We start from the raw sequence: 57,671 nt of genomic DNA, 5'->3' as shown, positions 1-57,671 counted from the left end.
TGCCTGCCAGCCGCCGCGCAGGCTATCAAGCAGCACCGGCAGCACTAAATCCTGATAAAAAAAGCTGCGCTGTTCCGGCATACGCTGTTTGCCAACGCTCATGGTGGTTTGCGCCGTGCGGTAAGAGCGGGCAATACTGCCCTCGCCGGTAAAGTAGTTGCCCAGCGCAATGCGAATACGCAGATGCCCACTCTCTTTCATGCGCCCTAATAGTTGATCAACGCGCCGCCGGTGCTCATCCTGATCGTAACGGCCATGAGCATTCAGCGCCGGTTTCAACACCACCATTTCCGTAAGGGAAACGATGGCAATCAGATTATCGCGCTCTGGCATGGTCAACAGCGTCTGTAACTGCTGCAGCTCCGCCATCGCACTGTCCACGCCCAGTTGCCCGCTGTCGACCTCTACCACCGCAACCACGCGCGGCTGATTAAGGTCGATACCCAGCCGCTGCGCCCATGCCATCAGCGCCGGAGAAAGGGTTTCACTACGGATAAGATTCAGCACCAGCTCTTCGCGCAGACGGCTATCCTGCGCCAGCATATGCAGCAGTCGCGCCTGCTCCAGCATCATCTCCGCCGTCATACAGACCAACTCGCCATACTGACGCAGTGAAACGGGATCGCCAGTCAGGCCGATGACTCCAACGATTTCACCGGCAATACGCAGCGGTAAATTGATACCGGGCCGTACGCCATGCAGATGGCGCGCAACGGCTTCGTCAATATCCACCACACGCGCTTGCGACAGCGCCAGCAGCGCGCCTTCGTGCAATTCACCAATGCGTTCCCGATCGCCGCTGCCGATAATCCGGCCACGGGCATCCATGACGTTGACGTTACTGTCGATAATTTTCATGGTGCGCGCAACGATATCCTGGGCCAGACGAGCATCCAGGTGATAGTTAGCCATCTTTCACTCCAGCCAGGGCCTGAAGAAGCAGCATACGTTGACGATCGCAGCGAAGCATTGTGCATTTGCACGAAGCACCGCTTCGGTTAATAAATTTGCGGGCGATATCACAAACTAAAAACGGCCCGACGAACAAGCCGTCGGGCCGTTGAGCTCTCTGTTTTGCTGCGGGTTTCCCGGCAGGAACGCGTTATTGCATAAGCAGATAGATATTGCTGTCGCCGCGTTTGATATTCAGCGCCAGCACGGAGGGCTTGGTATCAAGGATTTTACGCAGCTCGCCAAGATTGGTCACTGGCTGCTGGTTTACACCAAGAATAATATCGTCTTTTTTCAGGCCGATACGTGCTGCGGAGCTGCCAGGTTTAACGCTGTCCACCCGCACGCCTTTCTGACCGTTAACTTCCGCGTTGCTCAGACCCGCGCCTTCAATGCCGGTATAGATGGTTGCGGAATCGACATTACTCTGTGAGCTTTGTTGCAGCTCAACCGTAACCGTCAGCGGTTTACCATCACGCAGCAGGCCCAGTTCCAGTTTAGTGCCAACCGGCAGCGAGCCGACTTCAGCACGCAACGCGGCAAAGCTGGAGATCTGTTTTTTGTTCAGCGAGGTGATCACATCGCCCGCCTTAATGCCCGCTTTAGCAGCGGAAGACTTCGGCATCACCTGGCTGACAAAGGCACCGCGTTGCGCATCCACTTTCATCGCTTTCGCCAGCTCAGAATTCAGCTCGGTGCCCATGATGCCCAGTTCGCCACGTTTTACCTGACCATATTCCACCATCTGTGCAGTGAGGTTCTTCACCATATTGCTGGGAATGGCGAAGCCGATACCAATGTTGCCGCCGTCCGGAGCCAGTATCGCGGTATTAATCCCAATGAGTTCACCGTTCAGATTAACCAACGCGCCGCCGGAGTTACCACGGTTAATGGCCGCATCGGTCTGGATAAAGTTCTCGTAATTTTCCACATTCAGGCCGCTACGACCCAGCGCGGAGACAATACCGGACGTGACGGTTTCGCCCAGCCCGTACGGGTTACCGATCGCAACCGTATAGTCACCGACGCGCAGGGTGTCAGAGTCAGCCATGGTAATGGCGGTAAGATTTTTAAAATCCTGAAGCTGAATCAGCGCAATATCGGAACGCGGATCTTTGCCGATCACTTTCGCCTCATAACGGCGTCCGTCGCTGAGCTGCACCTGAATTTTGGTGGCATTATCCACGACATGGTTGTTGGTGACGACATACCCTTTCTGCGCATTGATGACTACACCGGAACCCAGCGCGCGGAATTTTTGCTGAGGCGCGTTGCCGCCAGGCGCTGCGCCCTGGCACATCGGCGAGTTCAGGAATGGCGAACCATCCTGACAGAACGGCGAGTTATCACCAAAGAACTGCTGGAACTGTGGCGGCAGACGCGGCGTTTTCACCGAGGTGCTACCTTCAACGTTGATGCTGACAACTGACGGCATCACTTTTTCCAGCATAGGTGCCAGGCTGGGGAGTTGCTGAGTGGAGGAAGAGGCCGTTTCAGCAGCCATAACGTAAGTCGGACTCATCGCCATACCCAGGCTGAGAGCTAATGCGCTTAATACAAGAGTTGTTTTTTTCATTCGTCTGTTACTCGTATTGGATCAATGAAGCTGACCATCATTTTGGCCGTGTTGATGAGATTAAATTTTTACCGCAAAGTTCATCAGTAACTTTTTGGCAAAAGTAAAAAAATATTCTGCATCTTTACAAAACTCCTTTTTTATTACTTCACTATTCAACCGCCATTAAACGCCGGTATTCATCCCAGGCATAAAGATCGGTCATTCCACTAATATAGTCCTGAATCAGACGCGCACGATAATAACGTTCCCACAACAGCCGCTGATATTTATGCTCAATTTTCAAAGTGCGCATATGTTGTTGATAAGCACGGCGGTGTTTGCCAGATAGCTTATGAAACAGTCGGGTTTCGATAGGATGTCCGGCCAGGAAATCTTCGGTCATCAGCGTGGTAAAAGCTTCATAATTTAGCTTAAGCAGCGGCTGGTAAACCTCCAGCAGCCCTTTTATTACCCGATAGCCCTGTAATTCGAGCTGTTCAACTTCTGAATGATTAAATACATGGCGGCGCGCGACGGTTTTAAATAACTTCAGCAACCTGCCCTCTTCGCCCTCGTCTTCCAGCAACGCATGATTAAAGTCGCCGTTAAAAATGGCCGCCAGATTATCCACGAAACGATTAACCGCGTGGGCCACCAGCACATTTTGCACGCTCACACGCAGCGACATAAAAAATTGATCGCTTCGGCCGCGAATTTTCTTTCCGTTTGCCTCGCGCCAGGCATAACCAATGGTGCGGCTGAAAGCATCGCCGGGACGCACCGGCCCCCACAGTTTTTCCAGATAGCCATACAGCGTATCAACGTTGAAAATGGCCTTCTCTACTGCATCATCAAGGTCGGCAATACAGTAGGAAATATCATCTGCCGCTTCCATGATCCAGGTTAACGGAAAACGGTGATGCTCCTGCAGCTGCGTGGCCGCGCGCAGTTCGGCAATATAATGGCACTCGGAAAGATAAAAGCCCGGCTTTTTCATCAGGGTGCTGAACTGCGCTGGCTTTTCGCCCTGCCACCAGGCGGGCGCGGTATATTTCAAAATACAGGCGACCTGACAGTAGGTCAGGTTTAGCTGCAGTAGCGTATGTACCAGACGAATCGCCTGCGCGTTGCCTTCGAAATGACAAAGATCCTGACGGATAATCGCATTCAGGGCGCTGAAGTCCGCCTGCTGCTGTGCGTCGCCATCGTCTACGCCTGCCACCAGCGGATCCACCAGCTCAGCCGGTAAATTGGCGTCGAACCAGTCGTTGATCGCCGCTTCGCCAAAATGACCAAAGGGCGGGTTGCCCACGTCGTGCAACAAACAGGCCATCTCCACCAGACTTTCAAACGCGCCGGATAGCTCCTGCAGACCATATTTTTCCAGGCCGCCGCGCGTTTTCAGGGTTTCAAGGATCTCTTTTGCGATATAACGTCCCGTCTGCTGCACCTCCAGCGAATGTGTCAGCCGCGAACGCACAGCAGCGTTGCGCTCCAGCGGAAACACCTGGGTTTTCTGCTGTAAACGACGGATGGCGGCTGAATTAATAATACGCCCACGATCGCTTTCAAAATGACGGGTAATGGCATATTCGCCCTGCGGCGCTTCCCGACTGTTCCATGGGCGCTGAAAGCTGATCCGCTGCCGGAAATTAATCTTATCCATTGATTCCCCTTGTTTCTGCATGAAAACATCTTGCCGTGGGCCTGTGGTAGACTATGCAACAGTTCAAATGCTGAATTCCACTTTAATTACTTAGCGAGTAACCCTATGAAAGCAGGCATTATTGGTGCAATGGAGCAGGAAGTCACACTGCTGCGCGATAAAATCGAGAATCGTCAGACTATTTCTGTCGCTGGCTGTGAAATTTATACCGGTACCCTGAACGGTGTGGAGGTAGCGCTGCTGAAATCCGGGATCGGTAAAGTTTCCGCCGCGCTGGGCACGGCCCTGCTGCTGGAACGCTGCCGTCCTGATTTCATTATCAATACCGGATCGGCGGGTGGCCTGGATTCTTCGCTGAAAGTGGGCGATATCGTGGTATCGGACGAGGTGCGTTATCACGATGCGGACGTCACCGCCTTCGGCTATGAGCCAGGCCAGATGGCAGGCTGTCCTGCCGCTTTTCCGGCTGACAGCGCGCTGATTGCCGCCGCAGAAGCGTGCATTAATCAGCTAAATCTGCACGCGGTACGCGGTCTGGTCGTGAGCGGCGATGCCTTTATCAACGGCGCAGAACCGCTGGCGCGTATTCGCACCACCTTCCCGCAGGCAATTGCGGTAGAGATGGAAGCCACGGCGATCGGTCACGTTTGTCATCAGTTCGCCACGCCTTTTGTAGTCATCCGCGCTATCTCTGACGTTGCCGATCAGGAATCTCACCTTAGCTTTGAAGAGTTTCTTAGCATTGCTGCTCAGCAATCTTCACTGCTGGTGGAAACGCTGCTGGGCAACCTGGCGCGTGGCTAAACGCATTATCGCCTTGCTGGCGCTCTGGCTCTTTTCCAGCCTGGCGCTGGCGGCCAGCGCGCCGCGTGTTATTACGCTGGCGCCGCATCTCACTGAACTCGCCTTCGCCGCCGGGATCACGCCGGTGGCAGTTAGCGCCTGGTCCGATTATCCGCCTGAAGCGAAATCGCTGGAGCAGGTCGCTAACTGGCAGGGTATTAAGCTGGAACGCATTCTGGCGCTAAAGCCGGATTTGGTGCTGGCGTGGCGCGGAGGTTCTCCGCAGCGGCAAATCGATCAGTTGCGCACGCTGGGCGTAAAGGTTATCTGGCTGGATCCCGACTCGATTGAAAGCATTATCGCCGCGCTGCATCAGCTGGCGGCGTGGAGCCCCTCTCCACAGCAGGCCCATGATGCGGCAGGTCGCCTGGCGGCGCGCTTTAAGGCATTGCAACAACCTAATAAACAACCAAAGCATCGGCGCGTATTTTTACAGTTTGGTCAACAGCCGCTGTTTACTGCCGCACGCGCAACCTTACAAAACCAGCTGTTGGCGCTGTGTGGCGGCGAGAATGTGTTTGCAGCCAGCCCGGTGCCCTGGCCGCAGGTCAGCCGCGAGCAGGTACTGGCACGCCATCCCGATCTGATTATCGTGCCTGGCGACAGCCACGCCGCCGCTCAGACGGCACGATTCTGGCAGCCGCAACTGCTGGTGCCGGTGATAGCGATCCCCGAAGACTGGCTAAGCCGTCCCGGTCCGCGTAGCGTGCTGGCCGCAGAAAAATTGTGTCAGGCGCTGCAATAGCAGGCAAAAATCAGGTGAGAAGCGCGTTTGACGGGCGATAAAGGGCAGGAATAATTAGCGTGCTTTACAGGAAGTAAAGCACGCGCTTCTGTCAGATGCTAAAGGAAGAACCACAGCCGCAGGTGGTTTTAGCATTGGGGTTGGTTACGATAAAACGGGAACCTTCCAGGCCTTCGGTATAATCCACCGCGCCACCCACCAGGTATTGCAGACTCATCGGATCCACAACCAGCGACACGCCTGATTTCTCAATGGTCATATCGCCATCGTTGATTTTATCGTCGAAGGTGAAGCCGTACTGGAAACCACTGCAACCGCCACCGGTAATATAAACCCGCAGTTTCAGATCAGGATTATCTTCATCAGCAATCAGGGTTTTCACCTTGCTGGCTGCCGCCTCGGTAAATTGCAGCGGCAGTGCTGCTACTTCATCACTCATTGAAACACTCCGCAATTGATCCGGCTCAGGCCAGAAATGGCCGCGCTTGTCAATATTATCTAATAGCCTGGTGCAGCAATCAAGTATCCGCCCTCGCACTCTGTGCCTTTTCCCGATCCTGCTGTGCCTGCTGCTTTGCCAGCGTCCTGGCCAATAGTGAGGAGTAGAGCGGCTTGCCGCCCAGAAACTGCGCCAGCAGCGTTGCGCCGAGGCAGGTAATAATCATCGGTAAAATCAGCTGATAATTATCGGTCATCTCCAGCACCAGCACGATGCCGGTCAGAGGCGCACGCACCGAGGCGGCAAACAGCGCGCCCATACCGGCAATAGCAAAGGTACCAGGATCGAGCGTCAACGCCGGCAGCAGCGAAGCGCAGGCCATGCCGAAAGCGGTGCCCAACAACGTGCCCAACGCCAGCATCGGCGCAAAGATGCCGCCCGGCGCGCCTGAACCGAAACAGAGCAGTGTGGTAACCACGCGCGCGATAAAAATAAACAGCAGCATCCCTACGGTATAGTGCCCTGCCGCCGCGATGGGGATCAGACTAAATCCACCGCCTGCCGCTTCTGGTTTAATCACCGCAAGAACCCCGCACAGCCCACCCAGCAGCGCCCCGATAATCAGCGCTTTTTTCATCACGCCGCCGTGCAGCCGCTGAAAAAAGTCCTGAGTAATAAAAATCAGGCGGTTAAACAGCACGCCGACGATGCCGAACAGCATACCCAGCACCAGATAGAGCCACAGCGTATTAATTGGCGCACTGGCAAGCTTGCCGACGGCAATCACCGCATGTTCGCCGTTGAAATAGCGAAACACGATGCTCGACATGATCACGCCGATAAATACCGCTTTAATGGAGATCAGGCTATAGCGGAACTGCAAACGCATCTCTTCGATAATAAACAGAATGCCGGCCAGCGGCGCATTAAACGCGGCGGAAAGACCGGCGGCGGCTCCGGTAGCCAGCAGCGAATGGCGCGCTTCAGCGCTGCGCATACGGAAAAGATCCAGCACCATGCGCCCAACGTTGCCGCCCAGCTGCACCGTTGGCCCTTCCCTTCCCAGCACCATGCCAGCCCCCAGCGTGCCCATGCCGCCAAGGAATTTAACCGGGATCACGCGCCACCAGCGTACCGGACGCAGTTCTTCCAGCGCGCCTTCGATTTCCGGAATACCAGAGCCGCCCGCTTCTGGCGCAAAGCGCCGCACCAGCCAGTAACCGAAAACGGCCAGCAGCGCCGACAATAAAAAGGCCAGAGGAAAAGCCAGCCACAGATGATCGCCTGTGCTGGCCACCACGCCCAGCCGCCAGGCCTGTACCGCCGTTACCGCTTTCTCAAACGCGACCCCAATCAGCCCGGCCAGCGTGCCGACGATGCCTGCGACAAACAGAATCGCGACGGGGGTTTTATCACGCCGTAGCAGCATCCGCAGAAAATCGGTACGCCGCAGGGGAACCACATGTAACTGCTCGGTGGAGGTGGGTGTTTGGTTCATAACGCTCACATCAGTAAATTAATCAAGTCCGTTATCATACGCCGCCCCCCATAAAGGGGCAAAAAATGCCAGCCTGCGCAATACTCTTTTTGCCAGCCATTCAACGTGGCCCTAAGTTCCCGTAGAATGGTCGGGTTTTTCTTTCATTCAGGAGCCGATTAATGAGTAAGTCCGAAAACCTGTATCAGCAGGCGCAGCGTTCCATTCCCGGCGGCGTAAACTCGCCGGTACGCGCCTTTACCGGCGTCGGCGGCGTCCCGTTATTTATTGAGCGTGCCGATGGCGCCTGGCTGTACGATGCCGACGGCAAAGCCTATATCGATTATGTTGGATCCTGGGGGCCGATGGTGTTGGGCCATAATCATCCGGCGATCCGCAACGCGGTCATTGAGGCGGCAGAGCGCGGTTTAAGCTTTGGCGCGCCGACCGAGATGGAAGTGAAGATGGCGGAACTGGTGTGCAAACTGGTACCGTCAATGGAAATGGTGCGGATGGTTAACTCCGGCACCGAAGCCACCATGAGCGCCATTCGCCTGGCGCGCGGCTTCACCCGACGCGATAAGATCATCAAATTTGAAGGTTGTTATCATGGCCATGCCGACTGCCTGCTGGTGAAAGCGGGTTCCGGCGCCCTGACGCTCGGCCAGCCGAATTCACCTGGCGTTCCGGCAGATTTCGCAAAGCATACCCTGACCTGCACCTACAATGACCTGGCCTCGGTACGCGCCGCGTTCGAACAATATCCGCATGAAATCGCCTGTATTATCGTTGAGCCGGTAGCGGGCAATATGAACTGTATTCCGCCGCAGCCCGATTTTCTGCCCGGCCTGCGCGCGCTGTGCGACGAGTTCGGCGCGCTGCTGATTATCGATGAGGTGATGACCGGCTTCCGCGTAGCGCTGGGCGGCGCTCAGGCGCACTATGGCGTAACGCCGGATCTGACCTGCCTGGGCAAAATCATCGGCGGCGGCATGCCGGTAGGTGCATTCGGCGGACGTCGTGACGTGATGGAAGCGCTGGCGCCGACCGGCCCGGTTTACCAGGCGGGTACGCTCTCTGGCAACCCTATCGCGATGGCCGCCGGTTACGCCTGCCTGACGGAAATCTCCCGACCCGGCACGCACGCCACGCTGACCGAGCTCACGACCCAGCTGGCGCAGGGTCTCCGTGCGGCGGCCCAGGCGGAAAATATCCCGCTGGTGGTGAACCATGTCGGCGGCATGTTCGGTCTGTTCTTCACCGATGCGGCACAAGTCACCTGTTATGACGATGTGACGCGATGCGATACCGAACGCTTTAAGCGTTTCTTCCATTTCATGCTGGAGGAAGGGGTGTACCTGGCGCCGTCGGCGTTTGAAGCGGGCTTTATGTCGCTGGCGCACAGCGCTGAGGATATCCAGCGCACGGTTGATGCGGCGCGTCGCAGCTTTGCGCGTTTGTAAGGGTTTACCTGTAGCGGCTTAACTCGCGCCGCCATCATCAAACGTTAACGGGCGCCCTGCGGCGCCCGTTGTTATTTCACTTTCCGCAGTAGCCAGACAAAATAAGGCGCGCCGATAAAGGTTGCCAGTAGTCCCGCCGGGATCTGATTCGGAAACGCCGCCATTCTGCCGCCCCAGTCGGCCACAATCATCAGAGCGCCGCCCATCAGCGCAGCAACCACCATCTGCGGCAGCGCCCGCCGGAATCCCAGCATACGTGCGATATGCGGCGCCATCAGCCCAATAAAACTGAGTGGTCCGATGGTTAGCGTCGCGGCGGCAGTCAACGCAGAAGCCAGCAGCAGCAAACTAAAACGCGCCGGCATCAGTGCGACGCCAATGGAACGCGCCGTGGCGCTGCCCAGCGGCAAAATGGTTAACCAGCGGCTGGCGAGCGGAGCTATCACCACCAGCACCACGGCTACCAGCGCGGTGCGCAACGCCTGTGCCGCATCCACGCCATAGGTTGAACCTGAGATCCAGCTCAGCAGCTGCGCCATGCGCGGATCGCCGCTGGCCAGCAGCATCGCCAGTAATGTGGTAAAGGCGGTGCTGAAAGCCATCCCCGCCAGCAGCATACGCTCCGGCGAAAAACCGCCGCGCCCGGCCACCAGCATAATCAGCAGCAGCGTAACCGCCGCGCCAAGGCTGCCGGCAGGCAGTAGCCAGGCAAAAGCGTCGCCCGGCACCAGAAACAACATCAGCACCACGCCGCAGGCTGCGCCAGAGCTGATGCCCAGCACTTCCGGGCTGGCCATGGGATTACCGGTCAGGCGCTGTATCAGGCTGCCCGCCACGCCCAGCATCACCCCTGCCGCCAGCGCGGCCACCATGCGCGGTGCGCGCCACGGTTGGAGCTGATGCCAGAGTTCGCCGCTCGCCCACAGCCAGCCGTGCGCATCGCGCCCCAGCGATAGCGCGGTAACCGCCAGCAGCAGCAGTACACCAAGCGCCGCCAGCACCCACCACAGCACATGCTGACGCTCCGCAGGCACGCGGTCGCCCTGATTCAGCGGCGACGGCACCGCCCCGGTACGCAGGCGCGGCAACAGCCACAGCAGAACTGGTGCGCCGACCAGCGCCGTTAAGGTGCCGGTTGAAATCTCACGCCAGTTATCGGTCAGCCAAATCACGCACTGGTCCGTCAGCCAAAGCAACAGTGCGCCCAGCAGCGGGGCCAGTAACATACGACTAACCAGACGGCGTGCGCCCAGCAGTTTCGCCATCAGCGGTGAAAACAGCGCGATAAAGGAGATGATGCCGACAGCATTTACCAGCATGCCGCTCAGAATGATTGCCAGCCCCAGCGCCGCCAGCCGCACCAGCGACAGCGCCATACCCAGATTTTTAGCGACACCATCGTCCAGCCCCAGCACCGTAAGAGGCCGCCGCAACAACAGCGCCAGCGCAAAGCCCAGCAGAAGACGCGGCAGCAAAAAGGTCACGTTGCTCCAGTCCTGCTGGCTTAATGAGCCAGTACTCCACAAGAAAAGGTTTTGTAGCTGATCGTGATTGAAGATAGCGAAGATCTGATTAACCGCGCCGCAGTAAAGGCTCATTACCAGCCCGGCGAGGATCAGGGTCACCGGCGACAGCCGTTTCCCCCAGGCGATGCCAAACACCAGCAGGCCGATGAGTACCGCGCCCGTCATCGCAGCGATCTGCTGCGTGAGCATTCCGCCCGGCAGCGTCCACAGGGTTGCAACCGTGATGCCAAGCTGAGCGCCGCTCGCCACGCCAAGCGTGGTCGGCTCCGCCAGCGGGTTGCGTAATACCTGTTGGAAAAGCACGCCCACCAGCCCCAGCCCTGCCCCGGCCAGCAGCGCCACCGCCAGCCTGGGCAGCAGGCTAAAGTGAAACACCATCTGATCGATATTATTGCGATCCGGCTGCATTAACGCATTTAGCCACTGCGGTGTTGGCAGATGATGAGTAAAATTCAGGCCGGTCAATGCCAGCACGCCCAGAAACAGCGCACCGATCAGCATTACCGGAAAAGCGAAACGCCTGTGCATCATGCCTCCAGCACATTATCGAGAATACGGCAAAACGTCATCGCCGAGAGCGTTGCACCATAAAACCAGACGGTTGGCACGCGGGTAAAACGTTGCTGACGTACAAAAGGCAGCGACTGCCAAAGCTCGGTTGCAGCGATCTGCTTCATTAAGGCATTATCACCGTGGCTCAGACAGAGCACATCCGCATCAACTATGCTCGCCAGACGCTCGATCCCTACCACTGCGCTGCCCCAGAAATTCGTTTCGCCCTGCCAGGCGTTTTGCAGCCCAAGATTTTGCATCACTTCTAAAAACAGGCTGCCTTTGCCAAAAACAATCGCATGACGTTTATCAATTAACGACATCAGCAACAGCGGCTTCGCAGCGCGCGGTGCAAGACGCGTACGCATATCAGCCAAAAAGTCATCGAGCATGGCCAGATGCGCCTGCGCCTGGGGTAATTTACCGATGCGCTGCGCCAGTTGCGTTAACGACTGGCGTGCCGCCGTTAACGGTTTGCCTTCGCTGTTGTTAAAGGCGAATCCCTGGCTGGGAGCGATACGCGCCAGAGTTTGCGGTGAGGGGCCATAGCCGCTGGAATAAAGAATCAGAGAGGGTTTCAGTTGCGTCAGCAATTCAAGGTTCGGCTCAACGCGCAGCCCAACATCTATTACGCTCGCAGGCAGTTCAGGCTTGCCGACCCAGTCGCGATAGTTAAACAGTTCAGCTGCGGCCATCGGCACCACGCCCAGCGCCATCATTAATTCAATCGGCAGCCATTCCAGGGCGACAATGCGCTGCGAATCAATTGTTTCCGCCCGCAGCGTTTGCTGCCAGAGCAGCGGAGAGATCGCCATAGCGGTAAGCAAACGACGGCGTGTTATTGGCAACATAACCACATCCTTGTATCAGTAAACAAAGCTGACCGGCGCGCCACCCTGCGGGTGCGGCAGAATGCCCATTGGAATGTTATAGATGCGTTCCAGCACTTCGCTGTGCATGATGTCCGCCGGCGCGCCCTGAGCGATCATCTCACCGGCGCGTAGCGCGACCAGCGAATCGCAGTAGCGTGCCGCCATATTGATATCGTGCAGAACGGCAATTACCGTCAGCCCACGCTGCTGGCTAAGACGCTGGATCAGCGCCAGCACCTCTACCTGATGCGCAATGTCCAGCGCCGACGTAGGCTCATCCAGCAGCAGGCAGCGGCTGTTCTGCGCCACCAGCATCGCCAGCCAGGCGCGTTGCCGTTCGCCGCCGGAGAGACTATCCACCAGACGCCGGGCAAGGGGCTTCAACCCAACCAGCGTAATCGCTTCCTCCACGCGCTGACGATCTTCTTCACCGTAGCGCCCCAGCGCGCCGTGCCACGGATAGCGGCCTACCGCTACCAGCTCCCGCACCGTCATTCCCTCCGCTGGCGGCAGATGCTGAGGTAAATAGGCAATCTGCCGGGCAAAGGCCTTGCTGTTCCACTGGTCCAGCGGTTTGCCATTTAACAGCACGCGCCCTTCGCTGGCGGGCTGATGTCGGCCTAACATTTTTAGCAACGTCGATTTGCCGGAGCCGTTATGACCGATCAGGCCGGTAACTTTACCGCTGGGAAAGGTAAGCGAGAGAGGATGCAGCAGCGTGCGTCCGGGCACGCGAAAACTGACTTGATCGAGCGTGAAGGTGGTTTCCTGTGACAGCTGATGTGACATGGTTATCTTCAACGGTGACGGACGCGACCAAAGCCGCGCCCGGATGGATGGATTTAGAAACGGAACGTTGCGGTAGCAACCACCTGGCGTTCAGCGCCCCAATAGCAGGCATAATCGCGATAACAGCTGGCAACGTACTCTCTGTCAAACAAATTATTCACATTCACCCCTACGCTGGATCCCGGCAGTCCAAAGCGAGCCAGATCATATTTCACGGCGGCATCCACCGTGGTGTAACCTGCTACATCAAAGTTTTTATTGGCATTATCACCCACGCTGTAGAGACCTTTACTTTCGCCAACGTAGCGCACCCCTGCGCCCAGCGTCAAACCAGAAAAAGCCGTTTCGTTAAAGGTGTAATCGCCCCACAGGGAAGCCATCTGCCGCGGTACTTGCACCGGCGTGCGTCCCTGCAACTGAGTGTCGTGCGTATATTCTGCATCAATATAAGTATAAGAAGCGGTCATATTGACGTTGGCATTAAGGGCCGCTTTAGCTTCCAGCTCCAGACCGCGCGAGCGTATCTCGCCCCCCTGAACGCTCCAGCCAACGTTTTGCGGATCGGGATCGGCAGTCAGGTTTTTGCTCTTCGTTAATTGATAAACAGCAGCCGTTACGACCAGAGGTCGATCTTTTGGTACATATTTTACGCCTGCCTCATATTGCTTAGCGCGCGAGGCATCAAACGGCTGGCCTTCTACGGTGGTGCCAGATGTGGGCAGGAAAGACTCACTGTAACTGAAATAGGGGGCTACACCATTATCAAAGAGATAATTCAAGCCGCCGCGCCAGGTAAAAGCCTGGTCATGTTTTTCTACTGTCGTACCGGCAAAACGGTTATTAGCCGAGGTTTTGGCAAAATCATAGCGACCACCAAGGGTCAGCACCCACCGGTTCCATTCCATCTGATCCTGAGCATAGAGACCAGTTTGCTCCTGGCGATTCAGGTAGTTATAGGGGGAAGAGTAAGGCGACCAGCTGGCATTGCCATACTGAGGATTGATCGCGTTAATGGAGCTTGCCGTACCAAACTGCGCATCAATATCATTGCGGGTACGCTGATAATCTACGCCAGCTAATATAATATGACTGACCTCGCCTGTGGCTAATTTTGCTTCAGCCTGGTTGTCAACCGTAAACGTAGTCAGGTGTTCTTTGGAGAATGCTGCTCCACGGATGATCTCATTGGTAGCAGCAGTAAAGCTACTGCCATAAATACTGCGGTAATCAGTATGCAGATCGGCATAACGCAGGTTCTGACGCACAGTCCAGGTATCATTAAAACGGTGTTCAAAGTTATAACCAACCATTTTAGTGTTACGCGAAATTTTATTGCTTTTTTCACCTTCATCAAAATTGGTTGGTAGCTTATGCTCATTACCATTTGCTTCAATAATCGGCACTACGGTTCCCTGACGCGGCAGCCAGCCATAATAACCGGTCTCAGGCTCGTTCTGGAACATTGTCAGTAAATCGAAGCGAGTATTGTTATCTGGCCGCCAGCTAAAAGAAGGCGCAATAGTGTAGCGTTTCTCTTTGTTCATCTCTTGCTGCGCATCCTGGCTGCGTGCCAGACCGGTCAGACGATAGCTATATACTCCGTTATCATCGAGTGCATCAGAAAAGTCGAAACCAGTCGCAAAGAGGTTATTACTTCCCATTCTGAACTGTACTTCGCGTAGCTGTGTCGTAGTTGGTCGCTTACTGACCAAAGCAACAACGCCGCCCGGGTTGCTCTTACCATAGAGTACGGAAGCCGGGCCGCGTAATAACTCAGCCCGTTCAAGGAAATAAGGATCTATAGCAAACTCGGAATAATTATCACCTTGCAGCTTCAGCCCATCCAAATACTGGTTGGTATTGGTTTCACTAAACCCACGAATTGACAACGCGTCAATAACCTCAGAGCTGCCACGGTTATTGGTCAGAACGCCAGGTGCATAATTAAAAGCACTTTTAACAGACGTGATGCCGTGCGCTTCCATCTCTTGTTGTGTTACCACCGATACTGACTGCGGGTTCTTTTCGATTGGCGTATCGGTTTTGGTGCCGGTTGCGCTGTGCTTAGCGGCGATAGTTGCAGCCGGTCCCCATGCACTTTCCTGCGGCGCGTCGGCTGTGGCATCCACCACCAGCGTCTGCTCTGCGGCAAAGGCAGAGCCTCCTCCCGCCAGGGTTAGCGCCACCAACACCGCCAGCGGACGTTTCAACAAGCCCGCCGTAGCGGAAGCAGTAAAAATTTTACTACGCGCATTTGCCATTATGTTTTCTCTGAGTGGAAATAGGTCAGGCGATGAAAAAGGAAACGCAAACGATAATTATTCGTATGCTTATTGTTGTGGTTGGATAATATGCGAAACAAACTCAGATCTGCAAGCCCTAATGCGGGGATATACGTGCCCTGCAGGCCAGCTTTAAAGCGGTGATCGAGGCGCTATGAGTCAGATCAAAAAACGGGCGCATCCTGATGCGCCCGTACAATCCCTTTGGGTTCGTGGTTTTGTCCCGCCGTCTGTTTTCCCATTCACGGCGGGAAAGCGATCAATGTTACTGTGGCATCGCCCCGCTTCATCTCTATTACGTTTTACTGGTGCGAAACACTGAAATCGCCTCACGCAACGCCCTTGCCCGTTCAGCCAGCAATCCGGAGGCCGCTGCCGACTGCTCTACCAGCGCGGCATTCTGTTGGGTCGAGCTGTCCATTTGATTAACAGCGATGCTGATCTGCGAAATCCCGGCGCTTTGCTCTTCAGAGGAGGACGAAATATCTTTAACCAGCTGCGCGGTCTGTTCGATCGAGGTAACGCTTTGGTTCACTTTCTTCCGGGCATCCTGCACCATATTAATGCCCTGCATAGAATGCACCACCGACTGCTCAATCAGCTGTTTAATCTCACGTGCGGCGGTTGCCGAGCGCTGCGCCAGCGCACGTACCTCAGCGGCGACCACGGCAAAACCTTTACCATGCTCCCCCGCGCGCGCCGCCTCGACCGCCGCATTCAATGCCAGGATGTTGGTTTGAAAAGAGATGCCATCAATCACGCCAATGATCTCCTGAATTTGCCCGGCGCTGTTGTTGATCTGCTCCATAGAGGCTTTAACAGACTCCATCGCTTCCCCGCCGCTTAATGCGGCTTCTGTCGCCTCCTGCGCCATTTCGGCTGCGTGACGCGTGTTATCCGCGTTCTGACCGATAATGGAGGTCAGCTGTTCCATGCTGGCCGCCGTTTCAGCAAGCGATGCCGCCTGACTCTCTGTCCGCTCGGAAAGATTCTGGTTGCCGCTGGCAATCTCTTCAGAAGAGCTGGCGATAACGTCCGAACTCTCCTGAATAGAAAAAACCAGACTCGACAAACGATGGTTCATTTCACTGAGTGAACGCAACAGGGAGGCTGTTTCGTTATTGCCGTCCACCTGAATATTATGGGTTAAATCGCCGCTGGCGACCTTTTGGGCAATCATGGTCGCTTCATTAAGCGGGCGGGTCACTGTTTTTACAATAAATATGGTAAAAGCAACCATCATTAAAGCTATTAAAATCAGCGATCCCAGTAACCATATCTGTGAAAGACGCTTGTTGTCGCTCTGTTGAGTAAGCAGCTGTGTAAGCGAGTCTGCAGCGGTATGACCAAGATGTTCATATTTATTTAAAATCGTATTAAAACGCAGGGTATAATCGCTTTCACTCAATTTAATCGTTTGCCGATGAGTAAAGATATTATCTGCAACCTGTAGCGCCTCCGCCGATACTTTCCATAGTTGTTCAACCGGCTGAGACAGTTTTATCTTTAATTCATCGTTCAGGGCAAATGCCTTCATAAAGTATTTATGGAATATATCCAGCGATCTCTTTGTCTGTTCTATCTGATCGGCAACCCGGTCATAGTCCGCCTCTTTCTTCACATTATTGGTCGCTAAAAACTCGGCCCCGCTGCCTCGCACCTGAGCCAGGCCAGCAATCATCTCCGGGATGCGGTTAAAAGTGCTCAGCATCAACTGATAGCTGTCCAAATCTGCGTCCAGTGACAGCTTTGAAAAATCAAGTACGTCTACAATCACATCCAGCAACGAGGAGATCAGCTTTTCATGCATTATATTATTTTCAGTCAGCGTAAACGCAGGATCGCTTAGCTTGCGCTGCAGCTCTGCCCATATATCTATGGTGCTTTGCATTTTTTTCATCGCAAATTTGGCCTGCATCATGGTCAGGTTTTTAAGCTGAGAGGTTTGCAGCTTCTCTGCCTCGCTTATCGTAGCTGAGTGGGCTGGCGAAGTGCCTTTACCCTTAGAAATGATAAGATGGCTTTCATCCCAGTGACGCTGATAGATACCGAGCAAGGTTAATAGTTCTTTTTCTGTCAGAATACCTCTAATCTCTTGCTGCTTCACATCAATTGCTTCATTGCCTTGTTTAACCAATAACGCGGTAGGTAAAACAAAAAGCACCAGGGCAAACAGGCCCAGCATTGCTAATTTAGCGGATAAATTAATATTCTTTAATAAATTTCCCACAGTAAATTCCTTTTTATTAAGACAGATACCCATATCTTTCGATTCTGCTGGCTAAAAACGCCAACCATAATTAGACAGATTTAACATCCCTGGAAAAATCTGACATTTCTTAACAGAATAAAAAGAAGCAATAAATAGCAAACCATTCACCCATTATCACTCTTCAGCGAAAGCGTTATTGCCTGAAAAAAAATAACACAGCAATTTCTCACAAAGCAATAAAAAACAAGCGAGCTCTTTGTTAAAAGCTAACAGAAAATTTCTTAGATGCGTTTAATGCTTTAAATAAAACCTAATATCCTGTTTAACACAGGCCGTTTTACCTTATCCCTCCGTCAGAGCAGACAACGCCAAAAAAACGGGCGCTCCTTGCGGATGCGCCCGTTCTATTTATGGCTCAGTAACGTGGGTTAATTACCGCCAAACATGTCTTTTATCCAGCCGGCAACGCCATCGCTATCCTGTTGTTGCGGTTGCTGTTGTTGCGGTTGCTGTTGTTGCTGCTGCTGTTGTTGCATCTGCTGCTGTTGCAACTGTTGCTGTTGCAACTGTTGCTGCTGCCACTGCTGCTGACAAAGCGCGGTGGCATCCGTGGTCCATACCGGAAGCGTACGCCAGCCGCTGCTGCCGGTATCACAGACAAAATTGCCGGCAGAATCCACGGCCATCGAAGCAATATCCTCCGGCGGCGTCAGCACCAGCGGCATCGGAGCCTGGTTATCCAGATAGCGGCGATAGAGCTGCATCGCGCCTGACGAACCATAGAGCTTCGTCGGCTGGTTATTGTCGCGTCCTACCCAGGTAATCGCCACTTCTTTACCATCCACGCCAGCAAACCAGCTGTCGACCTGATTGTTAGTGGTACCGGTTTTCGCGGCCAGATGCGCGTCAGGATAGCGTGCGCCCAGCGCGTGCGCAGTCCCTCGTGCCGCCACCTGTTGCATGGCATAAAGCGTCAGATAAGCCGCCTGCGCCGGTTCAACACGCTCCGCCTGTGGGAAGCTCTGATACAGCACGCTGCCATCTTCGGCAATCACTGAGCGCACGGCAGAGAGTGACGCACGGTTACCGCCGCTGGCAATCGACTGAAACGCCTGCGCGACTTCAATCGGTGTCAGGTTAAGTGCACCCAATAGCATTGCCGGTACCGGATGCAGCTGATCTTTCGGCAGCCCCAGTTTGATCCAGGTACTCATTACGCTGTCCAGCCCCAGCGTCATTCCCAGGTTGACCGTAGGAACGTTCATGGAGTTGGTCAGCGCGTCTACCAACATCACTTTACCGCTGAAACGACGATTATCATTCTGCGGCTTCCATACCTGACCGTTGGGTTGTTTAAGCGCGATAGGTTCATCAGCGATCCAGGTATTCAGACGATACGTATCCGGCTGTGACAGCGCGGTGAGATAAGTTGCCGGTTTCGCCAGCGAGCCAATGGAACGGCGCGCCTGCATGGCACGGTTATAGCCAGCAAACTGCGGATCGGCCCCGCCGACCATCGCCCGGACTTCGCCGCTAAAGCGGTCAACAATCACCATCGCGGTTTCCAGGTCCTTCAGGCCGCGCTGTTTTTTCAGCTCCGGGATGCCCTCTTCCACCGCTTTTTCTGCCGCATCCTGTGAAACCGGATCGAGCGTGGTGAAAATTTTCACGCCGGAGAGATCTTTTACCTTATCGCCCAGTTTCGCCTGCAGCTCACCGCGCACCATCTGCATAAAGGCTGGCTGCGGCGTAATAACCCCGCCTTTTGGCTGTACACCAAGCGGTCGGGCGCTGAGCATGTCATACAGCTCCTGATCGATTACCTTCTGCTGTTGTAACAGACGCAGCACCAGATTGCGGCGCTCCAGCGACAGCGTTGGATTACGCCACGGGTTATACAAGGATGCGCCTTTAACCATACCAACCAGCAGCGCCTGCTGATCGAGGCTCAGCTCATCCACCGGGCGACCAAAGTAATAGAGACTGGCTAGCGGAAAGCCCCGGATCTGATCGTTACCGGCCTGACCCAGATAGACCTCGTTCAGATAGAGTTCAAGAATGCGATCTTTGCTGTAGCGCGCATCCATAATCAGCGCCATGTAGGCTTCATTGGCTTTACGCCACAGGGAGCGCTTGTTGGTGAGGAACAGGTTTTTCACCAACTGCTGCGTCAGCGTACTGCCGCCCTGCACCGCACGCCCGGCGGTAATATTCGCCAGGAAGGCACGGCCAATCGAGTAAAGGCTAATGCCGTCGTGCTCATAGAAATGACGGTCTTCGGTTGCGATCAGCGTATCAACCAACAGATCGGGGAAACCGGCGCGCGGCACAAACAGGCGCTGCTCACCGTTAGGGGATTGCAGCATGGTGATCAGGCGCGGGTCGAGCCGGAAGAAACCAAAGTCACGTCCGCTATCAAGGTTTTTGATTTCGCTCAGGGTGCTGTTGCTGAACGTCAGACGTGCACGAATTTGCCCTTCTTTACTGTCGGGGAAATCAAACGGACGGCGGATCATTTCGATGCTGTTCGCCTGCACGGTAAACTCACCGGGCCGCGTCATGCGCGTTACCTGGCGATACTGTGTGCCTTCCAGCAGCGCAATCATCTCTTTTTTATTGTAGGCCATGCCTGGCTCAAGGCTGACCATACGACCATACACCGCCGCCGGCAACTGCCAGACTTTGCCATCGATACGGCTGCGAATTTCTGAATCAAGGTAAACGCCATAGGCAGCCATCACCACCACAAACACGATAAATAGCTTAATCAGCCATCCCAGCCATTTTCTTTTTTTGCTGCGCGGCGGCCGCCCTTTTCCTTTACGTGGCACCGGTCTTTCCTCCTGGTAATCATCATTCTCTTCGTCGTTATACTCTTCCCTGCGGCGTCCCGGTCCACCCGATTGACGTGGCGGTTTGGGCTGTTTCCCTTTGCGCCCGATAGGTTCGCGATCGTTCCCAGACATCTGTTTCGTTTCTCCAGGTAATGGCCGGCTACTCTGTTCTTACTACTTTATTTCGAAAAGCAGAACCCTCTGAAAGATGGCTACTGCGGCGACGCATATTTTTTGGTGCGACGCGTAGGTAACGCGCTGGCCGGATCGTCAGGCCAGGCATGTTTGGGATAGCGTCCTTTCATCTCTTTTTGCACCTCCAGATATGCACCCTGCCAGAAGGCGGCAAGATCGCGGGTAATCTGCAATGGCCGCTGCGCGGGCGATAACAGCTCCAGCACCAGCGCTACGCGCCCTTCCGCAATCGTTGGATTTTGCGCCTCGCCGAACATTTCCTGCAGGCGCACCGCCAGCGCGGGCGGCTTCTCACTATCATAGCGAATCGGCAGACGACTGCCGGTCGGCACAGTGTAATGAGTTGGTAACGCACTATCCAGCCGCTGGCGTTGTGACCATGTGAGCAAATGTAATAATGCGCCCGTCAGACTCACCTGACGCAAACCTTTCATATCACGCACGTTGCTCATCTCCGGCAACAGCCAGCTTTCCAGCGTGGCGAGCAACGACTCATCATCCATCGCAGGCCACTTCTCTTCCGGCAGCCACTGCGCGGCGCATTGCAGCCGCAGCCGCACCTGGCTCGCTTCCGGCGTCCAGTTAAGCACTTCCAGCCCCTTTTCGCGGATCCAGCGCAGCATCGCCGGATGCAGTACCTCAGCATCAGGCTTCGCCAGCGGCTGTGATTTCAGCGCCAGCACGCCAATTTTATCGCGCTGCCAGGCGCGCAGTGTTCCTTTTGCTTCATCCCATTCGATATCGGTTTCGCTACGTACCAGGCCGGGGCAGTCGCGCTGAAGTGTCGTAATCTCTACTGGCAGCGCCAGCAGGATACGCGCTTCAGCCTGCGTATCGCCCTGAAGAAGCTGCGGCGCGATCAACCATTCATGCCGCGTGAGTCCATCCTCATGATCGAGCATCGCGCCCGGGCCGCCCGCCAGCTGATAGCGGCCGCTTTCACCCCGTCGGCGTGCCAGACGATCGGGGAACGCCTGCGCCAGCAGCGTTGGTGCCAGCATCGCATCCGGCTGCCCGCCTGCGCCATTCAATCGCTTTTGTAACTGACGAGCGCGCTGTTGCCAGCCCGCGTGCGGCGTAAACAGATGATCAAGGAGATTACGGCTACCCTGACGCGGCGGTTCTTCAAGGATAGCGGCCAGCCGGGCGGCCGTTGCCTGCGCATCCCGATCGCTGGCGGCGGTTAATAACGCCGCTAGCCGTGGTTCGCTGCCCAGCTTCGCCATTGCGCGTCCCCGTACCGTCAACTGACCGTTTTCGCCAAGCGCGCCGAGCATCCTCAGCAGCTTTTGCGCCGCCAGTAGCGCCGGCGCGGGCGGCGCATCAATCCAGTTCAGCTGGGCCGCGTCATGGCATCCCCACTGCAGTAAATCGAGCCACAATGCGCTTAAATCGCTTTGTAAGATTTCTGGCTCGCTCTGCGCCGCGGCGCGTTCCGCCTGCTCGCGTGCGATCAGATGTAAACAGATGCCGGGTGATAAACGACCGGCGCGTCCAGCGCGCTGCGTCATGGACGCCTGACTGATACGCTGGGTTTGCAGGCGCGTAATGCCGCTGCGCGCATCGAAACGCGCCGTGCGTTCCAGCGCGCTATCCACCACCAGACGAATGCCGTCAATGGTTAAGCTGGTTTCGGCGATATTAGTCGCCAGTACCACCTTACGTTTCCCCTGCGGCGCTGGCAGGATCGCCCGCCGCTGCGCTGCCAGCGGCAGCGCGCCATATAGCGGACACAGCTCAATATCGCTGCTGACGCGCTGCGCCAGCTGGTTTTTCACCCGCTCGATTTCCCCCACACCTGGCAGAAACAGCAGCAGTGAACCGCTTTCTTCGCGCAGCAGCTGGGCCACCTCGCGTGCGACAGCTTCATCAAACGGCAGTTGCGTCGGCAGGCTGGCATAGCGCCGCTCTACCGGAAAACTGCGGCCTTCGGAAACAATCAGCGGCGCATCAGGCAGACGCACGCTTAACCGCGCATTGTCCAGCGTAGCGGACATAATCAACAGGCGCAGATCGTCGCGCAGCCCCTGTTGAACATCGAGCAGCAGCGCCAGCGCCAGATCGGCCTGTAAACTGCGTTCATGAAACTCATCCAGGATAACCAGCCCAACGCCGTCCAGCATTGGATCCTGTTGCAGCATGCGCGTCAGAATGCCTTCGGTGACCACTTCCAGCCGGGTAGCAGGCCCAACGCGACTGTCGGCGCGCATGCGATAACCCACGGTTGCGCCGGGCTCTTCACCCAGCTGTTCCGCCAGACGCTGTGCGACATTACGCGCCGCCAGACGACGCGGCTCCAGCATAATAATGCGTCCGGCAATGTTGCCCTGCTGTAACAGCTGCAGTGGCAGCCAGGTGGATTTACCCGCGCCCGTCGGCGCAGCAAGCAACACCTGCGGCGCCTGTTTTAATGCCGCCAGCACCTCTGGCAGCACGGCGCTTACCGGTAATTCACTCAAACGAAACTCCGTCCAGCATTGGTCTTATGATGGTGCGCATTGTAGCATTCCTCTGTGTTGTTTACCGGAGAGTGTTATGAGCGCACGTCGTCTCTTTTTCGGCATCGGATTACCCAAACCGTTGCAACAGCAGCTGGTTCGCTGGCGCGCCGAACAGTTCCCCGAGGAGGCAGGGCGACCGGTGGTGGCCGCCAGCCTGCATATTACGCTGGCATTCCTTGGCGAAATCAGCGATGAAAAAGCGCAGGGGCTGCAACAGCTGGCCGGTCGTATTCGGCAGCCGCCTTTTACCCTACAGCTGGATGATGCCGGGCACTGGCCGCGTCCCGGCGTGGTCTGGCTCGGCTGTCGTCAGGCGCCGCGCGGCCTGCTGCAGCTGGCGGAGATGCTGCGCGCTCAGGCGGCGCGCAGCGGCTGTTACCAAAGCCCACAGCCGTTTCATCCGCATATCACCCTGCTGCGCAACGCGACGCGCCCGGTTGCCCTGCCGCCGCGTAATTTCCACTGGCAGTTTACGGTGGATCATTTTTCTTTATACCAGTCGGTTTTCGCCCAGGGGCGAACCCGCTATCGCGCGCTACAAAGCTGGCCGCTGCAGGAGTCCGTATGAATTTTGAACCGGCATTGCGTCCGGCGCGTCTGATAAGCCGCTATAAACGCTTTCTTGCGGATGTCGTCACGCCGGAAGGCGAGGCATTAACGATACACTGCGCCAATACCGGTGCCATGACCGGCTGCGCAACGCCTGGCGATACCGTTTGGTACTCCACCTCCACCAGCCTGACGCGTAAATATCCGCACAGCTGGGAGCTAACGCAAACGCAAACGGGCCATATTATCTGTGTCAATACGCTGCGTGCTAATCAGCTGGTACGTGAAGCGCTGGCAACAGAGCAAATTGCGGAATTGTCTGGTTACCCGCAGTTGCGGGCTGAAGTCAAATATGGCGCAGAACGCAGCCGAATCGATTTTCTGCTGCAGGCGCACAATAAGCCGGAGTGCTATATTGAAGTGAAATCCGTAACACTGTTACAACAGGGTAAAGGATATTTTCCGGATGCGGTGACCGTGCGAGGCCAAAAGCACCTGCGTGAACTGGCCAGCATCGCCCAACGGGGCGAGCGCGCGGTTATGTTATTTACTGTTTTGCACTCGGGGATTGAGGACGTAGCCCCCGCGCGTCATATTGACGCACGTTATGCAGAACAACTGGCACAGGCACAGCAGAGCGGAGTGGAAGTTCTCTGTTATAAGGCGCAGTTATCACCAGCGGGCATGTGGCTGAATCAGCGGATAAACCTGGCGTTGTAATATTTAGTGCGATTTGTTGTGATAAAAAGTAGCGTTGCGCTAAATACGCTTTTCCTCACAGGCTTGTCAAGACATGTTCAGGAATAATTGCCAACCTTGACTGCTTCTGTTATTTATAGCGGCCTGTTTTTTTCCCCTCTGGGGATCGATAGTGCGTGTTATCCAGGAGAAACAACATGCAAGAAGGGCAAAACCGTAAAACATCGTCCCTGAGTATTCTCGCCATCGCTGGGGTGGAGCCGTACCAGGAGAAACCGGGCGAAGAGTATATGAACGAAGCCCAGCTGTCTCACTTCAGGAAAATTCTTGAAGCATGGCGTAATCAACTCAGGGATGAAGTGGATCGTACGGTATCTCATATGCAGGATGAAGCAGCTAACTTTCCTGATCCGGTCGACCGGGCCGCTCAGGAAGAAGAGTTCAGCCTCGAACTGCGCAACCGCGATCGCGAGCGTAAACTGATCAAAAAGATCGAGAAGACCCTGAAAAAGGTGGAAGACGACGATTTCGGCTACTGTGAATCCTGTGGCGTTGAAATTGGTATTCGTCGCCTTGAAGCGCGTCCGACCGCCGATCTTTGCATCGACTGTAAAACGCTGGCGGAAATCCGCGAAAAACAAATGGCTGGCTAACGGCACGTGAAAAGCGGTGGCGCGGGATATCTGTTCCGCGCCGCCGCTGTTACGTGAAAGCGGTTATGTCTACTCCCTGTACAGGACGTTTTGCCCCTTCCCCTTCTGGTGAACTTCACTTCGGCTCGCTTATTGCCGCGCTTGGCAGCTATCTGCACGCCCGTGCTCAGGGTGGCCGCTGGCTGGTACGCATCGAAGATATCGATCCGCCGCGCGAAGTGCCCGGTGCTGCTAACGCGATTCTGCATCAGCTGGAACATTACGGCCTGCACTGGGACGGTGAAGTGGTGTGGCAATCGCAGCGGCATCAGGCCTACCGCGATGCGCTGGAGTGGCTGCGTCAGCATCGCCAAAGTTATTACTGCACCTGTACCCGTAGCCGCATTCAGCAGATTGGCGGCTTTTACGATGGTCACTGCCGCGATCTGCATCTTGATCCGCAGCAGGCGGCATTGCGGCTGCGCCAGCGGCAGCCGGTCAGGCAGTTTCATGATTTACTGCGCGGCGAAGTGCAGGTTGATGCCGCGCTGGCGGAAGAAGATTTTATTATTCATCGCCGTGACGGGCTGTTTGCCTATAACCTTGCGGTAGTGGTGGACGATCATTTTCAGGGCGTGACGGAAATCGTGCGCGGCGCTGATTTAATTGCACCCACGGTACGGCAGATTGCGCTCTGGCGTCAGTTGGGTTGGCAGGAGCCAGCTTACCTGCATCTGCCGCTGGTGCTTAATCATGATGGCAATAAGCTGTCGAAGCAGAACCATGCGCCTGCCCTGCCCAGCGGCGATCCCCGCCCGGTACTGGTCAGAGCGCTGCGCTTTCTGGGACAAGATACGCCGGAAAACTGGCAGGATATAACAACCACGCAGCTGTTAGCGCTGGCTGTTGCGCAGTGGGATTTGGCAAAAGTGCCGCGCGATGACGCGCTGGCTGCCATTGAAACGACAACACCATTCTCAAATGGTTCGCAACAGGCTATGATTAGCCGCTGATTTTACCACCGAATTATCGTCATTATCGAGGTGTCCTATTTTTACCCGAGTAGCTAATTTTTGCCGTAAAGTTCTGAGTCGTGAAGAGACGGCACTGGCAGAGGTTGAGGAAGACGAACTGCAGATGACCGTCATCCCTCGTGAAAGTCACAACATCTCGCGCAAAGACATTAGCGAAAATGCCCTGAAAGTCCTTTATCGCCTGAATAAAGCGGGCTATGAGGCCTATCTGGTGGGCGGTGGTGTCCGTGACCTGCTGCTGGGTAAAGCGCCGAAAGATTTTGATGTGACCACCAACGCCACGCCGGAGCAGATGCGTAAGCTGTTCCGCAACTGCCGTCTGGTTGGCCGTCGCTTCCGTCTTGCTCATGTGATGTTCGGCCCTGAAGTGATCGAAGTGGCTACGTTCCGTGGTCATCATCAGGCTGAAGAAGACAGCAACGCACAGCGCGGCCAAAACGGTATGCTGCTGCGCGACAATATTTTCGGCACCATTGAAGATGATGCCCAGCGTCGCGACTTAACCATCAACAGCCTTTACTACAGCGTGGCTGACTTTAGCGTGCGTGATTACGTCGGCGGCCTGCAGGATTTACAACAGGGCATTATCCGCCTGATTGGCGATCCTGAGACGCGCTATCGTGAAGATCCGGTCAGGATGCTGCGCGTGGTGCGCTTTGCCGCCAAGCTGGATATGACCATCGCGGAAACCACTGCTGAGCCAATACCGCGTCTTGCCACGCTGCTGAACGATATTCCTCCGGCGCGTCTGTTTGAAGAAGCGCTGAAGCTGCTGCAGGCGGGTTACGGTTACAAAACCTATCTGCTGCTGCGCGAATATCAGCTGTTCCAGCCGCTGTTCCCGATCCTGAGCCGTGGCTTTACCGAACACAGCGACAGCCAGATGGAGCAGATGCTGGCACAGGTATTGAAAAATACCGATACGCGTATTCATAACCAGATGCGCGTAAATCCCGCCTTCTTGTTTGCCGCGATGTTCTGGTATCCGCAGCTGGAAAATGCGCAGCGTATCGCACAGGAAAGCGGCCTTGCCTATTACGATGCGTTTGCGCTGGCAATGAATGATGTGCTGGATGAGGCGTGCCGCTCGCTGGCGATCCCGAAACGCATTACCACGCTGGTGCGTGATATCTGGCAGCTACAGCTGCGGATGTCTCGTCGCCACGGCAAGCGCGCGATTAAGCTGATGGAGCATCCTAAGTTCCGTGCCGCATACGATCTGCTGGCGCTGCGCGCTGAAGTGGAAAACAACGCTGAACTGCAGCGTCTGGCGAACTGGTGGGGTGAATTCCAGGCCGCCGCGCCGCCGCAGCAGAATCATATGCTGAAAAACCTCGGCGATGAGCCGGTCGCGCGTCGCCGTCAGCGTCGTCCGCGCAAGCGCCCTGCCGCGCCGCGCCGCGATAACAGCAGCAACGCATGACCCGCGTCTATCTCGCCTTAGGCAGTAATCTGGCCGATCCGCTGCATCAGGTGCGTAACGCACTTGATGCGCTGGATGCCATTCCACAAACGCAGCGGGTCGCGGTCTCCTCTTTTTATCGCACCCCGCCCTACGGACCGCCCGATCAGCCGGACTATCTTAACGCTGCCGTGGCGCTTGATACAGCGCTGTCGCCGGAAGCGCTGCTCGACCATACGCAGCGCATTGAGCTGGAACAAGGGCGGGAGCGTAAAGCGGAACGCTGGGGTCCGCGCACGCTGGATCTCGATATTCTGCTGTTCGGCGATCGGGTGCTGCATACGCCGCGCCTGACGGTGCCGCATTACGATATGCATAATCGCGCCTTTATGCTGGTGCCGCTGCTGGAAATCGCGCCGCAGGCCCGGCTGCCTGATGGCCACCCGCTTGCTGCAGTCGCCGCCGGGCTTGACTGCAGCGCTATCCTGCCCTGGTAACAGGCACGCCCGTTTTACCCGGCGTGCCGCCGCAACGATAAGCCATTCCTCTGACTGCGTCGATGATTTACACTTCGCCAACCAGTAAGTTGACGTTGAGAAAGTCATGAAACCTACCACCATTTCGCACCTGCGCCAGTTAAAAGAGGCAGGCAAAAAATTCGCCTCCATCACCGCCTATGACTTCAGCTTTGCCCGACTCTTTGCCGATGAAGGCATGAAGGTGATGCTGGTCGGCGACTCGCTGGGGATGACGGTCATGGGGTATGAGTCTACCCTGCCGGTTACCGTTGAAGATATTGCCTGGCATACGGCTGCGGTACGCCGTGGCGCGCCGCACTGCCTGCTGCTCGCCGATCTGCCGTTTATGAGTTACGCTACGCCGCAACAGGCCTGTGAAAATGCGGGCCAGCTGATGCGCGCCGGTGCCAATATGGTGAAGCTGGAAGGCGGCGCCTGGCTGACGGAAACCGTGCGTATGCTAACGGATCGCGCCGTACCGGTGTGTGGCCATCTGGGCTTAACGCCACAGTCGGTTAATATCTTTGGCGGTTATAAAGTGCAGGGTCGCGACAGCGAAGCTGCGGATCGGCTGCTTGCCGACGCGCTGGCGCTGGAGGCCGCAGGTGCCCAGCTGATGGTGCTGGAATGCGTTCCGGTGGCGCTGGCGCAGCGCGTCACCGAGGCGCTAAGCATTCCGGTGATCGGCATCGGGGCGGGTAACGTCACCGACGGGCAGATCCTTGTCATGCATGACGCCTTTGGCATTACCGGCGGTCATATTCCCAAATTTGCTAAAAATTTCCTTGCCGAAACCGGTGATATTCGCGCTGCCGTGCGCCAATATATTCAGGAAGTGGAAGAGGCAAGCTATCCCGCCGCTGAGCACAGTTTCCAGTGAACAGGAGAAAGTCCGTGTTGATTATCGAAACGTTGCCGATGCTACGCCGTGAAATCAGGCGCTGGCGTCAGGAAGGCAAACGCATTGCGCTGGTGCCGACCATGGGCAACCTGCATGAAGGTCATATGACGCTGGTGGATGAAGCCCGCGAGCGCGCCGACATTGTGGTGGTAACTATTTTTGTTAACCCCATGCAGTTCGATCGCGCTGAAGATCTGGCACGCTATCCGCGCACGCTGCAGGAAGATTGTGAAAAGCTGAACCGGGCGCGGGTTGATCTGGTGTTTGCTCCGGCTCCCGCCGATGTCTATCCCAAAGGGCTGGATACCCAGACCTTTGTTGAGGTGCCAGGCCTCTCCAGCCTGCTGGAAGGCGCCAGTCGCCCCGGCCATTTCCGTGGCGTTTCAACCATCGTGAGCAAGCTGTTTAATCTGGTGCAGCCTGATCTGGCCTGCTTCGGCGAAAAGGATTATCAACAGCTGGCGCTGATACGCAAGATGGTTGCGGATATGGGCTACGATATCGATATTATCGGCGTGCCGACGGTGCGTGCGAAAGATGGCCTGGCGCTCAGTTCGCGTAACGGCTACCTGACCGCCGATGAGCGTAAGCTGGCACCGGCGCTGAGCCAGGTAATGAAAACAATGGCGAGTAAGCTGGCCAACGGCGAGCGCCATATTGAAGAGATTATCGAAAGCGCCGAAGCCGAGCTGCGTGATAAAGGTTTAACGCCGGACGGCCTGGCGATCTGTGACGCCCAAACGCTGCTGCCGCTCAATGTAGAGAGCAAACAGGCGGTTATTTTAATGGCTGCATGGCTGGGCAAAGCCCGACTGATCGACAATCAGACGGTTGATCTGACCCAGTAGACAAGCGTCGGTAATCCATGAATACTGTCGCTCAACTTTTGATTCGTTGCAGAACAAGGTAACAGAGATATGGTACGCACCATGCTGCAAGGCAAACTGCATCGAGTGAAAGTCACTCAGGCTGACTTGCACTACGAAGGTTCCTGCGCCATTGACCAGGACTTTCTCGACGCTTCCGGTATTCTTCAGTACGAGGCGATCGATATTTATAACGTAACCAACGGCCAGCGTTTCTCTACCTACGCAATTGCTGCTGAACGTGGTTCGAAAATCATTTCCGTTAACGGCGCGGCTGCCCGCTGCGCCTGTGAAGGTGATATTTTGATTATCTGTTCTTATGTACAGATGCCGGACGAAGAAGCGCGCCAGTGGCAGCCCAAAGTGGCTTATTTCGAAGGTGATAACCAGATGAAACGCCTGGCTAAAGCGGTGCCGGTGCAGGTTGCCTGACCCTCGCAGCGGGGCAGGGTCGCCCCGCTCGCCTGCTTTTTAACTTAAATCGTGCAGCGCTTTGCCATTCGGCGGCGTCAGGCTTATGTCACTGAACATCACTTCCAGCCCGGCGCGCTCTGGGGTACAACACATTATCCCCACCTGATAACGTTCAGCTTTAGCGATATGACACAGCCGCAGCAACGGCCAGACAACGCCGTCAGCTGAATACTGCAGCCGCAGAGCATGGTCACGCAGCGTTAAGCGCATCCAGAAATCACGCGCATCGCCGTTGAACGGGCCGGTTGCCCAGTCAGAACGCCCCTGAGTCAGCACGCTGCCCATCGCCGGCTGTCCATCGTTATATTCAATTCCCGCTTTTAACCAGTGCTGCTCATCAGCCATAAACATAATGCCTGCCTGATCGTACAGGGTATGAAAATCGGCACGCACCCGCGCCTGAAAAGTAAAATCTTCCTGTATCTCGCAGCCCCAAAAGTGGCCGCTGAAGCGGGTAAAACCGTACCAGGTTTCGCGCCAGAAATCGGTTTGACCGTCGGTGATGACGGTTAACTGACCGTTCTCATTGCGCCAGACGGCTGGCTCATTAATCCAGTGAAACTGCGGCATAACAAACCTCAGCATAGTGATTAAATTGTTTTTAGTACCCGGCACGGATTTCCCGCCGCCACCACATTTTCCGGCACGCTTTTCGTTACCACGCTACCGGCGCCAATCACGCTGTTATCGCCAATCGTGACGCCTGGCAATATCTGTACGCCTGCGCCAATCCAGACGTTATTGCCGATGGTAACCGGGCGGGCATATTCCAGCCCTCGATTGCGCTGCTCCACGTCCAGCGGATGACCGGCGGTATGAATGCCGACGCAGGGCGCGATAAAAACGTTGTCGCCGATAGTGACCTTGCCGCAGTCAAGGATCACCAGATTAACGTTGGCATAAAAGTTTTCACCGACTTCGATATTTCGCCCGTAGTCGCAGTAAAAAGGCTGTTCAATCAGGATCTGCTCGCCGGTTTTACCCAGCAGCGCCTTAAGCTGTTTCTCCCGCTGCGCCAAATCACGCGGATCGGTGGTGTTGTAGATTTGCAGCCGGTACTTCACCTCGCCACGTTCGGCGATGAGCGCCGGATCGTAATTGGCATCGTAAAGCAGCCCCGCCAGCGCTTTTTCTGCTTCTGTCATAGTCCCTCCATTAGTGCGGATTACAAAGCCAGAAGCCTGAGCTACAGGCTGGCCAGCTGTCGGATGGCATTGGCCACCTGTTCAGGTACGACCGGCATTACTGAACGATGGATCATCATGCCTTCAATAAAAGCGTCGATGGCGACCGCCGCCGTCGGCGAAAAATGGTGCTCCAGCGCGCTGCGGCTGCGTGTCATCCATTCCAGCATCACCGGTTTTAGCTGCGGATGACGGCTGGCGAAAGCGTACAGTTCATAGCTCAGTAGCAGAGTGCGCGATGAGGAAGTGGCATCGCCAAAAATAATGGTGACTACCGCGTCTATCGCCTCCTGCTGTGTTCGTGCGCGGGAGATAAGCGCTGAGAATTGATCGGAGATATGTCGGGAAAGCTGGTTAAAAGCGGCAAAAAGCAGCGCATTCAGGCTGCTGAAATAGTAACTTACCGCGCTAAGCGGCACGGCAGCTTGCGCCGCAACCTTACGATAGGTTGTCCCGGCAACGCCATATTTTACAATTACTTCCAGAGCCGCTTCGGCGATGCGTTCGCGTCGCAGCGGATCCTGGCGCCAGCTTCTCTCTGTCATTTGTGCCTCTCTGTTTTTGCAGCTGACAGCCTGACACAGCCGATGAAATTGTACAGATGTACTAATTGAAGATGTGAGAGCGATCGCAGCCTTTACGTGAGAACAGCAGAAACGCTGCACAGGGGAGAACGCAGGCAAAAAAAACGCGCTCCGGGGAGCGCGTTCAGCAAGCGGGCATCAGGTGCGTAAACCGCGCCCGCGCTGTATCAGCGTCCAGGCGAGAATATAAAACACCACGATAAAGGCGATCAGTACCGAAAGCGTAAACACCAGCGGAACGTCGTTAATGCCCAAAAAGCCGTAACGGAAGCCGCTGATCATATAGACCACCGGGTTCAGCTTCGAAACCGCCTGCCAGAATGGCGGCAGCAGCGTCAGCGAATAAAACACCCCGCCCAGATAGGTCAGCGGCGTCAGAACAAAGGTCGGGATCAGGCTAATGTCGTCAAAGGTACGGGCAAATACCGCGTTCAGCAGGCCCGCCAGAGAAAACATAATCGCCGTCAGCAGCAGCGTAACCGCCACCATCAGCCAGGAGTGCACGTGGAACGGCACAAAAAAGAGCGAGACCGCCGTAACCAGGATCCCCACGCAGATGCCGCGCGCCACGCCGCCGCCAACGTAACCGGCGATCACGATATGGGTCGGCACCGGTGCCACCAGCAACTCTTCAATGTTGCGCTGAAACTTGGCGCTAAAGAAGGAGGAGGCTACGTTTGCGTAGGCGTTGGTGATCACCGCCATCATAATCAGGCCGGGCACGATAAACTGCATATAGCTGAAGCCGTGCATATCGCCGATGCGCGAGCCGATCAAATTACCAAAAATAATAAAGTAGAGCGTCATGGTGATGACCGGCGGCACCAGCGTCTGGATCCAGATACGGGCAAAACGGTTAATCTCTTTGGCCCAGATGCTTTTCAGCGCAACCCAATATAAGTGCATCATGCGTGACCTCCCGTTTTCCCCTGCACCAGACTCACAAACAGCTCTTCCAGGCGATTCGCCTTGTTACGCATGCTAAGCACCTGCACACCCTGCGCGCTAAGCTGGCTGAAAACGCTGTTTAACCCCTGCTCGCGCATGACCTCAACTTCCAGCGTTGAGGTATCCAGCAGGCGGTACTGGAAGCCTTCCAGCTTCGGCAAGGCGCTTTTCGCCGCCAGATCGAGGATAAAGGTTTCCGATTTCAGCTTCGAAAGCAGCCCTTTCATTGAGGTGTTCTCAACCAGTTCACCGCTCTGAATGATGCCGATATTACGGCAGAGCATTTCTGCTTCTTCCAGATAGTGGGTGGTGAGGATAATGGTGGTGCCCTGCGCGTTTAGCTCTTTCAGGAATACCCACATTGAACGACGCAGCTCAATATCGACGCCAGCGGTCGGCTCATCAAGGATCAGCAGCTTGGGCTGATGCATCAGCGCACGCGCGATCATCAGGCGACGCTTCATGCCGCCGGAAAGCATACGCGCGCGCTCGTTGCGTTTGTTCCACAGGTCGAGCTGGGTCAGGTATTTTTCTGCCCGCTGCTGCGCCTCGCGCCGTTCAACGCCATAGTAACCCGCCTGATTAACCACAATCTGAAAAACGGTTTCAAACGGATTGAAGTTAAACTCCTGCGGCACCAGCCCCAGCTGACGCTTGGCGTTGACCACATCTTTTTCCAGGTCGTAACCAAAGACACGAACCCGACCGCCGCTTTTGTTAACCAGTGAACTGATGATGCCGATGGTGGTTGATTTACCGGCGCCGTTTGGCCCCAGCAACGCATAAAAGTCGCCCGCCTCAACCGACAAATCGATCCCTTTTAGCGCCTGCACGCCGCCGGGATAGGTTTTGGTGAGCTTTTCAAGTTCCAGTGCATACGTCATAGAAGCGTTATTTACCCTGTTTTGTTAACAATCGTTTTTACCGTTTAAAATTACCAAATGTTGTCCTATAGTACGGAAACGCATTTCTGCTTGTTACAGATCGATAACCATCATGAAAGATATTGATACACTAATCAGCAACAACCGCGAATGGTCCAAATTACTGGTTGAAGAAGATCCCGGCTTTTTTGAACGTCTTGCCCTGGCGCAAAAGCCACGCTTTTTGTGGATTGGCTGTTCTGACAGCCGCGTTCCAGCCGAGCGCTTAACCGGCCTTGAGCCAGGTGAACTGTTTGTTCACCGTAATGTAGCCAACCTGGTGATCCATACCGACCTCAACTGTCTCTCCGTGGTGCAATATGCGGTAGAGGTACTGGAGGTGGAACATATCATCATTTGTGGACACTACGGATGCGGCGGCGTGCAGGCGGCGGTAGAAAACCCGGAACTGGGCCTGATCAACAACTGGCTGCTGCATATCCGCGATTTGTGGTACAAGCATAGCTCGTTCCTTGGCGAACTGCCGCCAGAGAAACGCTTTGATAAGCTTTGTGAAATCAACGTCATGGAGCAGGTTTATAACCTGGGCCATTCAACTATTCTGCAATCAGCATGGAAACGTGGGCAGAAAGTCACGATTCACGGCTGGGTTTACGGCATCCATGATGGCTGCCTGCGCGACCTGGAAGTCACCGCCACCAACCGCGAATTGCTTGAACAGCGTTACCATCAAGGCATTGCTAACCTGCTGAATCAACCTGAAAGCCATCGCTAATCAGGGGCAGCATAATAGCCTTTCCGGCAACCGCTATCTTTAATCGATTGTGCTGTCTCTGGCAGCACAATCGCCTGTATTACTCTTCCAGCATGACTACTTTGCCGATGTAAGGCAGATGACGATAGCGCTGCGCGTAGTCAATGCCGTAGCCAACCACGAATTCGTCAGGAATAGAGAAACCGATATATTCAACGTTCACCGCTACTTCACGGCGCGAAGGCTTATCCAGCAGGGTACAGATGGCCAGTGACTTCGGCTCGCGCAGGCTGAGAATTTCTCGCACTTTGCTCAGTGTATTACCAGAATCGATAATATCTTCCACGATCAGCACATCTTTTCCGCGGATGTCTTCATCCAGATCTTTCAGAATTTTCACATCACGGCTGCTGGACATGCCGCTGCCGTAGCTGGATGCGGTCATAAAATCGACTTCGTGTGGCACTTCAATGGTACGGCACAGATCGGCCATAAACATAAAGGAGCCGCGCAGCAGGCCTACCAGCACCATGTCGCTTCCGCTGTCACGGTAGTGCTCAGTGATTTGTTGACCCAGTTCAGCGATACGATTGCGAATCTCCGCTTCGGAGAGCATAACTTCAACGGTGTGTTTCATAGCTTCAGGCTTCGTCATCTGTCGAAAGCAGCAAAGTCTATCATATTTTGTCCGCCAAATACCCCAACGCAGCCAACCTTTGCCCCGGCGAGAAACAGATATACAGACTGCTAAACTTCCAAGACGCGTTATTTAATTATGCTTTTGGTTTTAAAGTTAGAACGTTAAGTCATTTATCAGCCAATGAGCGCCTGTGATAGCGTAAGCTCAATTTATGATGCCAGACGGCTTCATCGCCAGGAGAGATTATGTGCGCTGCTCAGACTAAAAAAACCCATATTGGTAACCGCCCGCTACAGCCGGAAACGCAAATGCTGAACTACGGTTACGATCCTGCCTTATCAGAAGGCGCGGTTAAGCCGCCGGTGTTTTTGACCTCTACCTTTGTTTTCAAAAGCGCTGAAGATGGTCGCGACTTTTTCGATTATGTCTCAGGCCGACGCGAGCCGCCTGCAGGCCTGTCCGGCGGGCTGGTCTATTCCCGCTTTAATCATCCTAACAGCGAGATTGTCGAGGATCGGCTGGCGGTGTATGAGCGGGCTGAAAGCAGCGTGCTGTTCTCTTCGGGAATGTCCGCTATTTCTACCACCCTGCTCGCTTTTGTGCGGCCTGGCGACGTTATTCTGCATTCACAGCCGCTGTATGGCGGCACTGAAACCCTGCTGAGCAAAACCTTCCATCAGCTTGGCGTGGCGGCAGTAGGCTTCAGCGATGGTCTGGATGAGGAAAAAGTACAGGAGGCAGCCGACCGGGCAACGGCGATTGGCCGCGTGGCGGTTATTTTAATTGAAACGCCCGCCAACCCTACCAACAGCCTGGTGGATATCGCCCTGATTCGCCGCGTGGCAGATAAGATTGGCGAACAGCAGGGAAGCCGACCGATTATTGCCTGCGACAATACGCTGCTTGGCCCGCTGTTTCAGCGCCCGCTGGAGCATGGCGCGGACATTTCGCTCTATTCACTCACAAAATATGTTGGCGGACACTCCGATCTGATCGCCGGCGCGGCGATGGGCAGTAAAGCGCTGATGAATCAGGTTCGCGCCTTGCGCAGCGCTATTGGTACCCAGCTGGATCCGCACTCCAGCTGGATGCTGGGCCGCTCGCTGGAAACGCTGTCGCTGCGCATGGAAAAAGCGAACAGTAATGCCGAAGCGGTAGCCCGTTTCTTACGCGATCATCAGAAAGTGGAAAAGCTGCACTATCTGAGGTTTCTGGATAGCGACTCTGCGGCGGGTAAAACATTTCAGGCGCAAAGCAGCGGCGCGGGCTCAACCTTTTCCTTTGATGTTCGTGGCGGTCAGCCCGCCGCTTTCCGTTTCCTTAACGCGCTACAGCTGTTTAAGCTGGCGGTAAGCCTCGGCGGTACCGAATCGCTTGCCAGCCATCCGGGCAGCACCACCCATTCCGGCGTGCCCGCTGAAGTACGGCAGCGGATTGGTATTGGCGAAGCGACCATTCGTTTGTCGATTGGCATTGAGAACAGCGACGATCTCATTGAAGATCTCCGCCTGGCGCTGGAGCAGGCATAATCCCGCAGTATGATAAGAAAAGTTAAAGGGCTGTCTGAAAAAGGTGGCCCTTTTATAAAGGGATGGTTTTTAAAAGCACAATGAATAACGCCGCGTGAAATAGTTATGTTTTAGTTTTTTCATCCGTCCCTTTATACCAATGATAAAAAGCTGTTAGCAAATAACAGGATTTATTTACTCCCAGGAATATCAACAGTGCTGCCAGGATATCCGTAAGCTGTTGGCAAGGCGCGCTTACTCTCAAAGAGCTATGCGTAACAATATAAATAGTAGACAGATAACTAATAGAAAAAATAAGCGAAGACTTTTTACGTGTCATAATTACTCCTTTAATTAATTTCCGTATAAATCTATTTTGCTAAGAAAATTTTTTAATTAACGATACCGCTATTTATCTGCCGCAAATGAAAAATTAAACCATTAACGCCCGATCGCGTTCACCATAATCGGGCATTGGCAAAAGATATGGGGTTATTCGACGGTAAAGCCCAGCATCATGCCGGTATCTTCATGTTCCAGCAGATGACAGTGCGCCATATACGCCTGCTGAGCGCTGGCCTTATGATTAAAACGCACCAGCACTTCGCTACGCCAGCCTTCCACATGCACCGTATCCTTCCATCCCTGCCGGTGCGGCGCAGGCGGCTTGCCGTTTTCTGAAAGAATACGGAACTGCGTGCCGTGGATATGAAAAGGATGCAGCATCGCATCGCCTTCGCCGGAAATGGTCCACTTCTCCAGCTGGCCCTGCTTCACGGCAAACAGTGGCTTGTTCATATCAAAGGCCTGGCCGTTGATCTTATTACCGTTATGGAAATCATAGCCGGAAGCGGTTTGCGGCGGCATATTCTCTATCGCATGACTGTGGTTCTGATGCGTCATTGCCTGATGATCGTGACCGGCTGAATCCGTATGTTGCGCCATAGCATGCCCTGTACTCTCATGGCCCGCCATTGCCTGTTTGCCGTAACGCTGTTGCAGCGCCTGCATCCCCAGCCGATCCAGTTGAGGATCCATCATCAGCTGTAACCAACGGCCCGGAAGGTTATCGCTGGCAGGTAACGGCGGCAAATTAGCCAACGTATCCGGCAGCGAGCCGCTGGCCATTACCCGCAACGGCAAAATATGCAGCAGCGGCAGCGGCGCATCAAACGGCGCCAGCGTCATGCCCATCTGATTAACCGGCAGCGTTACCAAATCAAAGGCTTTGCCATCGCTGGTATCCACCAGCACTTCAAAACGTTCGCCCGGCAGTAGCATTAGTGTTTCTACCTGCACCGGCTCTGCCAGCAGGCCACCATCGCTGGCGATAACGTACAGCGCGCGCTTGTCGCTGGCCGTCAGGTTAAGTGAGCGAGCGTTGCAACCGTTCAGCAGACGCAGACGCAGCCAGCCACGCGGCACCGCTTGCTGCGGATAAGGCACGCCGTTGGTCAGCATCAGATTGCCAAACCAGCCCACTGCGGCATGCATAACGTCCAGCTGATAATCAATGCCGGTACCCTCTGCCGTTAGCTGCTTGTCCTGTAAAATCAGCGGGATGTCATCCACGCCCCACTGCTTCGGCAGCAGCAGCTTTTCTGATTCCTCATCACGCAGCACTACCAGCCCGGCCAGCCCCTGCGCTACCTGATAGCCGGTCTTTCCATGCTGATGCGGATGAAACCAGCAGGTTGCCGCTGGCTGGTCGGGCGTAATGGAAACCGTGCGTTGACCGCCGGGCGCGATCGTGGCCTGCGGGCCGCCATCCACATCCCCCGGCACCTCCAGCCCGTGCCAGTGTACCGTGGTCGCCTGCGACAGGCGGTTTTCCATCAGCACTTTCAGCGTCTTACCACGCGTCATCTCAATCGCCGGACCCAGCAGCGCGCCGTTATAGCCCCAGGTATTGACCGCTTTTCCGTGCCAGTGGCTGGTGCCGGACTGAGCAATCAGGCGCACCGCACCGTGAATATCGGGCTTCAGCAGATCGGGGATCGGTAGCGCCGGGCGACCAGCGGCCAGCGCACGCCCCTGCCAGAAGGGAAACAGGCCTGCGGCACTCAGCGCTGCGGTCAGTTTAAGAAAGTCTCGGCGTTGCATGATGGCGTCCTTTATCATATTGAGGGCGTTATCCTAAACCTTGCCCTAACGGCAAAGTCAAGCTAACAAGCAAATGAACCTAAGATAGCTACATCAATAGGGTTATGGCTTGTTTAATACGCATATCAGGCTTCATCTTTGAAAGGGGCAGATTTATTACTCTTTTTATATCGGGTGGCATCAGAGGAAGGGTTCCTGTGCGGCCTGCATCATAAAAGTAATCGCCTTCAATTCGACCGGCTTTTGTTCAACTCATCTGCCTGCAGACTCTGAGACTTCCCGCAAAATGAGGTGATGACTATCAGACATGGCTCAATTACTGTGTTTCCGGCGTGAAGAAATGGCGCCTGCCAGACTGAATTGGCGATTTTTAGCACAAACGGCAACAAAGCGTAAAAATGGCCTGAAGACGGTGCATAACTGTGCTAACGTCAGATGATTGCAATTTTTAGAGAATGATTATGACGAAGGGCATCAAAGTCCTGTTGCTGTCGGGGCTTCTTGGCTTCTCATCCACCAGCTTTGCGCTTAGCGAATCAGAAGCGGAAGATCTGGCCGATCTGACCGCGGTATTTGTCTATCTAAAAAATGATTGCGGCTATCAGGATCTGCCCGATGCGCAAATCCGCAAGGCGTTGGTTTTCTTTGCCCAGCAGAACCGTTGGGATCTTACCAACTATGGCAGCTACAACATGAAATTACTGGGAGAAGAGAGCTATCGCGATCTGAGCGGCATTGCTGTCTCTAACGATAAGAAATGTAAAGCGTTAGCACGCGACTCGCTCAGCCTGCTGGCTTACGTTAAGTAATTTGCTGCTCTGTGCTCTCCTGCTGCTAATTTGACCGTGCAACCCCATGCAGAGTTAGCTATGATGTGCCGCCCAATTTTCATGGCTATTCTGAGGAGAGCCCCACCATGGCCCAAAATGAAATTTGGTATGAAACGCTTCATGCCGGCTTTGGTCAATATTTCACGGTAGACAAGGTTCTCTATCGTGAAAAGACCGAGCACCAGGATCTGATCATCTTCGAAAATGCGGCTTTCGGTCGCGTCATGGCGCTGGATGGCGTAGTGCAAACCACCGAGCGCGATGAATTCATCTATCACGAAATGTTAACGCACGTTCCGCTGCTGGCCCACGGCAACGCCAAAAAGGTGTTGATTATCGGCGGCGGCGATGGCGGTATGCTGCGTGAAGTCAGTCGTCACGCCGGACTGCAACAGATTACGATGGTGGAAATCGACGCGGGCGTGGTCGAGTTTTGCCGTCAGTATCTGCCCAACCATAGCGCTGGCGCTTATGACGATCCGCGCTTCCGTCTGGTGATCGACGATGGGGTGAACTTCGTTACGCAAACCAGCGAAAAGTTCGATGTGATCATCTCAGACTGTACCGATCCGGTCGGTCCGGGTGAAAGCCTGTTTACCTCTGAGTTTTATCAGGGTTGTAAACGTTGCCTTAATGAAAATGGCATCTTTGTCGCGCAGAATGGCGTTAGCTTTCTGCAACAGGATGAAGCCGTGACCAGCCATCGTAAACTGGGCCACTACTTCAGCGATGTCAGTTTTTATCAGGCGGCGATCCCAACCTATTACGGCGGCATTATGACCTTTGCCTGGGCGAGCGATAACCCGGCACTGCGTCAGCTTGATACCGCCACGCTGCAGGCGCGCTTTGCGTCAGCAGGCCTGAACTGCCGTTACTATAATCCGGCAATCCATACGGGCAGTTTTGCTCTGCCGCAATATCTGTTGAATGCACTGTCGGCACCGACCGGGCATTTATAAGGAGGTGAACTAAATTGCAAAAGCTGAAACTACATGGCTTCAACAACCTGACGAAAAGCCTGAGTTTTTGTATCTACGACATTTGCTATGCGAACAGTGAGGCCGAACGCGATGGCTATATTGCTTATATCGATGAGCAGTACAACGCTAACCGTCTGACTGAAATCCTGACCGAAACCTGCTCGATTATCGGCGCTAACGTGCTGAATATCGCGCGTCAGGATTATGAACCGCAAGGTGCCAGCGTCACTATTCTGGTTAGCGAAGAGCCGATCGATCCGAAAGATATTGATAATTCGGAGCATCCCGGCCCGCTGCCTGGTTCGGTAGTCGCTCACCTGGATAAAAGTCATATTTGCGTTCACACCTATCCGGAGAGCCATCCCGAAGGCGGATTATGTACGTTCCGTGCTGATATTGAAGTCTCTACCTGCGGCGTTATTTCCCCGCTGAAGGCGCTGAATTACCTTATCCATCAGCTGGAATCGGACATCGTTACCGTTGATTATCGCGTACGCGGTTTTACCCGTGACGTTAACGGCGTGAAGCACTTTATCGATCATGAGATCAACTCTGTACAGAACTTTATGTCGGATGATATGAAGGCGATGTATGATATGGTCGATGTGAATGTTTATCAGGAAAACATCTTTCACACCAAGATGTTGCTGAAAGAATTCGATCTCAAACATTACCTGTTCAACACCAGACCGGAAGACCTGAGTCCGCAGGAACACAAGCGGATTACCGATCTGTTGTGGAAGGAAATGCGTGAAATCTACTATGGCCGTAATATTCCCTCTCTCGGCCTGAAAACGCAGTAAAGCCCCTGCTTTACCGGGGCGGATCTTCCGCCCCGTTTCGTTTACTTGGCCTGCGTATCCACCAGCGTTAAGGCAAAATCTTCTGCGTTAAGCTGTGCCTGCGCCTCTTCACTTAGCCTGCCGTCGGTAATGACCTCCGTCAGCGCCTGTAACGGCGTTACGCAAAACAGTGACCATGAACCATATTTACTGCTGTCCGCCAGTAATATCCGCTGACGTGCATTAAGCAGCAGATCCTGCTTCAGCCCGGCCTTATCCTCCGTAGGCGTGGTAATACCTTTCTCCAGGCTCCAGGAGTTGCAGCTGACAAAAGCAATATCGGGATGAAGCGTGCGCAACAGGCGGCGTCCGTGTTCACCAATGCATGACTGACTGGAATCATCAATGCGCCCGCCGATAATCGTCACTTCAATTTGTCGGAATCCCGAAAGAAACAGCGCAATATGCAGATCGGCGGTAATGACCCGCAGCGGCAGGTGCGTGAGCTGCCGCGCCAGCTCCAGCATAGTGGTGCCCGCATCCAGCACCACCGCATCGCCCGCTTTTACGCGCGCGGCGGCGGCGCGTGCAATCGCCTGTTTCTCTGCCAGATGGCGCTGGCTTTTTTCTGACGTGGTGGGCTGCTCAGGAATAAAACGGTTTAACGTCACGCCGCCGTGCGTCCTGCTAATAACGCCCTCCCGATCCAGCTTAATCAGATCGCGGCGGATAGTGGCGGGCGAGGCGGAAATGGCCGTTACCAGTTGATCAACGGTAACCAGATTATGTGCTTTCAGATAATCCATAATCTGGTCGAGGCGACTTTGTCCTTTCATCTTTCCCTATGCAAGTTGCATCGCAAGTTGAATCGAGATGGCCATGCTCTCAGACTTCGCTTTACCTGTCCAGGCAATATCAAATGCGGTGCCGTGGTCCGCTGAGGTGCGGATAAATGGCAGGCCAGCGGTGATATTTACCCCGTCGTAGAAGCCCAACAGCTTAAGCGGAATATGGCCCTGATCGTGATACATCGCCACCACCATATCGTACTGTCCTTCATAGCACTGAAGATAAACCGTATCCGGCGGACAAGGACCGCGGGCATCAATGCCCCTCTCTTTCATCGCCTGAATCGCCGGACCAACAATGTTGATCTCTTCATCGCCAAACAGGCCATTTTCGCCGGCGTGCGGATTCACCCCAGCTACAGCGATGCGCGGATGCGTATAGCCGACGCGGCGCAAAAACGTATCGGCCATACCAATCACCGTTTCCACGCGTGGCTGATTCAGCGTATCAAGAAATTTGCGCAGCGCGATATGAGTGGTAACGTGGATCACTTTTAGTCGGTCAGTATAGAGCACCATGGCGTAATCTTTACTTTGGGTCAGCTGCGCCAGCAGTTCGGTATGGCCAGGATAGAGGTGACCAGCCGAATGCAACGCCTCTTTATTTAACGGCGCGGTGGCGATAGCATGCACCTCTCCCGCCAGCGCCAGCGCCGTTGCGCGCTTCACGCAGCGGTACGCCAGGTCGCCCGCCAGCGCCTGAACCTTACCGGGCACCAGCGCCTGCGGATCGGCCAGCGGTTCATCCAGCACGTTAATGGTGCCGGGCGTGAAGTGCGCCTGCGCGACTGAAGTGATCTCTTTCAGTTCCATTTGCGGGAGTTTGCCCTGCGCCATTACGCGCCTTAACGTCTCCAGACAACCTACCACCACGGCTGGCGCGCCGTTTAACTCCCCTTCCGCAAGCGCTTTAACAATAATCTCCGGGCCGATACCAGCAGGATCGCCCATGGTTACCGCAATGGTTTTAGTGGTCACTGTACATCTCCTCAATAAACGAGAGCGCGTCACAAAGCACACTCTCAGAACCGAAACCGCCGGCTTTGGTAATTACCGGCAAATCATCAAGCTCGCTGTTGATAAAACAGCCGCATGGAACGCAGGGCGCAACCTCCTGATGGATGCGATAGCCTTCCGCGCCCAGCGCATGAGCAACCGCAATGGCAATATCCCCGCCCGTCAGAAACAGCCCGCCGATACGCGTCCTGTCGATAATTGCCAGCGTCAGCTCACCCAGCCGCTGGCTGAGACGCTCGCCTAATAACGCGCGACTGCAGTGAAGCTGCTGGCATAGCGCATCAATTTGTTGTCGATCCGCCGCGCTGCGGCTGGTACGTAAAATCGTGTGCTGACCAGTTGCAAGTAGCGCGCTCGCCTGCTGTACCAGCCCGCTAAAATCGGGAACGTCGTGCATAAGCAACTGCGCTGCGTCGATATCTACTACCTGCGCGCGCTGTTGATTGATAGCCAACGCCACCTGACGACGCGTGGCTTCACTCATTGACCCGGCAATCACCAGCACCGGCAGCGCCTGGCGTTTTGTAATACAGGCGCTGGCTGGCAACGCCGCCGCCAGCCCTGCCGCACCTACCAGCAACGGTGTTTCGGGCAGCGAAAGGGCCGCTTCGGCAATCAGCGCCAGATCCTGTTCGGTTAGCGCATCCACCACGACCATCACCGGTGCCTGATGTTGATACTGCCGCAGCAGCGCAGCCAGTTCACCGCTGCGCACCGCAGGCAACGCAACGTCAATCACCTTTAGCTCGCTTTGCTGCTGCAAAAGGGTTTTGATGCGTGACGAGCTAATCGGCGTGCGCGGATCGCTGGCAAACTCGGTCTGCGCCAGCGGCACCTGATGCACCAGGCACTCGCCGTTAAGGGTGGTGCGGCCTGCGCCAGGGATCGCCGCTGCGATCAGCGCCAGACCTTTACCGCTGGCGTGCAATGCGGCTTCAATTTCCGCTCCGGGATTGCCGCGAAAGGTGGAGTCGATTTTTTTGTAGATCAGCAAATCCTGCTGACGCCAGCGGGCCAGCGCCTGCGTTACTGCATCCGCCGCGTCAGAAGCCCCAAGCGCGCGGCTGTCAGTATTGATCACCAGCACATCGGCGCGGCGTGACGGCGACTGCCGGGCAAAGAGCATTACCTCAGTACGTGCGCCCTTCTTCGCCAGCTGAACCCCGGTATCATTAGCGCCGGTAAAATCATCAGCGATGACGATTAATTTCATACATTCCCCTTACTGGCTGCATCACGCTTCGCTCCCCGTCCTGTTTAAGCGTTGTACGCCGCTTACAAAAGAAACTACCCAACCTGTTAATGATTATATTCAATCATGATTGATTAAATGTGAGCAATCTCAAATTAATCACATGCGATTTCCCCTATAAAATTGACCGACAACAATCGTTTTTGAACAAACTAAATCATCGTTCAGCTTTATGGGGAGAAAAGGCAGACCTTATGAACATCAATAGCACCCTTATCAGCGGCTTTCAGGCGCTAAATGACATCAGCTATCTGCCAGAAATCCGACGCAGCCTGCTGCTGGTCACTGATAAAAATATCATCGCCATTCCAGCCGTTGCCGCGATGATTGAAAAGCTGCGTTATCAGGCAGAATCGCTGACTATTCTGGATAGTGTGCCGCCAGAACCCAGCCAGCATGACGTTGCAGCACAGCTGAAAAGCCTGGAAGGTTGTAAAGTTGAGACGGTAATTGGCATTGGTGGTGGCAGCGTGCTGGATGTCGCTAAGCTGTTATCGGTACTGTGCTTGTCGGGCGCGCCTACGCTTGATCAGCTGCTGGCGGGTGAGAAACCCACGGCACGCCTGCCTTCTCTGTTAATCCCAACCACGGCCGGAACCGGCTCGGAAGCGACGCCTAATGCAATTCTGGCAATCCCGGAACAGGAGACCAAGGTCGGCATTATTTCGCCGGTGATGCTGCCTGATTATGTGGCGCTGGCACCGGAACTGACCACCAGCATGCCGCCGCATATCGCCTCTTCTACCGGTATCGATGCGCTTTGCCACCTGATCGAATGCTTTACTGCCACCGTCGCCAATCCAGTTAGCGATAACTATGCGCTGATTGGCCTGAAGAAACTGTTTGCCAGCCTGGAAACCAGCGTGGCAGAACCGCACAACCTGCAGGCGCGTCTGGATATGCTATGGGCCTCTTATTACGGCGGCGCGGCTATCGCTCATGCCGGCACCCATCTGGTTCACGCGCTTTCCTATCCCCTGGGCGGTAAATATCACCTGCCGCACGGCGTTGCTAACGCCATTCTGCTTGCACCCTGTATGCGCGCTGTCCGTCCGGCGGCGGTGACTAAATTTGCTCAGGCGTATGACCTGTTGCCCAACGCCGATCGCTCCCTGAACGATGAAGAAAAATCCCATGCGCTGGTGGACTATTTTGCCGCGCTGGTGCGCCGTCTGAAGCTTCCCGCCAGCCTTGATGAACTGGGAATCAATGCCGACCAGCTGCCACAGCTGGTGGAGTCGGCGCTGGACGTGCAGCGTTTGATTAAAAATGTGCCCACGCCGGTCAGCGCCAGTATGGTGCGAAATATCTATCTGACGCTGTTCCCGGCCCAATCAGCCTGAATAACGAGGTAACAATGAAACAGAAAATTGAAGGCGTGCTGACTGCGATTGTAACCACCTTTGATGCCGAAGGTGCGTTTAAACCAGCGGCACAGCGTGAGCAGGTGCAACGTCAGTTGCAGGCAGGCAACGGCATCTTTTGTGGCGGCACCAACGGCGAATTTTTTGTACTGAATGAACAGGAAAAGCTGGCGGTTATCGAAACCTGCGTTGATGAGACAGCTGGTCGGGCGCCGGTTGTGGCACATATCGGGGAGATCTCCACACGGGAAACGATTCGCCTGGGGAAACAGGTGGCGCAGCTTGGCGTTGACGCCGTGTCGGTCATTACGCCCTGGTTTGTACCACTCAAACAGCAGGAGCTGATCTGGCACTACCGTACGGTAGCAGACGCGCTGAAAGTGCCGCTGTTTTTGTACAACATTCCGGCGCGCACCGGCAATACGCTGCTGCCGGAAACGGTGCGCATTCTGGCCGCGCATCCCAATATTATCGGCATTAAAGACAGCGCTGGCAGTTATGAGAGCCTGAAAGGTTTCCTTGAGACAGCACAGGGGCAGGAAAATTTTTCCGTCCTGAACGGCCCCGATTCGCTGATCCATCGTGGCTTTGTTGAAGGTTGCACCGCCTGTATCTCCGGCCTCGCCAATGTTGCGCCGCGGGAAATCAACGCCATCTGGCGCACTTTTCAGGCAGGCGATCTCGCCGCGTCACAACGGGCGCAGGAAAACGTTACCGGCCTGCGCACCGATTTATACAACGTTGCCTTTTCACCCGCTGCAGTGAAAAAAGCGCTGGCGCTTATGGGCCATGACGTCGGTGAAAGTCGCTATGCCGTGCAGTTCAGCGTGGCAGAAGAACAGCAGATTCGTCAGATCGTGAATCAATACCTGCAATAACTAAAACAACCTATCCACATGATTACGTGAATAAAGGGACTACCCGGTCCCGGGGCTCATTACGTCTGAGAGAGGCCATAATGAAAGAATTTACCGCTATGGATACGCTGATCATTATCGGGATCGTGGTCGCGTATATTTTATTTACAACCTGGATGACCTGGCGGCTGCGGAGTAAAAGCAGCGGGGACTTTATGGAAGGATCGCGCGCGATGCCGGCATTTATCGTTGGCGTCATGCTGATGTCGGAATACATTGGCGCGAAGTCCACTATTGGCACCGCACAGGCTGCCTTTGAAAATGGCTTCGCCGCGTCATGGTCGGTCATTGGCGCGGCGATAGGTTTTCCGCTGTTCGGTCTGCTGCTGGTAAAACGGATCTATAACACCGGCAAAATTACCATTTCCGGCGCGATCGCGGAAAAGTACGGCACCTCCACGAAAAATATCATCTCCATCATTATGATTTATGCCCTGCTACTGGTGAATGTGGGTAACTACGTCAGCGGCGCAGCGGCTATTTCAACCGTACTCAAAGTTAACCTGCCGATAGCCGCCTTTATTACCGCCATTGTCAGCACCTTCTATTTCGCCTTTGGCGGAATGAAAGGCATGGCCTGGGTTACATTGCTGCACAGCGGCATAAAGTATTTTGGCATTTTGGTAATTCTGGGCGTAGCGCTGCATATGAGCGGCGGTATTACGCCAATGGTGCAGCAAATGCCGGACTTTTACTGGACCTGGGATGGCCACATCGGTGCCAGTACGATTGTGGCCTGGTTGATCGGCACGATTGGCTCTATTTTCTGCACTCAGTTTGTTATCCAGGCGATCTCTTCCACCAAAGATGCCGCCTCGGCTAAGCGCGCAACCTGGATTGCGTTCCTGTTCTGCCTGCCGATTGCTATCGCCATTGCGATTATCGGCGTCGCAGCGAAATTTCTGCATCCCAACATCAACAGCCTGTACGCCCTGCCCGTGTTTTTACAGGATATGAATCCCTGGCTGGCTGGCCTGGTAACAACATCACTGGTTGCCTCAATTTTCGTTAGCGTCAGCACTGTAGCGCTGGCTATCGCCTCGCTGATTGTCAAAGACTTCTATGTGCCGATGCGCAATCCTACGCCGGAGCGCGAGTTTAAAATGACGCGCTGGCTGTCACTGGCGATTGGCTTTCTGCCGCTGATATTTGTGCTGTTCGTGCCGGAGGTGCTTAAGCTCTCGTTCTTTACCCGCGCCATTCGCCTGTCGATCTCGGTTGTGGCAATGATGGCCTTCTACCTGCCCTTCTTTAAAAGCACGCGCGGCGCGAATGCCGGGCTGATCGGCGCCTGCGTAATGACTTCCGTCTGGTATCTGCTGGGCGATCCGTTCGGCATCAACAACATGTATATCGCCCTGATTACCCCGGCGGTGATTATGGTGCTGGATCATCTGATCCCGCAAAAACGTCCGGTAACTAAAACCAATATGCAAAAGAGTGGAGCCTGAAATGACGCAAGCAACCCTTAACCTGCCGACAAAAAGCATAACCGAAATCGTGGACGGCGATCCGGGGCGTATGACGGCAATGTTGCCGTCGCCCTGTCCACAAAACCATGCAGCCAATTTACTGCCGCTGCCGAATGGCGATCTGCTTTGCGTCTGGTTTGGCGGAACGCAGGAAGGCATCGCTGATATTTCCATTTACTGCTCGCGACTGAATCACGGCAGCCGTCAATGGTCGACGCCGCAGCGGCTCTCGGAAGACACCAACCGCTCGGAGCAAAACCCGGTGCTGTTTCTGGCCCCGGATAAGGTGCTGTGGCTGCTGTGGACCGCGCAGAAGTCGGGTAATCAGGATACGGCGATAGTGCGTTATCGCCAGTCACACGATATGGGCAATAGCTGGGGCGAGATTAACACCTTGCTGGATAAGCCTGGCACCTTTATACGCCAGCCGATGGTCGTGATGCCTAACGGCGACTGGCTGCTGCCGGTGTTCTACTGTCAGACCGAGCCGGGTGAAAAATGGGTGGGCAACAACGATATCAGCGCGGTGAAAATCTCACGCGATAACGGCCAGAGCTGGCAGGATGTGCCGGTGCCTGACAGTACCGGCTGCGTGCATATGAATATCACACTGCTGAAGGATGGTTCGCTGCTGGCGCTCTTCCGCAGCCGCTGGGCGGATTTTATCTGGCAGAGTCGCTCTTACGACGGTGGCCAAAGCTGGAGTGCGCCGCAGCCAACGGAATTGCCTAATAATAATTCCTCTATTCAGGTGACAACGCTGGCAAACGGCGATTTAGCGCTGGTGTTTAACAAGATGAGCGCCGCAGGCGCCAGCGAGCGGCGCGCCTCACTTTATGATGAGATTGAAGATGATGAAGACGATATTGTCGCCCAGCCCATAATGCCTGCAGGCCGTAGCGCATTCTGGGGCGCGCCGCGTGCGCCGATGACGCTGGCGATCTCCAAAGACGGCGGTAGAAGCTGGCCGTGGCAGCGTAATCTGGAGGAAGGCGACGGCTACTGCATGACCAATAATTCGCAACAGAAGCTGAACCGGGAGCTTTCTTACCCCAGCATTAAACAGGGACCGGACGGCCTGCTGCATATTGCCTATACCTGGCATCGTCAGGCGATTAAATATGTGTGCGTGGATGAAAGCTGGGTCACGTGTTAACCGCTGTGGGATAAGGAGGAAAGGATGATTGCAGGCAATTTGCAGGCGCTGCCGCTGGCGACGCTGCCCGACACGCTTTACGCGCTGTTGGCGCGCCCGGAATGCGCTTTAACGGCGCTGCAGGCGATGCCCGACGGCCGCTGGCAGCCGGAGGGCGCTGGCTGGTTTTGCACTATCAGCGACAGCGAAACCGCCCCACTCGGGCTGCGGCATACCGAGTACCACCGACAATGGCTGGATATTCAGGTCCTGTTGGCAGGCGAAGAGATTATTCGTTATGACGTGGCGGACGCCCGCCAGATAGTGGCAGAGGAGCGTAAGCCCGATCTGTTTATTGTGAAACATGCGCAGCTGCGTCAGCAGCTTTATTTGCAGCCGGGTGATTTCGCTATCTTTGCGCCTGGCGAAGCGCATCAGGCGCTGTGCGCGGTTGATAAACCTGCGCGGGTACGCAAAGCGGTATTCAAGGTTTCTCCTGAACTGCTGCGAGGAAAACCATGAGCCGTCACGCGTTGGTAACCGGTGCCAGCTCTGGCATTGGGCGCGCTATTGTTGAACGGCTACTGCAGGAGGGCTGGCAGGTCAGTGGGCTGAGCCGTTCAGCAAAAGGCAGTGAGCATCCGGCTCTTCGCTCGATCGCCGTCGATCTGTGCGATCGCACGGCACTGGCGAACGTGTTGAGCGAACTGCCGCCGGTCGATGCCTTTATCCACGCCGCTGGCATGATGCAGGCGGCAGAGCTGGGCGCGCTGAACGAGGAGATCAGCCAGCGGCTGTGGTATTTGCATGTGCTGGTGGCAGAAAGTATAGCGAATGCGCTGGTGGATATTTTGCCCGCTGACGGACGCATTATTCTGATCGGCAGCCGTACCTCACGCGGCGCGGCGGGCCGCAGTCAGTACGTCAGCACCAAAGCGGCGATGACAGGGATGGTGCGCAGCTGGGCGGCTGAGCTGGCCCCACGCGGCATTACCGCGAATGTGGTAGCGCCTGGCGCAACGGCCACGCCGATGCTGAGTCAGCCCGGACGCGCCAGTTCGCCGCCAAAGCTGCCACCGATCGGGCGTTATATTCAACCTGATGAGGTCGCCGCGCTGGTCAGCTTTTTGCTCTCTCCCGCCGCTGCGGCGATTACCGGACAGGAACTGGTGATCTGCGGCGGCGCATCGCTCAGTTAATCAGCGGGGCAGTCGCCGCTGCCCCGCCATCTCAACGCCCCTGCATAAAGGCGCGATAGGCCGCAATCACCGCCAGAAAATCTTCAATGCCGCAAAACGAGAGACTTTCCTCATCGTAATAGCTCATGCCCTCTTCCAGCTCATCGGTATCAAAGGCGAGCTGGTTGGCGCGGATCATTACCTCTTCGCCATTCAGCGAAAGCTGATACTCATGACCCTGATGCAACCACTCTCTTTCGCTGCCTTTGACCTGCGCTGCCGCTGCTTCTACTTCATCAAGCAGCGCCATATTGCCTTTTACTTCTTCATTGAACCAGTGCCCGACCGCCTCATGGCCCATGCTCATGCGCACTTTGACCTGATTGGTGACGTCGCGTAAAAATTCATATTCCATCTTGCTGCCCTTAGCGCATGCTGCTGCGCTTCAATTCACTCGGTTGCGTGCATTATCGCAGCCTGACGTGTGAAAAGCAGCGCCTGACACGGCGCTTTAGCGAGAAAAGCGAGCGGTAAAAGAGGGATAACATACCGGAGAGTGACGCTAACTTTTTACAGGCGTAAAAAAGGGCGGAAAATTCCGCCCTTTTGTCATGCTGTTATGTCTCTCAGACCGCCGTCTGGAAAATCACATCTTTCGCTTTGTCCGTGTACTGATTCAACTGGTCAAAGTTCAGATAGCGATAGGTATCCACCGCAGTTTTATCAACCTGAGCCATAAACTGTTGATACTCGTCTGGCGTTGGCAAACGGCCCAGCAGCGAAGAAACGGCCGCCAGCTCGGCAGAAGCCAGATAGACGTTCGCGCCGGTACCCAGACGGTTCGGGAAGTTACGCGTTGAGGTAGATACCACCGTTGCGCCATCGGCTACACGCGCCTGGTTACCCATGCAGAGCGAGCAACCCGGGATCTCAATACGCGCGCCGCTCTTACCGAACACGCTGTAGTAGCCCTCTTCGGTTAGCTGCGCCGCATCCATTTTGGTCGGCGGTGCGACCCACAGGCGGGTCGGCAACTGGCCTTTATGGCTATCCAGCAGCTTACCTGCCGCGCGGAAGTGGCCGATGTTGGTCATACAGGATCCGATAAAGACCTCGTCGATCTTCTCGTTCTGCACTTCAGACAGCAAACGCGCATCGTCCGGATCGTTCGGCGCACACAGAATCGGCTCCTGAATTTCCGCCAGATCGATTTCGATAACCGCTGCGTACTCCGCATCAGCATCGGCTTCCATCAGTTGCGGATCGGCCAGCCATTTCTCCATGCCCTGAATACGACGCTCCAGCGTACGACGATCGCCGTAGCCTTCCGCAATCATCCATTTCAGCAGAACGATATTGGAGTTCAGATACTCAATGATCGGCTCTTTATCCAGCTTGATGGTACAACCGGCAGCAGAACGCTCAGCGGACGCATCAGACAACTCAAACGCCTGCTCTACTTTCAGATCCGGCAGACCTTCAATTTCCAGAATGCGGCCAGAGAAGATGTTCTTCTTGCCTTTCTTCTCAACGGTCAGCAGACCCTGCTTAATGGCGTACAGCGGGATCGCGTGCACCAGATCGCGCAGGGTGATGCCCGGCTGCATTTTGCCTTTAAAGCGCACCAGCACCGATTCCGGCATATCCAGCGGCATAACGCCGGTTGCGGCAGCGAAGGCCACCAGGCCGGAGCCCGCCGGGAAAGAGATGCCGATCGGGAAGCGGGTATGCGAGTCACCGCCGGTGCCCACGGTATCCGGCAGCAGCATACGGTTCAGCCAGCTGTGGATAATGCCGTCGCCCGGACGCAGCGACACGCCGCCACGGTTCATAATAAAGTCTGGCAGCGTATGGTGTGTCTGCACGTCAACCGGCTTCGGATAGGCGGCGGTATGACAGAAAGATTGCATCACCAGATCGGCGGAGAAGCCGAGGCAGGCGAGATCTTTCAGCTCATCACGCGTCATCGGCCCGGTGGTATCCTGAGAACCCACTGAGGTCATCTTCGGTTCGCAGTACTGACCCGGACGAATGCCGTCCACGCCACAGGCGCGACCCACCATTTTCTGCGCCAGTGAGAAGCCGCGCGTGCTCTGCGCCACATCTTTCGCCTGGCGGAACACATCGCTGTGCGGCAGACCAAGCGACTCACGCGCTCTGGTGGTCAGGCCGCGACCGATGATCAGCGGAATACGGCCACCGGCGCGAACTTCATCCAGCAGCACGTCGGTTTTCAGCGCGAACTCAGCCAGTAGCTCGTTGGTTTCGTGGTGACGCACTTCACCCTTGTAGGGGTAAATGTCGATCACGTCGCCCATATTCAGGTTATTAACGTCCACTTCGATCGGCAGCGCGCCGGCATCTTCCATGGTGTTAAAGAAAATCGGTGCGATTTTACCGCCCAGGACAACGCCGCCGCCTTTTTTGTTCGGCACGTAAGGGATGTCGTCGCCCATAAACCACAGCACCGAGTTGGTAGCGGATTTACGGGAAGAACCGGTACCGACTACATCACCGACATAGGCCAGCGGAAAGCCTTTCGCCTGCAGCGCTTCAATCTGCTTGATCGGACCTACGTTGCCCGGTTCGTCCGGCTCGATGCCTTCGCGGGCGTTTTTCAGCATTGCCAGCGCGTGCAACGGAATATCAGGACGTGACCATGCATCCGGCGCCGGAGAGAGATCGTCGGTATTGGTTTCGCCAGTTACTTTGAATACGGTGACGGTAATTTTTTCAGCCAGCGCCGGACGGTTCAGATACCACTCGGCGTTTGCCCATGACTGCATAACCTGCTGAGCATGCGGATTACCCGCTTTGGCTTTCTCTTCCACATCGTAGAAGTTATCGAACATCAGCAGCGTATTGGCGAGCGCTTTTGCCGCGATGGGCGCCAGCTTCTCATTATCCAGCGCGTCAATCAGCGGATGAATGTTATAGCCGCCCTGCATGGTACCCAGCAGTTCGATCGCTTTTTCAGGTGTTACCAGAGGAGAAGTCGTTTCGCCTTTGGCGATAGCAGCCAGGAAACCGGCTTTGACATAGGCCGCTTCATCAACACCCGGCGGCACGCGATTAATTAACAGATCGGACAGGAATTCTTCTTCACCCGCAGGAGGGTTCTTCAGCAGTTCAACCAGCGCGGCCATTTGGGATGCATCTAAAGGTTTAGCAACAATTCCCTGGGCAGCACGCTCGGCAACGTGCTTACGGTATTCATCTAGCACGACGTTCTCCTCGCTCTCATTGTATATGGCTTTCCGGCCACCTTTTTTCACGGCGATCTGTAGGATGCTTATGTAGGGTAAGGTGTCCGGTTTCGCGTCGGCCAGCATAGCAGGATTTGCTGCACTTGTTAATGCGTTTACAAAAAAGCAACATCTTTTGTCAAAGCTGTTTTCCAGACAGCGCGCCAGTCGTAGCGCTTTATTCATCTTTTTAACGATAAAAATAATTTATGGCTGAGCCGGTTTTGTTAAGGGAATAAACAGCATTGTTGTTGAGAACATAACGTTGAGGCACAAAGGAACAGGCCACACCCGTAACGAGTGTGGCCTGTTTGATGTGCTGCAAAAAGCGAAAGCAGTGCTTAGCGTAGATTATCGGGAAAATTGGCGGGCAGTTCGCTGGCCGGGCAGTTAATGACGGTATCGTCATTTTCACCCACGTCACGGACAAGGGTCAGCGTGGCGAACTCATCGATAACTTCAGTGGGATAAGCCGGGCCGGCCTCGCGATAGCTGGCCATTTCGTCCAGATGTTCGTTCTGGAAACAGACGGTTTTTTCCGGGTTGTTCATTACCCAGCGAGGGAAGAAAATGGTGCCATGAAACACCTTATCGGCGAGGTTCACGCTCAGGCTGACATCAGTGCCGGTAGGCTCTGTCCAGGAGATTTTGTAAACATCGCTGGCAAGACGCGCCAGGTAAACGTGCTGATCTTTAACCCAGCGGTTGCCCACCAGGCCGCTGTGAATACGATAATCTATTGTCTCATTGTTTTTGATATAGATTTCATAATTCCAGCCGTTGTCATAGGTGTAAACAAGATGTTTGCCAACAAAACCACTTAGATCATGTTTATCAAAGCTCATATATTTTACTCCTTTTGGTTAACAGGTAAATTATAGCTCACCTCAGCCCTTCCCCCCGGATAAATAAAATATATTTTGTTTTATATCAAAAAGATTAATGAGTGGACACAATAGAGAAACGGATGCTTGATATTTATTGCGGAATCAGGCGACTCCCATTAAATTTTTATGAATAAATGAAGAGGGAGTACAATTGGAGATATATATTTAAAATAAAGTTTAACCTTATGTGGCATTTAATAAAAAAGACAAAATGGGACATTAATTTATATAAATAAATATTTCAAATAGTTTACACCATTAAATCATAGAGCACTCATCTCGCGTATTTTACGCGAGTATTTTATCTAATTAGAATAAAATACCCGATTTTTCCATGCGACTTTGCGTACCGCTCCAGCATTTTAAGGCCAGCCCCCAGCGGATTTTTCTCAAGATTATTCTTCTCTTGAGCGTAGCAATACAGCGTTCTCGCTATGTTTGTCCCGCCTACCCACAGTTTGAACAGGCCACTCCCAATTACGCGACTGTGCGGCATCTTTAGCTGGCCTTCTACCTCAAGGCGTTCAATCAGCCGATACATCTGACCACGAAGACGGTCCGGCAGTTCTTCCAGTTCCTGAGCCGCAAGTTCTTGTGCTAATACCTTATGCCTCGCGGAGATACGCCCCGACTGACAGCGGCAAAGCCTTGTCGGAACCACTCCGACAGCGCACAAGGCGTCAGAATCGCTTTTAGCGGGTTTGGCTTAACAGGGGGGCAAGGGATAACCTATCAAACCTGAACCGGCTACGCCGGGCTACCGGTGCCCTTTACCTGCGCGTACTATTCGGCATGCGCTAACGCGCATCAAAAGCCCCTCACCAAACGCCTTACATGAATCAGATATAATCCTGAACGCCCCCTTTTAATCGACCAGTACCGACTATAGATGTTGTTGATTTCCAGAAGACTCGAATATACTGGATAAAAAAACAGTATAAAGGTGTTCCCAATGATCCTGACCCCAGTATTCCCCTGTTTGCCTGAAGGCACAGCAGTTGCTCCTTTTTTCGCAGAAACTATCCCTGCAGGACATCCCAGCCCGGCCAGCGGTTATGAAGCTAACGAATTAAATTTACACGACTTATGTGTTAAACACCCAAGCGCCACTTATTTTCTACGGGTATCGGGTAACTCAATGCAAGACGGCAGGATCCATGACGGGGATATCTTGATTGTCGATCGCGCAGAGCAACCTGGTCACGGTAGTATCGTCATCGCCAGCATAGATAATGAATTTACGGTAAAACAGCTGTTACTAAGACCTCGCCCCTGTCTCATGCCCCTTAATCCTTCCTACAGTCCGATATATTTCGAGCCAGATAGTCTGCAGTTGTGGGGAGTTGTTACCTATTCTTTGCAAAAGCATTCAAGATGTTTGCGCTAATTGATGTTAATTCGATGTACTGCAGCTGCGAAGAGGCCTTCAACCCTTCTCTGATCGGCAGGCCTGTAGTAGTTCTCAGTAATAACGACGGCGCGATCGTGGCCCGAAACCGAGCGGCTAAAGCGTTAGGCCTGAAAATGGCTGAGCCCTATTTTAAGGTACGTCCTTTACTGGAACATCATAATGTCGCTGTTTTTTCAAGCAACTATACCCTTTATGCATCGATGTCAGCACGCTTTGCTACGGTCGTAGAGTCACTGGCGCCACGAACGGAGATTTACAGTATTGATGAGCTCTGGTGTGATCTGAAGGGAATGGAAAATGTCATGAGCCCTGATGCATTCGGGCGGCAGCTACGGCACGAAGTATGGCGCCATACGACGCTGACCTGTGGAGTTGGGATAGCTGCAACGAAAACACTCGCAAAGCTATGCAATCACGCGGCAAAGACCTGGACTGCTACGGGTGGCGTAGTGGCGCTAAGTGACCGTCACCGGCTGGAAAAGCTGATGAGCCTTCTGCCGGTCAGTGAGGTTTGGGGCGTTGGGCGTCGCACTGAAAAAGCGCTCAATGCTATAGGAATCAGGACTGCGCTCGATCTCTGCCGCATGGATATACGCCTGGCGCGTCGGCAGTTTTCAGTTGTGCTTGAGCGTACTATCCGGGAACTACGAGGCGAACCATGCCTCGCGCTGGAAGAGCATGCAGCACCTAAGCAGCAAATCGTTGTGTCACGTTCCTTCAGTAAGTGTATTACCCAACTCCAGGATATGCAGTTAGCTGTCACCGGATACGCTGTCCGGGCTGCAGAAAAGCTTCGTCAGGAAAAGCAATTTGTCAGAGCCGTGAGCGTTTTTATCCGTACCAGTCCTTATTCCACTCAGGACATGCAGTACAGCAACCAGTCAACCGAACTGCTTGCCATCCCTTCACAGGATACCCGTGATATTGTCGATGCGGCACAGCGCGCTCTGAAGCGGATATGGCGCAATGGCATTCGTTATGTGAAGGCAGGTGTGATGCTTGCCGATTTGCATGGCCGTGAGGTTCAGCTTGATTTGTTTGATCCTGGATCGATACGTCAGAACAGCGATGCACTGATGTTGACGATCGACAGAATAAACCGGGAAGGAAAGAGTCATATTTTTTTCGCCGGTGAAGGGATTAACCCCGGCTTCGCTATGTGCCGGCAGTTACTTTCGCCTGCATATACAACGAACTGGTCAGAGTTACCTACTGCGGTGATCCGGTAAGCAAACCTGCGCTGGGTGAAATTAATTTATGCAAAGATCGTAATAAAGCCTCCCACATCTCATGTCGGGAGCCTGAAACTGGCTCAAATGAGCTAAACTTATACATTCCGCGAATTTATCTTCCATCGTTCCATCATATAATTTCACCGTTTACTAAATAATGACAATTTGATTTTATTATATTGAAAAAATAACGGCTTATGAGGTTACTTTTGGCATCAAAAGCATTACTTAATAATTGCCATTCAATTATTCTAATCAGCAACGAACCGGACCCTAACTCTAAAAGAAAACAAATTACACATATAATAATAATTTAAAATTATATTTTTAAATGCCTTTACATATTGCGTTAATTCCTTTTCACTCTCCCCTATTTGAACTTTTCAGTATTTAATCTCTATTATCATGATATTTAATCTATAAAAAACCTAAATTCTTGTAGGTGAGTTATTTCTTTGATGCAATCGGTTTTCATATTAAAACAAACTCAAACACCCCCCTTTAAATGGGGTGTTATTTAAAAATAGTGCCTAAAA

General features: G+C 54.5%; 52 protein-coding genes (1 of these 52 running past the window's edge). 25 read left to right on the top strand and 27 right to left on the bottom strand.

The genetic code is table 11. The features are described 5' to 3' along the window. From ACQE3Z_RS15830 to dgt, 3 genes are all read right to left on the bottom strand, one after another. Window positions 1–912 carry the 5' portion of a CdaR family transcriptional regulator gene (locus ACQE3Z_RS15830; RefSeq protein ID WP_250651884.1) on the bottom strand. The gene continues 246 nt to the left of window position 1, outside the view, so only the first 912 of its 1,158 coding nucleotides appear in the window; it begins with the start codon at window positions 910–912; the stop codon falls past the left edge of the window. Window positions 913–1,102: 190 nt separating this feature from the next. Next, window positions 1,103–2,527: a serine endoprotease DegP gene (gene degP / locus ACQE3Z_RS15825; protein WP_426974526.1), complete on the bottom strand. Its 1,425-nt coding sequence runs from the start codon at window positions 2,525–2,527 to the stop codon at window positions 1,103–1,105. Window positions 2,528–2,678: 151 nt separating this feature from the next. Then, on the bottom strand, window positions 2,679–4,175 hold the full coding sequence (gene dgt / locus ACQE3Z_RS15820; RefSeq protein WP_426974525.1) for a dGTPase: 1,497 nt from the start codon (window positions 4,173–4,175) through the stop codon (window positions 2,679–2,681). Window positions 4,176–4,280: 105 nt separating this feature from the next. On the opposite strand from dgt, the gene mtnN reads away from it, so the two are divergent. Continuing rightward, entirely contained in the window at window positions 4,281–4,979 is a 699-nt protein-coding gene (gene mtnN, locus ACQE3Z_RS15815) for a 5'-methylthioadenosine/S-adenosylhomocysteine nucleosidase (protein ID WP_426974524.1), read from the top strand. Then, window positions 4,972–5,763, top strand: coding sequence for a vitamin B12 ABC transporter substrate-binding protein BtuF (gene btuF, locus ACQE3Z_RS15810; protein WP_426974562.1), 792 nt, complete (start codon window positions 4,972–4,974; stop codon window positions 5,761–5,763). Before mtnN ends, btuF begins: the two co-directional genes overlap by 8 nt. A gap of 91 nt (window positions 5,764–5,854) precedes the next feature. On the opposite strand, the gene erpA is transcribed toward btuF, so the two are convergent. Next, window positions 5,855–6,202: an iron-sulfur cluster insertion protein ErpA gene (gene erpA, locus ACQE3Z_RS15805; protein ID WP_085067931.1), complete on the bottom strand. Its 348-nt coding sequence runs from the start codon at window positions 6,200–6,202 to the stop codon at window positions 5,855–5,857. 79 nt (window positions 6,203–6,281) lie between these two features. Next, window positions 6,282–7,700, bottom strand: coding sequence for a H(+)/Cl(-) exchange transporter ClcA (clcA, locus tag ACQE3Z_RS15800; RefSeq protein ID WP_426974523.1), 1,419 nt, complete (start codon window positions 7,698–7,700; stop codon window positions 6,282–6,284). 161 nt (window positions 7,701–7,861) lie between these two features. Here clcA and hemL point away from each other — a divergent pair, with 161 nt between their 5' ends. After that, entirely contained in the window at window positions 7,862–9,142 is a 1,281-nt protein-coding gene (hemL, locus tag ACQE3Z_RS15795; RefSeq protein WP_426974522.1) for a glutamate-1-semialdehyde 2,1-aminomutase, read from the top strand. A gap of 71 nt (window positions 9,143–9,213) precedes the next feature. Here hemL and fhuB read toward each other — a convergent pair whose 3' ends face one another. The 7 genes from fhuB to hrpB all read right to left on the bottom strand — a co-directional run bounded on the left by fhuB (window position 9,214) and on the right by hrpB (window position 22,863). After that, window positions 9,214–11,199, bottom strand: coding sequence for a Fe(3+)-hydroxamate ABC transporter permease FhuB (fhuB, locus tag ACQE3Z_RS15790; protein ID WP_426974521.1), 1,986 nt, complete (start codon window positions 11,197–11,199; stop codon window positions 9,214–9,216). After that, the gene (fhuD, locus tag ACQE3Z_RS15785; RefSeq protein ID WP_426974520.1) at window positions 11,196–12,071 is read right to left on the bottom strand and encodes a Fe(3+)-hydroxamate ABC transporter substrate-binding protein FhuD; all 876 of its coding nucleotides are present in this window, start codon (window positions 12,069–12,071) and stop codon (window positions 11,196–11,198) included. Before fhuD ends, fhuB begins: the two co-directional genes overlap by 4 nt. 15 nt (window positions 12,072–12,086) lie before the next feature. After that, window positions 12,087–12,881, bottom strand: a complete 795-nt coding sequence (gene fhuC, locus ACQE3Z_RS15780; protein WP_085067936.1) for a Fe3+-hydroxamate ABC transporter ATP-binding protein FhuC — start codon at window positions 12,879–12,881, stop codon at window positions 12,087–12,089. A gap of 53 nt (window positions 12,882–12,934) precedes the next feature. After that, window positions 12,935–15,142, bottom strand: coding sequence for a ferrichrome porin FhuA (gene fhuA, locus ACQE3Z_RS15775; protein ID WP_426974519.1), 2,208 nt, complete (start codon window positions 15,140–15,142; stop codon window positions 12,935–12,937). A 316-nt stretch (window positions 15,143–15,458) separates the two neighbouring features. Next, the gene (locus ACQE3Z_RS15770; RefSeq protein ID WP_426974518.1) at window positions 15,459–17,393 is read right to left on the bottom strand and encodes a methyl-accepting chemotaxis protein; all 1,935 of its coding nucleotides are present in this window, start codon (window positions 17,391–17,393) and stop codon (window positions 15,459–15,461) included. Between the two features lie 410 nt (window positions 17,394–17,803). Continuing rightward, on the bottom strand, window positions 17,804–20,341 hold the full coding sequence (gene mrcB, locus ACQE3Z_RS15765) for a bifunctional glycosyl transferase/transpeptidase (protein WP_426974517.1): 2,538 nt from the start codon (window positions 20,339–20,341) through the stop codon (window positions 17,804–17,806). A gap of 80 nt (window positions 20,342–20,421) precedes the next feature. After that, window positions 20,422–22,863, bottom strand: coding sequence for an ATP-dependent helicase HrpB (hrpB, locus tag ACQE3Z_RS15760; protein WP_426974516.1), 2,442 nt, complete (start codon window positions 22,861–22,863; stop codon window positions 20,422–20,424). A 76-nt stretch (window positions 22,864–22,939) separates the two neighbouring features. On the opposite strand from hrpB, the gene thpR reads away from it, so the two are divergent. The 9 genes from thpR (at window position 22,940) to panD (ending at window position 29,938) form a co-directional block, all read left to right on the top strand. Continuing rightward, window positions 22,940–23,473: an RNA 2',3'-cyclic phosphodiesterase gene (gene thpR / locus ACQE3Z_RS15755; protein ID WP_426974515.1), complete on the top strand. Its 534-nt coding sequence runs from the start codon at window positions 22,940–22,942 to the stop codon at window positions 23,471–23,473. Next, on the top strand, window positions 23,470–24,174 hold the full coding sequence (gene sfsA / locus ACQE3Z_RS15750; RefSeq protein WP_426974514.1) for a DNA/RNA nuclease SfsA: 705 nt from the start codon (window positions 23,470–23,472) through the stop codon (window positions 24,172–24,174). Before thpR ends, sfsA begins: the two co-directional genes overlap by 4 nt. A 176-nt stretch (window positions 24,175–24,350) precedes the next feature. Beyond that, entirely contained in the window at window positions 24,351–24,806 is a 456-nt protein-coding gene (gene dksA, locus ACQE3Z_RS15745) for an RNA polymerase-binding protein DksA (RefSeq protein WP_013507920.1), read from the top strand. 65 nt (window positions 24,807–24,871) lie between these two features. Further along, window positions 24,872–25,798 (top strand): tRNA glutamyl-Q(34) synthetase GluQRS, encoded by a 927-nt coding sequence (gene gluQRS, locus ACQE3Z_RS15740; protein WP_426974513.1) that lies wholly within the window; start codon window positions 24,872–24,874, stop codon window positions 25,796–25,798. Between the two features lie 37 nt (window positions 25,799–25,835). Then, on the top strand, window positions 25,836–27,242 hold the full coding sequence (pcnB, locus tag ACQE3Z_RS15735; RefSeq protein WP_426974561.1) for a polynucleotide adenylyltransferase PcnB: 1,407 nt from the start codon (window positions 25,836–25,838) through the stop codon (window positions 27,240–27,242). Continuing rightward, on the top strand, window positions 27,239–27,718 hold the full coding sequence (folK, locus tag ACQE3Z_RS15730) for a 2-amino-4-hydroxy-6-hydroxymethyldihydropteridine diphosphokinase (RefSeq protein WP_426974512.1): 480 nt from the start codon (window positions 27,239–27,241) through the stop codon (window positions 27,716–27,718). Before pcnB ends, folK begins: the two co-directional genes overlap by 4 nt. A 106-nt stretch (window positions 27,719–27,824) precedes the next feature. After that, window positions 27,825–28,619, top strand: a complete 795-nt coding sequence (gene panB / locus ACQE3Z_RS15725) for a 3-methyl-2-oxobutanoate hydroxymethyltransferase (protein ID WP_250651871.1) — start codon at window positions 27,825–27,827, stop codon at window positions 28,617–28,619. Between the two features lie 14 nt (window positions 28,620–28,633). Then, the gene (gene panC / locus ACQE3Z_RS15720; protein WP_426974511.1) at window positions 28,634–29,488 is read left to right on the top strand and encodes a pantoate--beta-alanine ligase; all 855 of its coding nucleotides are present in this window, start codon (window positions 28,634–28,636) and stop codon (window positions 29,486–29,488) included. 69 nt (window positions 29,489–29,557) lie between these two features. Next, complete coding sequence (panD, locus tag ACQE3Z_RS15715; RefSeq protein WP_038628123.1) at window positions 29,558–29,938, top strand: aspartate 1-decarboxylase; 381 nt, start codon at window positions 29,558–29,560, stop codon at window positions 29,936–29,938. Window positions 29,939–29,977: 39 nt separating this feature from the next. Here the strand turns inward: panD and ACQE3Z_RS15710 are convergent, their stop codons facing one another. The 5 genes from ACQE3Z_RS15710 to ACQE3Z_RS15690 form a co-directional block, all read right to left on the bottom strand. After that, window positions 29,978–30,550, bottom strand: coding sequence for a DUF1349 domain-containing protein (locus ACQE3Z_RS15710; protein ID WP_426974510.1), 573 nt, complete (start codon window positions 30,548–30,550; stop codon window positions 29,978–29,980). Window positions 30,551–30,570: 20 nt separating this feature from the next. Next, window positions 30,571–31,125, bottom strand: a complete 555-nt coding sequence (locus tag ACQE3Z_RS15705) for a sugar O-acetyltransferase (protein ID WP_426974509.1) — start codon at window positions 31,123–31,125, stop codon at window positions 30,571–30,573. Between the two features lie 41 nt (window positions 31,126–31,166). Then, window positions 31,167–31,709, bottom strand: coding sequence for a TetR/AcrR family transcriptional regulator (locus tag ACQE3Z_RS15700; protein ID WP_426974508.1), 543 nt, complete (start codon window positions 31,707–31,709; stop codon window positions 31,167–31,169). A 177-nt stretch (window positions 31,710–31,886) separates the two neighbouring features. After that, complete coding sequence (locus ACQE3Z_RS15695) at window positions 31,887–32,657, bottom strand: ABC transporter permease (RefSeq protein WP_085067952.1); 771 nt, start codon at window positions 32,655–32,657, stop codon at window positions 31,887–31,889. Then, complete coding sequence (locus ACQE3Z_RS15690) at window positions 32,654–33,580, bottom strand: ABC transporter ATP-binding protein (RefSeq protein WP_085067953.1); 927 nt, start codon at window positions 33,578–33,580, stop codon at window positions 32,654–32,656. The genes ACQE3Z_RS15695 and ACQE3Z_RS15690 overlap by 4 nt, the downstream gene beginning before the upstream one ends. Window positions 33,581–33,692: 112 nt before the next feature. Here ACQE3Z_RS15690 and can point away from each other — a divergent pair, with 112 nt between their 5' ends. After that, window positions 33,693–34,355 (top strand): carbonate dehydratase, encoded by a 663-nt coding sequence (can, locus tag ACQE3Z_RS15685; RefSeq protein ID WP_208615334.1) that lies wholly within the window; start codon window positions 33,693–33,695, stop codon window positions 34,353–34,355. 79 nt (window positions 34,356–34,434) lie between these two features. Here can and hpt read toward each other — a convergent pair whose 3' ends face one another. Beyond that, window positions 34,435–34,971, bottom strand: coding sequence for a hypoxanthine phosphoribosyltransferase (gene hpt / locus ACQE3Z_RS15680; protein ID WP_426974507.1), 537 nt, complete (start codon window positions 34,969–34,971; stop codon window positions 34,435–34,437). A 248-nt stretch (window positions 34,972–35,219) separates the two neighbouring features. On the opposite strand from hpt, the gene ACQE3Z_RS15675 reads away from it, so the two are divergent. Next, complete coding sequence (locus ACQE3Z_RS15675; protein WP_426974506.1) at window positions 35,220–36,503, top strand: cystathionine gamma-synthase family protein; 1,284 nt, start codon at window positions 35,220–35,222, stop codon at window positions 36,501–36,503. A gap of 103 nt (window positions 36,504–36,606) precedes the next feature. On the opposite strand, the gene ACQE3Z_RS15670 is transcribed toward ACQE3Z_RS15675, so the two are convergent. Beyond that, the gene (locus ACQE3Z_RS15670) at window positions 36,607–36,822 is read right to left on the bottom strand and encodes a hypothetical protein (protein WP_426974505.1); all 216 of its coding nucleotides are present in this window, start codon (window positions 36,820–36,822) and stop codon (window positions 36,607–36,609) included. Window positions 36,823–36,974: 152 nt separating this feature from the next. After that, a complete protein-coding gene (gene cueO, locus ACQE3Z_RS15665) occupies window positions 36,975–38,585 on the bottom strand; it encodes a multicopper oxidase CueO (RefSeq protein WP_426974504.1) in 1,611 nt (536 codons plus the stop codon). 461 nt (window positions 38,586–39,046) lie between these two features. Here cueO and ACQE3Z_RS15660 point away from each other — a divergent pair, with 461 nt between their 5' ends. The 3 genes from ACQE3Z_RS15660 to speD all read left to right on the top strand — a co-directional run bounded on the left by ACQE3Z_RS15660 (window position 39,047) and on the right by speD (window position 41,198). Beyond that, window positions 39,047–39,394, top strand: a complete 348-nt coding sequence (locus ACQE3Z_RS15660) for a YacC family pilotin-like protein (RefSeq protein WP_085067958.1) — start codon at window positions 39,047–39,049, stop codon at window positions 39,392–39,394. A gap of 107 nt (window positions 39,395–39,501) precedes the next feature. Then, window positions 39,502–40,374 carry a polyamine aminopropyltransferase gene (gene speE, locus ACQE3Z_RS15655; protein ID WP_426974503.1) on the top strand — a complete coding sequence of 291 codons (873 nt, stop codon included), beginning with the start codon at window positions 39,502–39,504 and terminating at the stop codon, window positions 40,372–40,374. A gap of 14 nt (window positions 40,375–40,388) precedes the next feature. After that, window positions 40,389–41,198, top strand: a complete 810-nt coding sequence (gene speD, locus ACQE3Z_RS15650) for an adenosylmethionine decarboxylase (RefSeq protein WP_426974502.1) — start codon at window positions 40,389–40,391, stop codon at window positions 41,196–41,198. Between the two features lie 41 nt (window positions 41,199–41,239). On the opposite strand, the gene ACQE3Z_RS15645 is transcribed toward speD, so the two are convergent. The 3 genes from ACQE3Z_RS15645 to dtnK are packed head-to-tail and all read right to left on the bottom strand — an operon-like array spanning window position 41,240 to window position 44,255. Further along, entirely contained in the window at window positions 41,240–42,013 is a 774-nt protein-coding gene (locus tag ACQE3Z_RS15645; protein ID WP_426974501.1) for a DeoR/GlpR family DNA-binding transcription regulator, read from the bottom strand. A 6-nt stretch (window positions 42,014–42,019) separates the two neighbouring features. Then, window positions 42,020–42,976, bottom strand: a complete 957-nt coding sequence (locus tag ACQE3Z_RS15640; RefSeq protein ID WP_426974560.1) for a D-threonate 4-phosphate dehydrogenase — start codon at window positions 42,974–42,976, stop codon at window positions 42,020–42,022. Window positions 42,977–42,992: 16 nt separating this feature from the next. Then, window positions 42,993–44,255: a D-threonate kinase gene (dtnK, locus tag ACQE3Z_RS15635; protein WP_426974500.1), complete on the bottom strand. Its 1,263-nt coding sequence runs from the start codon at window positions 44,253–44,255 to the stop codon at window positions 42,993–42,995. Between the two features lie 233 nt (window positions 44,256–44,488). Between dtnK and ACQE3Z_RS15630 the strand changes: the two genes are divergently transcribed. From ACQE3Z_RS15630 to ACQE3Z_RS15605, 6 genes are all read left to right on the top strand, one after another. Next, the gene (locus tag ACQE3Z_RS15630) at window positions 44,489–45,637 is read left to right on the top strand and encodes an iron-containing alcohol dehydrogenase (RefSeq protein ID WP_426974498.1); all 1,149 of its coding nucleotides are present in this window, start codon (window positions 44,489–44,491) and stop codon (window positions 45,635–45,637) included. A gap of 14 nt (window positions 45,638–45,651) precedes the next feature. After that, on the top strand, window positions 45,652–46,536 hold the full coding sequence (locus tag ACQE3Z_RS15625; protein WP_426974497.1) for a dihydrodipicolinate synthase family protein: 885 nt from the start codon (window positions 45,652–45,654) through the stop codon (window positions 46,534–46,536). A gap of 80 nt (window positions 46,537–46,616) precedes the next feature. Further along, the gene (locus tag ACQE3Z_RS15620; protein WP_426974496.1) at window positions 46,617–48,026 is read left to right on the top strand and encodes a sodium:solute symporter family protein; all 1,410 of its coding nucleotides are present in this window, start codon (window positions 46,617–46,619) and stop codon (window positions 48,024–48,026) included. Window positions 48,027–48,096: 70 nt separating this feature from the next. Continuing rightward, window positions 48,097–49,203, top strand: coding sequence for a sialidase family protein (locus ACQE3Z_RS15615; RefSeq protein WP_426974559.1), 1,107 nt, complete (start codon window positions 48,097–48,099; stop codon window positions 49,201–49,203). Window positions 49,204–49,227: 24 nt separating this feature from the next. Next, complete coding sequence (locus ACQE3Z_RS15610) at window positions 49,228–49,704, top strand: YhcH/YjgK/YiaL family protein (RefSeq protein ID WP_426974495.1); 477 nt, start codon at window positions 49,228–49,230, stop codon at window positions 49,702–49,704. After that, a complete protein-coding gene (locus ACQE3Z_RS15605) occupies window positions 49,701–50,381 on the top strand; it encodes an SDR family NAD(P)-dependent oxidoreductase (RefSeq protein ID WP_426974494.1) in 681 nt (226 codons plus the stop codon). Before ACQE3Z_RS15610 ends, ACQE3Z_RS15605 begins: the two co-directional genes overlap by 4 nt. Before the next feature lie 31 nt (window positions 50,382–50,412). Here ACQE3Z_RS15605 and yacL read toward each other — a convergent pair whose 3' ends face one another. The 4 genes from yacL to ACQE3Z_RS15585 form a co-directional block, all read right to left on the bottom strand. After that, entirely contained in the window at window positions 50,413–50,775 is a 363-nt protein-coding gene (gene yacL, locus ACQE3Z_RS15600; protein WP_250651849.1) for a protein YacL, read from the bottom strand. 211 nt (window positions 50,776–50,986) lie between these two features. Continuing rightward, entirely contained in the window at window positions 50,987–53,584 is a 2,598-nt protein-coding gene (gene acnB / locus ACQE3Z_RS15595) for a bifunctional aconitate hydratase 2/2-methylisocitrate dehydratase (RefSeq protein ID WP_426974493.1), read from the bottom strand. A 362-nt stretch (window positions 53,585–53,946) separates the two neighbouring features. Further along, entirely contained in the window at window positions 53,947–54,450 is a 504-nt protein-coding gene (locus ACQE3Z_RS15590; RefSeq protein WP_426974492.1) for a phenolic acid decarboxylase, read from the bottom strand. 343 nt (window positions 54,451–54,793) lie between these two features. Beyond that, window positions 54,794–55,114 carry a type II toxin-antitoxin system RelE/ParE family toxin gene (locus ACQE3Z_RS15585; RefSeq protein ID WP_426974558.1) on the bottom strand — a complete coding sequence of 107 codons (321 nt, stop codon included), beginning with the start codon at window positions 55,112–55,114 and terminating at the stop codon, window positions 54,794–54,796. A gap of 330 nt (window positions 55,115–55,444) precedes the next feature. Between ACQE3Z_RS15585 and umuD the strand changes: the two genes are divergently transcribed. Continuing rightward, the gene (umuD, locus tag ACQE3Z_RS15580) at window positions 55,445–55,879 is read left to right on the top strand and encodes a translesion error-prone DNA polymerase V autoproteolytic subunit (RefSeq protein WP_426974491.1); all 435 of its coding nucleotides are present in this window, start codon (window positions 55,445–55,447) and stop codon (window positions 55,877–55,879) included. Beyond that, window positions 55,867–57,132, top strand: coding sequence for a translesion error-prone DNA polymerase V subunit UmuC (gene umuC / locus ACQE3Z_RS15575; RefSeq protein ID WP_426974490.1), 1,266 nt, complete (start codon window positions 55,867–55,869; stop codon window positions 57,130–57,132). Before umuD ends, umuC begins: the two co-directional genes overlap by 13 nt. Window positions 57,133–57,671 lie beyond the last annotated feature (539 nt).

The organism is Pantoea sp. FN0307 (assembly GCF_050113815.1).
Classification (GTDB): domain Bacteria; phylum Pseudomonadota; class Gammaproteobacteria; order Enterobacterales; family Enterobacteriaceae; genus Mixta; species Mixta alhagi.
This window is presented reverse-complemented; position numbering and strand designations above follow the sequence as displayed.

Excerpts from the sequence above, each read along its gene's own strand:
- erpA (WP_085067931.1), bottom strand. The coding sequence starts at position 6,202 with ATGAGTGATGAAGTAGCAGCACTGCCGCTGCAATTTACCGAGGCGGCA.
- umuC (WP_426974490.1), top strand. The coding sequence starts at position 55,867 with ATGTTTGCGCTAATTGATGTTAATTCGATGTACTGCAGCTGCGAAGAG.
- fhuB (WP_426974521.1), bottom strand. The coding sequence starts at position 11,199 with ATGATGCACAGGCGTTTCGCTTTTCCGGTAATGCTGATCGGTGCGCTG.
- ACQE3Z_RS15605 (WP_426974494.1), top strand. The coding sequence starts at position 49,701 with ATGAGCCGTCACGCGTTGGTAACCGGTGCCAGCTCTGGCATTGGGCGC.
- cueO (WP_426974504.1), bottom strand. The coding sequence starts at position 38,585 with ATGCAACGCCGAGACTTTCTTAAACTGACCGCAGCGCTGAGTGCCGCA.
- mrcB (WP_426974517.1), bottom strand. The coding sequence starts at position 20,341 with ATGTCTGGGAACGATCGCGAACCTATCGGGCGCAAAGGGAAACAGCCC.
- ACQE3Z_RS15700 (WP_426974508.1), bottom strand. The coding sequence starts at position 31,709 with ATGACAGAGAGAAGCTGGCGCCAGGATCCGCTGCGACGCGAACGCATC.
- dtnK (WP_426974500.1), bottom strand. The coding sequence starts at position 44,255 with ATGAAATTAATCGTCATCGCTGATGATTTTACCGGCGCTAATGATACC.
- ACQE3Z_RS15660 (WP_085067958.1), top strand. The coding sequence starts at position 39,047 with ATGACGAAGGGCATCAAAGTCCTGTTGCTGTCGGGGCTTCTTGGCTTC.
- panD (WP_038628123.1), top strand. The coding sequence starts at position 29,558 with ATGGTACGCACCATGCTGCAAGGCAAACTGCATCGAGTGAAAGTCACT.
- yacL (WP_250651849.1), bottom strand. The coding sequence starts at position 50,775 with ATGGAATATGAATTTTTACGCGACGTCACCAATCAGGTCAAAGTGCGC.
- hpt (WP_426974507.1), bottom strand. The coding sequence starts at position 34,971 with ATGAAACACACCGTTGAAGTTATGCTCTCCGAAGCGGAGATTCGCAAT.
- degP (WP_426974526.1), bottom strand. The coding sequence starts at position 2,527 with ATGAAAAAAACAACTCTTGTATTAAGCGCATTAGCTCTCAGCCTGGGT.
- ACQE3Z_RS15625 (WP_426974497.1), top strand. The coding sequence starts at position 45,652 with ATGAAACAGAAAATTGAAGGCGTGCTGACTGCGATTGTAACCACCTTT.
- ACQE3Z_RS15695 (WP_085067952.1), bottom strand. The coding sequence starts at position 32,657 with ATGATGCACTTATATTGGGTTGCGCTGAAAAGCATCTGGGCCAAAGAG.
- ACQE3Z_RS15705 (WP_426974509.1), bottom strand. The coding sequence starts at position 31,125 with ATGACAGAAGCAGAAAAAGCGCTGGCGGGGCTGCTTTACGATGCCAAT.
- folK (WP_426974512.1), top strand. The coding sequence starts at position 27,239 with ATGACCCGCGTCTATCTCGCCTTAGGCAGTAATCTGGCCGATCCGCTG.
- fhuC (WP_085067936.1), bottom strand. The coding sequence starts at position 12,881 with ATGTCACATCAGCTGTCACAGGAAACCACCTTCACGCTCGATCAAGTC.
- dksA (WP_013507920.1), top strand. The coding sequence starts at position 24,351 with ATGCAAGAAGGGCAAAACCGTAAAACATCGTCCCTGAGTATTCTCGCC.
- ACQE3Z_RS15690 (WP_085067953.1), bottom strand. The coding sequence starts at position 33,580 with ATGACGTATGCACTGGAACTTGAAAAGCTCACCAAAACCTATCCCGGC.
- ACQE3Z_RS15620 (WP_426974496.1), top strand. The coding sequence starts at position 46,617 with ATGAAAGAATTTACCGCTATGGATACGCTGATCATTATCGGGATCGTG.
- mtnN (WP_426974524.1), top strand. The coding sequence starts at position 4,281 with ATGAAAGCAGGCATTATTGGTGCAATGGAGCAGGAAGTCACACTGCTG.
- thpR (WP_426974515.1), top strand. The coding sequence starts at position 22,940 with ATGAGCGCACGTCGTCTCTTTTTCGGCATCGGATTACCCAAACCGTTG.
- hemL (WP_426974522.1), top strand. The coding sequence starts at position 7,862 with ATGAGTAAGTCCGAAAACCTGTATCAGCAGGCGCAGCGTTCCATTCCC.
- speE (WP_426974503.1), top strand. The coding sequence starts at position 39,502 with ATGGCCCAAAATGAAATTTGGTATGAAACGCTTCATGCCGGCTTTGGT.
- fhuD (WP_426974520.1), bottom strand. The coding sequence starts at position 12,071 with ATGTTGCCAATAACACGCCGTCGTTTGCTTACCGCTATGGCGATCTCT.
- umuD (WP_426974491.1), top strand. The coding sequence starts at position 55,445 with ATGATCCTGACCCCAGTATTCCCCTGTTTGCCTGAAGGCACAGCAGTT.
- ACQE3Z_RS15710 (WP_426974510.1), bottom strand. The coding sequence starts at position 30,550 with ATGCCGCAGTTTCACTGGATTAATGAGCCAGCCGTCTGGCGCAATGAG.
- ACQE3Z_RS15590 (WP_426974492.1), bottom strand. The coding sequence starts at position 54,450 with ATGAGCTTTGATAAACATGATCTAAGTGGTTTTGTTGGCAAACATCTT.
- ACQE3Z_RS15640 (WP_426974560.1), bottom strand. The coding sequence starts at position 42,976 with ATGGGCGATCCTGCTGGTATCGGCCCGGAGATTATTGTTAAAGCGCTT.
- sfsA (WP_426974514.1), top strand. The coding sequence starts at position 23,470 with ATGAATTTTGAACCGGCATTGCGTCCGGCGCGTCTGATAAGCCGCTAT.
- clcA (WP_426974523.1), bottom strand. The coding sequence starts at position 7,700 with ATGAACCAAACACCCACCTCCACCGAGCAGTTACATGTGGTTCCCCTG.
- ACQE3Z_RS15645 (WP_426974501.1), bottom strand. The coding sequence starts at position 42,013 with ATGAAAGGACAAAGTCGCCTCGACCAGATTATGGATTATCTGAAAGCA.
- ACQE3Z_RS15630 (WP_426974498.1), top strand. The coding sequence starts at position 44,489 with ATGAACATCAATAGCACCCTTATCAGCGGCTTTCAGGCGCTAAATGAC.
- panB (WP_250651871.1), top strand. The coding sequence starts at position 27,825 with ATGAAACCTACCACCATTTCGCACCTGCGCCAGTTAAAAGAGGCAGGC.
- fhuA (WP_426974519.1), bottom strand. The coding sequence starts at position 15,142 with ATGGCAAATGCGCGTAGTAAAATTTTTACTGCTTCCGCTACGGCGGGC.
- ACQE3Z_RS15675 (WP_426974506.1), top strand. The coding sequence starts at position 35,220 with ATGTGCGCTGCTCAGACTAAAAAAACCCATATTGGTAACCGCCCGCTA.
- ACQE3Z_RS15670 (WP_426974505.1), bottom strand. The coding sequence starts at position 36,822 with ATGACACGTAAAAAGTCTTCGCTTATTTTTTCTATTAGTTATCTGTCT.
- gluQRS (WP_426974513.1), top strand. The coding sequence starts at position 24,872 with ATGTCTACTCCCTGTACAGGACGTTTTGCCCCTTCCCCTTCTGGTGAA.
- can (WP_208615334.1), top strand. The coding sequence starts at position 33,693 with ATGAAAGATATTGATACACTAATCAGCAACAACCGCGAATGGTCCAAA.
- dgt (WP_426974525.1), bottom strand. The coding sequence starts at position 4,175 with ATGGATAAGATTAATTTCCGGCAGCGGATCAGCTTTCAGCGCCCATGG.
- ACQE3Z_RS15615 (WP_426974559.1), top strand. The coding sequence starts at position 48,097 with ATGACGGCAATGTTGCCGTCGCCCTGTCCACAAAACCATGCAGCCAAT.
- ACQE3Z_RS15610 (WP_426974495.1), top strand. The coding sequence starts at position 49,228 with ATGATTGCAGGCAATTTGCAGGCGCTGCCGCTGGCGACGCTGCCCGAC.